Below are 57,671 nucleotides of genomic sequence, written 5' to 3'. Positions count from 1 at the left end.
AGTAGTAAGCACCGACCACAATGCACGCCCATGTAATCAGCATGCCGACACTCACGAGGTGAGTCACCATGCGACCATGGCCTCTGATCTCTTTGAAATTAAGCGTCAATGCACCTTCAAACAGAATGATAGCAACACCTAATGAAATCAGCGGAAATAGCACTTCGCCAAAAATGGCATCTGGGTTAAGGACATTTAAACCGGGGCCTAATAGCAGGCCGACAATGAGAAGAGGGAGAATAGCGGGAAGACGCAATCGCCAGCCGAGCAGCTGACAAACTAAAGACAAGAGCCCAATTAGCGCCAAAGAAGAAGTAATCGACAAATCCATTTATGCCCCTAAATAATTGGTGCCACACCCTGTGGTCCAAATCTGTTTACTGAAACAAGAAAGCCTACGTCATTAAACTATAGGCTCTCTTTTTCGTGCTAACCGAATATTATTGTGATTAATCAGTCACTTTACTATAGGGGAAATAAAGTGACTGACTCATCTACTCGGCACTTATCATCTAACTACAGAGAAAGTACCACACCAGCAATCGCTGCACTCATTAGGTTAGCAAACACACCTGCACAAATTGCTTTAAAGCCGTATTGTGAGATGAAAGAGCGACGCTCTGGTACCAAGCTGCCCAGACCACCAATCAGAATCGCCATCGTTGAGATGTTAGCGAAGCCACACAGTGCGAAGGTAACGATCGCTTGTGAGTGCTCGCTTAGTGCCTCTTTCGCGTCCATTAACTGAATGAAAGCGACAAATTCGTTCACAACAATCTTGTTACCGATCAGTGAACCTGCCACAACGGCTTCAGACCACGGCACACCGATCAGCCATGCAACGGGTGCGAACACATAACCTAGGAGAAGTTCGAAGCTTAGGTTTACACCAAACCAACCACCAACAATACCTAGCAAGCCATTCAGCATTGCAATCACACTAATAAAGGCCAGAAGTGTCGCACCCACCGCAACGGCAATACGAAGTCCAGACATAGCCCCATCTGCCATTGCCTCAACTACGTTTGTTGCTCGTGGAATTTCAACATCAGACTCAATATTTTCTTGAGCGTCATCTGCACTACCTGGTACTAAGATCTTAGCCATCAATAGACCAGCAGGTGCTGACATGAATGCCGCTGCGATCAGGTAGTTTAGATCAACACCAAGCGATGCATAACCCACTAGCGTACCACCAGCGACAGAAGCCAAACCACACACCATCACAGCAAACAGTTGCGAGTCTGTCATGTGCTTCAAGTAAGGCTTAACCACCAATGGCGCTTCAATCATGCCAACGAAGATATTTGCTGTCGCAGACAGTGATTCTGCACGACCTGTGCCCAAGAACTTCTGCAGCGCGCCACCGATAAGGTTGATCACCTTTGGCATAAAGCCGATGTGGTACAAACCAGAGATCAGTGCAGAGAAAAAGATAATGATGCCTAGAACGTTAATCGCGAAAACGAAACCGTTATTCGTAAGGCCACCAAATAGGAAGTTAATCCCTTCTTGACCGTAGTTGATCAAGCTAGATACCGCACCTGTGGCTGCATTCAACGCTTCTTTACCCATCGGTACATACAAAACCAATAGCGCGAATGAGATTTGTAATAAGAAAGCCAAAGAGACTGTTCTTAGTGGAATATTTTTTCTGTCCGTAGATAGTAACCAAGCGGCAACTAAAATAGTGATAATTCCAAGTAGCGAAGCCATGTGCGTCAACCTAAAAGTTGTAGATAGGAAAGGCGACGCATTCTATAGAGGAAATCGTTTGCGGCAAGTGACGGTTGTTAACGTGATGTTGGGGTAATCATCTTTGAGTAATGATATAAATTAAGTCATTGAATTTTAATAATTAAGTTTGATTAAAACCATACTTTTTCCATGTGGAAATTATATTTATAGATTTGGAAACAGTTAGCGATGCAGTTCAACGCAAGTTTTCAGGTTTTCATCCCAGTACGTCGGCGATCCGATATGATCTTTGATGAACTCAATCACCGCAGAAAGCTTCTTCGGCATGTTCTTTCGACTCGGATACACGGCATAAAATGGCATCAATTGGCTAGCTCGCCATTCCGGCAAAACTTGGATTAATTTGCCCGTTCTAAACTCTTCTTTGACTAAGTAAGTTGCTAAGTAAGCCACGCCCCACCCTGATACGGCTGCATCTCGCACTGCCTCAGCTAAGTCCACCGAGTAATCGCCCGCGACTTTAACGCTAAGGTTCTCTTGCCCGTTATCAAACGCCCAAGATGTGTAATCTCGCTCTCGGCTACGATAGATAAGACAGTTATGGTCAATCAGGTCAGAAGGCACATGTGGCGTCCCGGCCTTAATCAAATAGTCCGGAGATGCAGCCACCACAAACTGACTGTCCGCTAATCGCTGCGCAATATAACCTTCGGGCAAATCTTCGTTATTGGTGATCCAGAGATCCAATCGCTCTTCAATCATATCCACCTTGTAGTCGAACAAGTGGACCTCGATTCTCAGCTGCGGATAAAGCTGTCTGAGCTGATCAATCGCAGGAATGATGTGCAAAGTACCAAATGACTGCGACAACCCAACTCGCAATATTCCAGAGATGTCATCACGCTGGCTATCCATATCCATTTGAGCCGCTTTTACCGTGTTAAACAGCTGTTCACAGTGCTGATAGAACACTTCTCCTGCTTCAGTGAGCGTTAGGCTACGTGTGGTTCGTTGTACCAACTTGATGCCGATTGAGTCTTCAAGCAAAGCAACTTGCTTACTGATGTGAGACACCGAAACGCTCAAGCTTTTTGCAGCACTGGTAAAGCCTTCATGCTTGATCAACGCATGGAATATCACCATCTGTGCAGCTCTATCTGTTAGCACAAGGCCACCTTCTTAAATCTCTGAAATATAAAATCAAAAAGGACTCCGAAGAGTCCTTTAGTTCGTTCTGCCTATGGTAGGCCAATTGCTATCTAAGCAAGCTAGACCTATTAATCAAATTAAGTCTGCCAATCAAATTAGACCGATTAATCAAACTTAATTCTGTCTGCTAGGTGGCTGACTGCCAAAGCAAAGTAGTAAGAACGATTCCACTTCATTAACACATTGTAGTTGTTGTAAATGAGGTACGAACGACCTGCTTCGTCATCCGGCATAATTAACCAAGCTTTAATGTCTTCATCAAGCGTTGGTAGTGGGCGATCGTCATAACGCTTAATACCAAGTTCAGACCACTCTTTTAGGTACTTCGCTTTGTCTTCAGTTCGACCTTGCAAATCAATAGACACGGTTGACGGTACGTGAACCTGACGGCCCCAAGTGTACTTATCATCCCAACCTGATTGGCTAAGGTAATTGGCTGCCGAAGCAAACACATCTTCTTCAGTGCCCCAGATATCTTTCTTACCGTCGCCATTACCATCAGCAGCAAACGCTAAGAATGAGCTTGGCATAAACTGAGGTTGACCCATCGCACCAGCCCAAGAGCCTTTCATCTCTTTTGGTGCTATATGGCCTTGATCAAGAATCTTCAACGCCGCCATTGCTTCGCTACGGAAAAACACTTCTCTGCGTCCTTCGTAAGCCATAGTCGTTAGCGCATCGATAACACTGTAGTTACCGGTGAATTTACCAAAGTTACTTTCAACGCCCCATAGCGCGACAATGAATCTTGGTTGAACACCATATTCATCACCAATACGCTTTAGCGCTGTGTAATGCTTCTTATAAAGAGAGCGAGCTTGCTTCACTTTCCAATCTGGTACTGCTCGTGGAATGTATTCATCCAGAGTCAGCTTCTTCTCAGGTTGGTTTTTGTCGGCTTTCACCGCTCTTGGCTTAAACGTTACACCATCAAAGACTTCATCAATGATCGCTTCAGAAACGCCTTCTTCCCGGCCTTGTTGCTTTAGTTTTTCTACATATTGTTCGAAGCTCAATTCTTCAGCGTGTACTGAGCTAATGGTCAGGCTATTACCCAATAGTAATGCTGACACAGCCAATATGGTTTTCGAAAATTTACTCAACGATCACTCCTCCTTGAATTGAGGTGGCTATCACTCTTCGTCTTGAGATTTCTGTTGAGCTTTACGCTCTTTATGAAGTTCAAGTTCGTTAACTGGTGGTGGCGGAACCTGCAAAAAGAAACCATCGGTATTCAGTGATTCTTTCACTTTTTCGATGTTCACTTGAGCCAGTTTACGGCCATCCATTTTAATTACCATTACAAAACTAGGTTTACCAAACATTTGCATCAATGCGTCAGGAACTTGTGAAAAATCATCCTTCTTAGGGATATAAAGGTATGTTCCTTCTTTCTTTGAGCTTTTATATATAGAACACAGCATGACAAACCTTTTTAATTGATTATGACTACAAAACTCTCACTTGCGAGATCAATAGTTTATGTTAGGGAAATATTGGGAACAAAACGTCCATTTGACAACAAGATTACTTGCTGTGCTTGGTTTGGGAATATAACATGATAAACCTAGTTTCAGGCAATGCCCTTTATTTTATTGATAAAGAAATTGTACCAATTCGCTATTGAGGTCCTGTAGTTTTTCGATGTCTAGTAACCCAGATCTAAAAGGTAGCAGCTTTACGCTATCTGTTTTGCACTTATCCGATGATCAAGTCGAAAATGCAGTGTCTTTTCTTCAAGAGAAGGTAGACCAAGCACCCACGTTTTTCGCCGCTGCGCCTGTTGTTATCAACATCAGCAAAGTCGCAGGCGATATCGATTTTGTGCAACTGAAAAATGGTATATCTCAAGCGGGTATGATCCCGGTTGGCGTGGCTGGCTGCTCTGATAAACGTATGCAGAATCTAGCGAAAGAAGCGGGCTTTGCTGTCATGACGGCCAGTAAATCTCCGTCGCAAGCACCCGCTAAGATGGCACCAATTAAAGTGGTTCGAACTCCAATTCGTTCGGGTCAGCAGGTTTACGCGAAAGATGGCGATCTATTGATCCTTAGCCATGTGAGTGCGGGTGCAGAAGTGATTGCCGATGGCAGCATCCATATTCATGGCACATTACGCGGCCGCGCGATTGCAGGTGCAAGTGGTCAAACTGAAGCAAAAATAATTTGTAATGATTTACAAGCCGAGCTGGTTTCCATTGCTGGAAATTACTGGCTCAGCGATCAAATTGAAAGCGAGTACTGGCAGAAGAAAACCATGTTCAGTATGGCAAACGATGTATTACACGTTGACGTCCTCGCAATATAAGAGAAATAAAAGGAAAAAATAATGGCACGCATTATCGTTGTAACGTCAGGTAAAGGCGGGGTAGGCAAAACGACCTCTAGTGCAGCTATTGCCTCAGGTCTGGCTTTAAAAGGGAAGAAAACCGCAGTTATCGACTTTGATATCGGTCTGCGTAACCTAGATTTAATCATGGGTTGTGAGCGTCGTGTTGTTTACGATTTCGTTAATGTTATCAATGGTGAAGCTACGCTGAACCAAGCGATGATCAAAGACAAGCGCACAGAGAACCTGTTCATTCTTCCTGCTTCTCAAACTCGTGATAAAGATGCACTAACCAAAGATGGTGTTCGTCGCGTATTTGATGAACTGGATGAAATGGGCTTTGATTTCATCATCTGTGATTCTCCTGCGGGTATTGAGCAAGGTGCTCTGATGGCGCTGTACTTCGCTGATGAAGCGATTGTAACGACCAACCCTGAAGTCTCTTCTGTACGCGACTCAGACCGTATTCTAGGCATTCTTGACTCTAAATCTCGTCGTTCTGAAGACGGTTTAGAGCCAGTGAAAACTCACCTTCTACTGACTCGCTACAACCCAGCACGCGTAACTCAAGGTGAGATGCTGAGTGTTGAAGACGTTGAAGAGATCCTACACATCTCTCTACTGGGTGTGATTCCAGAGAGCCAAGCGGTACTGAACGCATCGAACAAGGGTGTTCCAGTTATCTTTGACGAAGCAACCGACGCAGGTATGGCTTACAATGATACTGTAGAGCGACTACTAGGTAGCCAAGTGGACTTCCGTTTCTTAACGGAACAGAAGAAAGGCATCTTCAAAAGACTGTTCGGGGGCTAATACGCAATGTCATTACTAGAGTTTTTCAGACCACAGAAAAAGACGACAGCAAACCTAGCCAAAGAGCGTTTGCAGATCATTGTTGCTGAGCGCCGCAGTCATGACGACCCTGCTCCTTCGTACTTGCCGCAACTGAAAGAAGACATCTTGAAGTGTATTGCGAAATACGTTGAAGTAGATCCATCAATGGTTGATCTTACTTTCGAACACAAAGACGACGACATCTCTGTATTAGAGTTGAACGTTAAGCTACCAGAAGACGACAAGTAGTCTTCGCTATCTTGTAAGTAGTAAACAGATTTAATAAAAAAGAGAGCCTAGGCTCTCTTTTTTGTGTCTGTATTTTATACCTTTAACTGGCTAACTCTTACAACAAGAACAGATTACTTAATCGCTTTATTCAGCTTTTCGCCAACCACATCTAAACGCCAACCTTGCATTACATCAGGTAGCTTTTCAGGGTTACGTTGGTGTTTCCAAACCCAGCTTAACACTTGATTAAGTTGCTTTTTCGATGCCAAAAACTCGGTCGCTAAACCGCTGTGTTGTGATGCTGTTTTCACTTCATCTTTCAACACTTTGAAGATTTGCTTGTAACCCGGGTAGTCCATTAGACGTTCTACTGGTGCTGGGTACTCTTCTTCTGGCGTATGCTCAGCCAACTTCACGATTGAGCTGATCTTCGCACCATGGCGACGTACAGAACGGTAATCAAAACCTTCCTGTTCCATGTGCTTAGGATCTTTCATCGCGAATCGAGCCACAGCCCACAGGTCTTGTTCTTTGAAGACAAAGTTCAGCGCTAAATCACGCTTAATAGCTTCTTTTAAACGCCAAGTTGCTAGCGGTCTTAAGATCGCTAGCTGCTTAGGTTTTAGCTGCCATGCACCTTTGATATCGAGGTAAGCATTATCTGGGTTTGCTTTACGAATACGTTTAGCAACTTGTAGGTCAGACTCTTGTTGAGCCGCTTCCCACCAGCCTGCTTCCATCACTCTTTCAAGAAGCTTGTTGTACATTGGCATTAGGTAATGAACGTCTGCCGCAGCATAGTCTAACTGCTTTTGAGAAAGTGGACGTGCTAGCCAATCAGTGCGAGATTCACTCTTATCTAGGTCGACACCAACAAACTCTGAAACCAGAGCAGCAAAGCCCGTTGATAAGCCATGGCCTAAGAAAGCCGCCATGATCTGCGTATCCACCATTGGTGTTGGTGTGCAGCCAAAGGCGTTCTGGAACACTTCCAAATCTTCACCGCACGCATGCAGCACTTTCAATACTGAAGCGTCTTTCAACAAGGTAACGAATGGTGTCATTTCGCCAAGAGCAATAGGGTCAATCAGTGACAGCGTTTCACCATCAAATAACTGAATCAAGCCTAATTGAGGGTAATAGGTTCTTGTACGAACGAACTCCGTATCAAGCATAACGACATCGGCTTCACGTGCTTGTTGGCAAACTCGCTCAAGGTCTTTCAATTGGGTAATGATTTGATAATCCACAAAAACTCTCACTGGTTTCTATTCGATCGCCGGATACAAAAATGCCGACATTAACTGTCGGCATTCTAACACCATTTTTCAGCGCTCGCTTAGATTAAGCGCCTCAATGGTTTTTCGTGCTATGGTTTCTCGAGTAGTGGTTACCTATAAACTGGCTAATTATTCGCTCGCGCGTTTAGCCAATTCTGCATCGTTCTCTTCACGAAGCACACGACGCAAAATCTTACCTACGTTGGTCTTTGGAAGATCTTCTCTGAATTCAACCAGTTTCGGGATCTTGTAACCCGTTAAGTGTTCACGACAATGCGCGATGATGTCTTCTTTGGTTAGGCTAGGATCGCGCTTCACAACGTAGATCTTAACCAATTCGCCAGATACTTCATGAGGTTGACCGATAGCCGCTACTTCCAGCACTTTGCCGTGTAGTGCCACTACATCTTCAATCTCATTCGGGTAAACGTTAAAGCCAGACACAAGAATCATATCTTTCTTACGGTCAACAATGTGCAGCAAGCCTTCATCATCAAACTTAACGATGTCACCCGTAGATAGCCAACCGTCTTGGTCGATCACTTCTTTGGTCGCTTCTGGACGCTGCCAGTAGCCTTGCATCACTTGAGGGCCGCGAACTTGCAGCTCGCCTACTTGATCACTAGCAACCACTTTGCCTTCATCATCAACAATACGAACTTCTGTTGATGGTACTGGCAGGCCAATAGCGCCTGTGTAATCTTTAAGATCGTATGGGTTACCCGTTACCAGTGGTGAACACTCAGTTAAGCCATAGCCTTCTAGCAAGTGAATGCCTGTCGCTTTTTTCCATTGCTCAGCAACAGAGCGTTGAACTGCCATGCCACCGCCAACAGATAGGCGTAGGTTACTGAAATCCAACTCGTGGAAATCTTCGTTATTCACAAGTGCATTGAATAGAGTGTTTACGCCAGTAATCGCGGTAAACGGCACCTTTTGAAGCTCTTTAATGAAGCCAGGAATATCACGAGGGTTGGTGATAAGAAGGTTACGACCACCCATCTCCACAAACAGCAAGCAGTTCACGGTCAGTGCAAACACGTGATAAAGCGGCAGTGCTGTTACCACCAGCTCACGGCCTTCTTGCAGAACAGGGCCATACGCCCCTTTCGCTTGAAGTACGTTCGCGATCATATTGCGGTGCGTTAGGATTGCGCCCTTCGCAACACCTGTTGTACCACCCGTGTACTGTAGGAATGCAATGTCATCTCCTGCCATAAACGGCTTCACATATTGAAGACGACGGCCTTTGTGCAGCGCTTTTCTGAATGAGATAGCACCCGGTAAATCGTACTTAGGAACCATGCCTTTAACGTATTTCACTACGAAGTCGACAATTGTACCTTTAGCGCGTGGCAGCATTTGCCCTAGGCTGGTGAGTACAACGTGTTTAACTGGCGTGTTATCAACGACTTTCTCTAGTGTGCTCGCAAAGTTTGAAACGATAACAATCGCCTTTGCACCAGAATCGTTCAGTTGATGTTCAAGCTCACGAGGTGTGTACAGTGGGTTGACGTTCACTGCAATCATACCAGCACGCAATACACCAAAAAGTGCAATTGGGTATTGCAGCAGGTTTGGCATCATCAGTGCAACACGATCGCCTTTCTTCAGTTTCAAATCATTCTGCAGGTAAGCGGCAAAAGCACGGCTGCGCTCTTCAAGCTTACGGAACGTCATTATTGAGCCCATGTTCTCGAATGCTGGTTGGTCTGCGTACTTCTGTACCGACTGTTCAAACATTTCAACAAGAGATGGGTACTGATCTGGATTGATCGTCTCTGGTACGTCACTTGGATAACGTGAAAGCCAAGGTTTATCCACTATGTTACTCCTCGTTTATCAGCTGACGACTGTTTCGCCGCTTTTTATCATTGCGGTATTACAGCACAGCTTTAGTGCATGAGCACTAAAAGGCTCAAACACTTGTTTAAATTTTGTTAACTACACCAAGAATTAGCTCAGAAACTAACTCTGGACTCTCTAAATGGCAATGATGTCCGCCAGGAACAGTCTCTATATTTAGAGGACTATGGGCTGATTTGTAGCGATTATGCTGCAAATGTCGGAATCCATCATTTCCTAAAACTATTAATTGAGGGCATTCAATAGCCGCCATAATCGCTTCAGCGTGCACCTGTGACATTCGATATAACGAGTCACATTTGAGGTTAGGGTCGCATCGCCATTGCCAAAAGTTATCTAACTCGACAATTCCTCGCTCGACAATCGGAGCAATTAATCCAGCATTGATTTGATTGGCGTGAGCTCTCAGCTTAATAGCATCCTCAAGGCTTGCCAGAGGACGTGAAGGCTTTCTTCGCTGTCGAAGACGACTGAGTACCCCATCTCTCAAGCGAGAAACCGTTTCTTGGGGAGCTTCTGAAAGAGGTCCGTGACCTTCAATTTGAATTAATCCTGACACCTTTTCAGGAAAGGCGGCACTATAGCAACTTGCGATCAATGCACCAAGTGAATGTCCTACCAGCACCAGTCTGTTTGCCGATAATTTAGTCACCAACTGGTGCAAATCATCAATATAGTCGTGAAACGGGTAGTAACTGCCCGACTTATGCGACGAAAAGCCATGACCAAAGAGATCAATCGCAACCAAGTGAGAGTTGGGTGAAAGTGTTTCGAGATTAGAGAGAACAGAAGAGAAACTCGCGGAGTTATCTAACCACCCATGAATAAAAACGACCGTCGTAGCGGTCGTTTCTGGGTTACCTATCTGCTGTGTTGCAAGCTTCCCGCTCGCAAGGGAGTATGACTTTTCAATCATCAAGCATCTAATTCCATCTGGTTGCGTAATCAACCTCTAGTAATCAAGAGCCAGCAAAGTGAGCTACTCTACGTCCTGTATCACTCGACCTTGTCTTGGCATCGTTTGGAAGCTGCGGCAATGTAGACTTCTGCACGAGTAGTAGGTTGGGGCGAAATCGTTAACAACAACGCGCTCCGTAATGTTCCACAGTCGTTGATTGTCCACTTGCATCACAGGAAAAGTGTAAGGGTATTCCCCTATTTTTCCATCTTCACTTCCGCTTGATTGACCAACCAAAGTAATCAGGCGACCTTCTGCAAAGCTTAGAGGCTCAACGTAACCTTCAATATAACCGACAAAACGTCCGCTTGGCTCAGCGTCTAGATCTGGCTTACCGTTACTAGAAATCGGCATATTAGCGACTTCGATTCGAGTCTTATCTTTCAAGTTGGTCACTTTAGAAATCACGCCGCCTAACCGAACACTTTTCGCATCCGGCAGTTGGTCGACCCATTGCTGGTAGTCGCTGATAACAGGCTCTGATTTTGCTTCGAGTTCACTAGGTAGTGATGAACACCCTGCAAGCACCAAGATACCAATAGAAAGGGCAATTAAGCGTATTTTAGATAAGTAATTAGGCATGGTTCTGGTCCTTAAACAGGCATTAATAACAAGCTCTAGATGTAGATATCGACACCGATAAGCTTTGCAAGTTCTTCTTTCTTCGCCTGATTCATTACATCCATATACTCTTCCATAGCCTTACGTCCTCGGCCTTCTGGAAGATCATACTGGATTTGAGCCTTGTGTAGCTCAGACTCTTTGACTTGACGAATAGAGTGGGAAACAGCATTAGCCACCTTAGTTGGTTGTCCAACCGCAGTGCTAGCATCAGATTTTTTTGCCTGCTCCTTCTTTTTAACTCGATTTGGCTTAGACGTGCTGCCTATCGAAGAAGGAGGTAAGTTGTTAATTGATACCATGACTAAATATCTGCCCCCTCAAATCTAAATAATACGCATTTAGATCTAATTTGCATCAGAACCTTGTAAAAATTATTCGCGACCTGGCAGTTTCTTCCAAGTCACTTTATCACGAAGATAAACTGGCTCAGACTCTTCAGCGGCAACCGCTTTGCCTTCTGCGTAAGCAAATTGAGCAAGGAACGCCATATCTTGAGCTTCTGGGAACAGAACTTCACACGCTTTGGTGTCGATCGCTAGCGTATCCATATGTTCTGCATACGCTTCCCAACCTGTGCCGACTTTAGCCCATGTTTCAGAGTCCGCTTCAAGCTGCGCAGCCAATTCGCTTGGTGGTGTAACACACTCAGCATCAACCGCAGTCCAACGACCGTCTTGTTCACGGCTGTAACGAGCCCAGTACACTTCACTCATACGCGCATCAATCGCTGTTGCTACATGAGTTTCACCAAATTTACGGTAGCTGCCTTGCGCCATCGCTGCCAGTGTAGAGATACCAATCATTGGTAAATCCGCACCAAAAGCCAAGCCCTGAGCAATACCAATACCAATACGCACACCTGTGAAACTGCCTGGGCCTTGGCCAAACGCGATAGCATCGATATCGGTTAAAGCGACATTCGCTTCTTTCAGTACTTCATCAACCATAGGTAGAATTTTTTTCGTATGGTCTCGAGGAGCCTCTTCGCTACGTGCGAACACCTGGTCACCCATTACTAATGCAACTGAACAGTTTTCAGTTGCGGTATCTACTGCAAGAATTTTCGCGCTCATTTGTGTCTCAAATATTCGTTATCTAATCTAAAAATAATGGCTAAACTCAACAATGCCAATTACTCAGCAGCGGTTGAATGGTCTTTAGCTAAGAATTCTTTAATGACCCCTAAGTCACGTGTACGAGGAATAGGCGGTAAACTCGCCAAAAATATGCCACCGTAATCGCGAGTCACCAATCGGTTATCGCAAATAATCAAAGCGCCATTATCGCGCTTGTCACGTATCAATCGGCCGACACCTTGTTTCAAGGTAATCACAGCGTCTGGCAACTGTACTTGTGCAAAAGGATCACCCCCTTTTAACTTACAGTCCTCGATTCGAGCCTTAAGTAAAGGGTCATCAGGGGCCGTAAAGGGCAATTTATCGATGATAACACAGCTTAATGCATCGCCCCTAACATCTATCCCTTCCCAGAAAGCGCCTGTCGCCACAAGCAATGCGTTACCCAATTCCATGAACTCGGCTAAGGTTTTTTGCTTACTTGTCTCACCTTGCAATAGAACGGGAACCGTGAGGGTTTCTCGGAATCGCTCGCCCAACTCTTTCATCATGCTGTGTGAAGTACACAAGAAGAAACAGCGGCCTTGGTTTTGCTCAATTACAGGTGTCAGCATACGAACCAGCTTATCAGCTAAGCCAGGGCTATTGGGCTCTGGAAGATAACGAGGCACACATAAACGTGCCTGATTCGGATAATCAAATGGGCTCGGCAGTGAAAACTGAGCCGACGGCTTTAAGCCAAGTCGAGAGGTGAAGTGGTCGAAATCATCTGACACCGCCAAGGTTGCTGAGGTGAATACCCAAGCGCCCGGTTTAAGCTCGATTTGCTCGTGGAATTTATCCGCAACCGACAGTGGTGTGATGTGCAATGCAAATTGCCTTGGTGTTGTGTCATACCAATAGGAGTATCCCGTAATCGACACATCGCACACACGTTCAATGCGTGACTTAATCATGTTTGCACGTTCGAAAGCGGTGTCTAACAGTTGGCTTCGACCCAACGCTAGCTTCAATACATCGACGGCCAATTGCAACGCATCTTGTAGACGAACAAGTTCTCGTGCAATCGACTCAGATTTTAAGGCCTCACGCCAGTTACCACGAAAGCCAGTGTCACCCAATACAATACGTAGATCGGCGGCAGACTGAACGAGCCTGTCACCTACCTTTTGTAACTGACGCATATCTTTTGCTTCAGTTCGGTAGGCAATTTCTATGTCTTTAGCGAGCTCATTGATCTGTCGGCTCGACACAGACTGGCCAAAGTATTGGCTAGCAATATCGGGAAGCTGATGCGCCTCATCGAAGATAAACACGTCGGCTTCTGGGATTAGCTCACCGAATCCGGTTTCCTTTATCGCTAAATCGGCTAGGAACAGGTGGTGGTTTACGACGACCACATCGGAATCCATCGCTTTCTTACGCGCTTTAAGCACAAAGCAATCGGTATAGCTTGGACACTCTTTACCTAAGCAGTTGTCGTTGGTAGAAGTTATCGTAGGAATAATTGGGCTGTCTTCTGCAATATCATCACAATCACCTAAATCACCCGTTTGTGTCGCAGACGACCAACTACGAACTTTCACCAGTTGCGCTAACAATGTAGGATCAGTGTGAGTGCCATGACTCTCGATCATTTGACGGCTCAACCTATCCAAACACAAATAGTTTGAACGACCTTTGAGTAACGCTACTTGACCATAAAAGCCAAGCGCATCGACCATTAATGGTAAATCGCGATGAAACAGCTGTTCTTGAAGGTTTTTAGACCCCGTACTAATGATGGTTTTCTTGCCACTAAGCAGCGCAGGCACTAAGTAAGCAAACGTCTTACCGGTACCTGTGCCCGCTTCAACAACCAATTGGCTTTGTTTTTCAATCGCTTGTGAAACCGCTTCAGCCATGTCTAACTGAGCTTGTCTTGGTTGAAACCCAGGGATTGCTTTGCCCAGAGCGCCATCAGCAGAAAACGTTTTAGATATCATAGAGTACGAAGTTTAGAAAAAGAGAAGGCGAATTATGGCAGGTTTAGTGAGCCGGCGCGAATCAAGAATGACTTCGCACCGGAGGTGTTTGGTTTAGTTTGATTTGGTCTAAGCGTCCTGAAAAGCGAAAGGAACAAAAATCAAAGAAAGGGTTTTATTTTCGACTGAGGTAACGCGACAACCAAGGGGCGCCTTCAAATTGGTTCTCGCAAGGCTGCATGGCTTTCGCAGCATCGGTTGGTGAGGTTTTACTTTCCCACATTTCATCTAAAACATTACCATCTAACTCCGTCCCACCCGCCAATGAATTCACTCGCTTGCAGTACAGTTTTTTTGCTAGTAACTCTTTATCCATAAGTATCACCTCTATTTTTGGCCAAGGCGTAAATGCCTCGGTTGAAGTTCAAATGCGTACTACGGTCAAAACTTTAAAAATGAAGCTTCTGCCTGTTTTCCTATCTAAAAACTGATATTTCCACATCAAACAATTTATCAAAGCGATAAATGAGCAGCAGAATTTGTTGAAACCAACTTGATAATAGATTAATTATAACGGTGATATTGCGGCTCAGTTCACCGTTCGACGGCCTGCATTAAATTTGAAGAATCCCGATTTCATATAATAAGTGCAACATTTCATGGAAGTAAGATGCAAATGGAAAGAAAAACTTTACTAACACATTGTACTGATGCCCCAGGCCTCATCTCGAAGATCACCAACATTTGTTACAAACACCAACTCAATATTGTGCACAACAATGAGTTCGTAGATAACACCAGCGGCCACTTCTTTATGCGCACCGAGCTTGAGGGTTACTTCAATGACGAAACCTTGCTAGCCGATTTAGACCAAGCGCTGCCAGAGAACGCAAAACGCAAGCTAATGAGCTCTTCTCGCAAACGTGTTGTGATTCTTGTAACCAAAGAAGCGCACTGCCTTGGCGACATTCTAATGAAGAATTTCGATGGCAGTTTAGACGTGGAAATCGCAGCAGTGGTTGGCAACTATGACATTCTACAAAGCCTGACCGAGCGTTTTGATATTCCTTACCACCATGTTTCACACGAAGGTCTAAACCGTGAAGAGCATGAGCAGAAAATGCTGGAAGTGATTGACCAATATGAGGCTGATTACCTTGTTTTGGCTAAGTACATGCGAGTGCTGACTCCGGGGTTTGTTGAAAAGTACAACCACAAGATCATCAATATCCACCACAGCTTCTTGCCAGCATTTATTGGCGCAAAGCCATACCAACAAGCGTATGAACGCGGTGTAAAGATCATTGGTGCAACGGCACACTTCGTGACTAACGATCTAGATGAAGGTCCAATCATTAAGCAAGACGTTATTCCAGTGGATCACAACTTCAGCGCGAAAGACATGGCGCAAGCGGGTCGTGATGTAGAGAAGAACGTATTGAGTAAGGCGCTAAACAAGGTGATCAACGATCACGTGTTTGTTTACGGCAACAAGACTGTGATTCTGTAAGTCGCTTATTTAAGGTCGACTTCCAGTTAAAACTCAATAAAAAACGCGCAATAGGTATGCCCTATTACGCGTTTTTTTGTATCTGATTATCGAGTTAGCTGTTAGAGATTCCCGACTACGCTCCTTCGTCGCTATCGGGAATGACAGTGTTCTCTAGCTAGCAAAAACTCTGGCTTGGAAGCACATCCACTCAAACAGAATGATTGTAAGGCACAAGCCCAACCCACATCCGTCATTCCGATGAGCCTAAGCGAAATCAGGAATCTCTTTCCTGTTAACTCTCGACTCAGGCTAAGCCTGCTCTGACTCCACAATCTTCTTCAACGAGTGTGGGTGCAACTTGATGCAAATTCCTTGGTGTTTGAATGCAACCGTTGGGTTATTCAGACGTTCACCCTCGCCTTTCGGGCTAGAAAGTTTGATCTTAATACCTTGCTCCGCTAACGAGTCGAACTTAGCTGCGAACTCTGGGTAAGTCTCTTTAAGATCCGCTAAGTACTCATCAGCCGTTTGTGCGTGAGAAGGAATAACGAACTCAACGTGCTCCCAATCTTGGCTCGGGTAAATCTTGCCTTCTGCTGGGTATGGCAACTCTAAGCATTCAATCTTCCAACCAAGGCTTTGCAGTGGTTCATCGAAAGCCAAAACCACAATTGGGCGACCGTTGATCATCGCCTCTGAAATCGTAGAACCGTACTCAGACCATGCTTGGTGCGCAGATTTCGCCAGCTCAGTTTCATTGATTCTAAGCGCAATATGATCCGCTTGAGCAAAGCTTAAATCCAAACCCAGTGTATTTCCTAGGTTCTCAATTTTCGCCATAAACGTATCAAGGCGGGCAATCATTTGTTGTGGTTCGAGTTCGGCTTGCTTGAGGCTCATCGTCATTGTCTGTGTTCTCCAATTAATGGCAGCATGTTATCAGTTTTGCTTTCTTCAACAAGCGTTGCTTTTGCAAAATATACTCAATAAGTATGCTCATTCGACTCCTTAAACATTCAAACTCGGCTTGGCAAAAGTTGTTTGTCAAAAACCCCTGAGGAAATGTTAATTTTCTATCAATTCGACCTATAAGAAACCGCACAAAATTGGTATGATTACCGCCATTTCTGTGAACTTAAACAGAGTCTGCTGCTGATTTTGGCATTAAATCGTTAACTAGAAGCATAATTAACCAATTTAATGACCAAGAATTAACAGCCACTCTTATCATCCTTGAATTGAAGGAAACGCGTGTGAATATCCAAGCACTTATTAATGACAAAGTATCTCAGGCTCTAGAAGCCGCTGGCGCACCTGCAGGCTCTCCTGCTGCTGTTCGTCAATCTGCAAAACCACAGTTTGGTGACTACCAAGCAAACGGCGTTATGGGCGTTGCTAAACGACTAGGCACTAACCCACGAGAATTTGCTCAAAAAGTATTGGACGTTCTAAACCTAGACGGTATCGCGTCTAAAGTTGAAATCGCAGGTCCGGGTTTCCTAAACATCTTCCTAGATGAAGCTTTCCTAGCAAAACAAGCAGACGCAGCATTGGCTGACTCTCGCCTTGGTGTTGCAGTTGCTGAAACGCAAACTATTGTTGCGGATTACTCTGCGCCAAACGTTGCTAAAGAAATGCACGTTGGTCACCTACGTTCAACTATCATCGGTGATGCCGTTGTTCGTACTCTAGAATTCCTAGGCCACAACGTTATCCGTGCTAACCACATCGGTGACTGGGGTACTCAATTTGGTATGCTTATCGCAAACCTTGAGCGCGTTCAGGCTGAATCTGGTGAAGTTTCAATGGAACTTGCTGACCTTGAAGGCTTCTACCGTGAATCTAAAAAGCTTTACGACGAAGACGAAGAGTTCGCAGTTAAAGCACGTGGCTACGTTGTTAAACTGCAAAGCGGCGACGAGTTCTGTGCAGAGATGTGGAAGAAGCTTGTTGACGTAACAATGATTCAAAACCAACGCAACTACGATCGTCTAAACGTGTCTCTAACGCGTGATGACGTAATGGGCGAAAGCATGTACAACCACATGCTGCCAACTATCGTTGCGGACCTGAAAGAGCAAGGTCTTGCTAAAGAAGATGACGGCGCACAAGTTGTATTCCTAGACGAATACAAAAACAAAGATGGTGACCCAATGGGCGTTATCATCCAAAAACGTGACGGCGGCTTCCTTTACACAACAACCGACATTGCTTGTGCTAAATACCGTTTTGAAGAACTAGGCGCAGACCGTGTTCTTTACTTCATCGACTCACGTCAACACCAGCACCTAATGCAAGCTTGGACTATCGTTCGTAAAGCAGGTTACATCCCAGAATCTGTTTCTCTTGAGCACCACGCGTTCGGCATGATGCTAGGTAAAGACGGTAAGCCATTCAAGACTCGTGCTGGTGGTACGGTTCGTCTTGCTGATCTTCTTGATGAAGCAGAAGTTCGTGCAGCACAGCTGATCGAATCTAAGAACCCAGAACTAGCAGAAGACGAGAAGAAAGCGATCGCGAACACAGTTGCAATGGCAGCGGTTAAGTACGCAGACCTTTCTAAGCACCGTACTACTGATTACGTGTTCGATTGGGACAACATGCTTGCGTTCGAAGGTAACACAGCACCGTACATGCAGTACGCGTACACTCGTGTTGCTTCTGTATTCGCTAAAGCTGGCGTTTCTATGGACTCTCTTGAAGGTGAAATCAAAATCACTGAAGAGAAAGAGAAAGCACTTATCGCGAAACTTCTACAATTCGAAGAAGCGGTACAGTCTGTTGCTCGTGAAGGTCAACCACACATCATGTGTAGCTACCTGTTCGAACTAGCGGGTCAATTCTCTAGCTTCTACGAAGCATGCCCTATCCTAGTTGCAGAAGATGAAGCTGTGAAACAGAGCCGTCTGAAGCTTGCTGCACTAACTGCGAAGACAATCAAGCAAGGTCTATCGCTTCTAGGTATCGATACTCTAGAGCGTATGTAATTCCCTTAGAGTTACAAAGAATAAATACAAAGGTTGATGTGAGAGCATCAACCTTTTGTTTTATCTAACGTATACTGAATTCAAGAAATCGAAATGGATAATAATAATGAGCTTTGAACTTCACCCACAGTTAGCGAAAGACACCACGCTTATCGGCGAGTTTCCTCTGAGCCTAGCACTACTAAGCAAAGATAACGCTGTGCCTTGGGTTATTCTGGTACCAAAACGTGCCAACCTAAAAGAGCTGCACCACTTACCAATGAAAGAACAGCAGCAGTTCTTGCATGAATCTCAAGCGGTAAGCCAAGCACTAGAAGCCACCTTCCAACCAGATAAACTAAACCTAGGCGCGCTAGGCAATATGGTGCCTCAACTGCACATCCACCATATTGCACGCTTCAAAGATGACATTGCGTGGCCAGGTCCGGTATGGGGCAACACCAAAGGCGAACAACGTAGCGAAGAAGATCAAGCCGCTATCCTGACTCGTATTCAAAACGTGCTGTCACTGAGCTCTATATTCAAGAAAGCGTAATTCGAGTCTATCGTTAAGCGTCAAACCAGACAGCACAGAAAAGACATATAACAAAAAGCCGCTTATCTAAAATAGATAAGCGGCTTTCTAATTTTCTAACCTCGCTACTCTCAACGAGTGTATGCAGCTCTGAACTACATCATCACATTCAACGAGAGACCATCTTGTTTACTGATGGTGTAGCGAACACGCGTTGTATGACCATGTTTGTTGGTGTCGACCAAGCGAGATACTTTGCCTTTCTTGACCCACACGCTCAACATCGCATCCACGCCATCCTCACTCATACCAAATTTCGCTGCAATCTCTTTACGAGCCGCGACACCTTGGCTGTCTATGTATTGATGAAGTTCAGTTAAGATCATACGACTTGCACCTCTAGCGCTTTCTGCTTGCTACCAATTTTCTTGAATACTCGATATGTCACCACAAAGCCACCAGCAATTACTACCATCCACACAGCACTTGTCACTGGGTGCGCAGCAAAGTTTGCCGCTTGGTAATAGAAGGTCGCACCAAAGTAACCAAGCGCCATCGTCCAAACTGCAATGAAGCGTGCGAACGTCTGGCCAAACTCACGTACATAAGCCCCCATCGCAGCAACACAAGGCGTATAAAGCAGGATAAGAATCAAGTAAGCGAATGCCGCGTGGCCAGAAACAAACTTGTCTTTCAGGTTACCAAAGATAGATGAATCAACTTCTTGATCTTCAGCCACTGAGCCAGAGTCTGATAAGTCACCCACTTCAATACCTAATGGATCTGAGTAGCTCAGACCAGACAGGTTTTCAGGAATCGTCATCACCGCTTCTTGCAAGCTTGCTGCTAAATCAAATTCAGCCGCTTCTTCATCAGAAGGCGTTGTGTAAAGGCTGTTCAGCGTACCAACTACCGCTTCTTTCGCGAAGATACCAGTAATGATACCTACCGTTGCTGGCCAGTTTTCTTCTGTAATACCAATTGGTTGGAACACAGGAGTCACAACTTGCGCTGCCTTAGAAAGTACTGAATTTTCGCTGTCTTCGTTACCGAAACTGCCGTCCATACCCAGAGAGTTCAAGAAGCTTAAGATTGCTACCACAACCACAATCGTTTTACCTGCACCAAGCACGAAACGCTTCAGTTTCTGCCACGTTTTCAGCATCACGTTTTGTACAGTTGGCAGCTCGTAGTCTGGCATTTCCATTACTAAGCTGTCGCTGCTACCTGGGTAGATAGTATTTTTAAGGAACAAACCAGTAAATACAGAAGCAAGGATACCCATAATGTACAGAGCAAATACCACGTTTTGACCAGCACCAGGGAAGAACGCCGCAGCAAACAGTGCGTATACCGGTAGACGAGCACCACATGACATAAATGGCGCCATAGACGCAGCCAGTTTACGCTCACGCTCTTGGTCAAGAGTACGAGTAGCCATGATTGACGGTACGTTACAGCCAAAACCAAGAACTAACGGTACAAATGCTTTGCCCGGCAGACCAATTTTTTGCATCACTTTATCAAGTACAAACGCAGCACGCGCCATGTAGCCTGAACTTTCAAGCACCGCTAAGAACAAGTAAAGCGCCGCGATAACCGGAATAAAGGTCGCAACAGTTTGAATACCACCACCGATACCATCGGCCAATATAGTGACTAGCCAAACAGGCAAGTGACCATCTAATAAGTGATGTCCACCATCAACCAAGATTGCCCGAACACCGATATCAAAGAAGTCGATAAACGCGCTACCGATATTGATAGAGAACATGAACATCAGGTACATGATCACAAAGAAGAAAGGAATACCGACCCATTTGTTAAGAATGAATTGGTCTGCTTTTTCTGTGAAGTTGCGGCTTAGCTTACCTTCGCTACGGCGTACTCGTTTACAAAGGTCATGTAAGAATGTGTATTTCGCGTCAGCGACTGCAAGGTCGATATCAAAGTCAGCACCAAGACGTACGCCATCAATTTGAGTACGAGTCTGCGGAGCCAGTCCATTCAAGACCAAGTAATCATTTTCTAAAGCACGAATAGCCAGAGCTCGGTGAGAAACGTCAGCATCATCAAATTGTGATTCAACAGAAGGGATAAGAGCTTCTAATGCTGCGTCGTAATCAATAGAGATAGGATCAAGGATCACACCTTGAACAAGCAATTTATGTAGGCGTTCTTTAAAGCGAACCACTTGGCCTTTGTCGTTTGCAGACAGGCTTAATACTGGACAACCAAGCTCTTTCTCAAGCGCTTTAAGGTTAATCACTTGACGCTCACGCTTTAGTACATCCATTTTGTTCAATACCACGATCATTGGGCGACCCAATTCTCGCAGTTGTAATGTCATGTATAAGCTTCGTTCCAGACAGCTTGCGTCTACCACATTGATGATTACATCTGCTGGATGAGTAAGAACGGCGCGAGATGCTATCGACTCATCGATGCTGTTCGCGTCATTACCACTGTCTAGTGCGTAGATACCCGGTAAATCGGTAAGCTGGAACTGATCACCAGCATGCGAATATACGCCCGTCTTCTTTTCTACGGTTACACCAACCCAGTTACCAACGTGCTGTTTAGCACCAGTCAGTGCATTAAATAATGTTGTTTTACCACTATTCGGGTTACCAACGGTTAGAACTTGATAATCCATTTAGATAACCTCGATTTGTTCTGCGATGCTTTCACGAATGGCGATTGAAACCCCTCTCACTTCAACTTGAAGCGGATCACCCATAGGTGCACGGCGAATCAATGTCACCTCGGTTTTTGGCAACATGCCCATGACCATAAGTTTTTTTCTAACTTCTGGTGTTAAACCTGTTAGTGCAACAATAGAAGCCGCTTTGCCTTGCTCTAGTTGTGAGAGTTTCATAAGTACCCAATTCGTGACTGATAATGAGAAAGATTGTTATTACGAGCATGATACACATACATGACCACAATTCCATTGTGTGAAATCAATGTTTTCGAAAATATATACTCGTAAGTTTCGTTAAAAACGTTTACGTCAAAACCGTCACTTTCAACAACTAGTGAGAACTACCTCACTAGTACATCACAACCAAAAATGCAACAAACCATTAATTATCAATAACTTATGAAAATGTCGTTTTTCTCATAGCCTTCTGTCGTTAATTTTATAAGTAAAATAAGTCACTAATCGTATAGTTACTCCATCGAAGAGAAACTCCTTCTCTTTAATTTAATTCCAGAGGTGATGTGGCTTGCCATATCACTCCGGCAGCAAGCGAAGGTGTCGTTGGCACCCGTGGTATAGTCCCCCCGGCTATACCACGATATTTTTTTTCTTATCTCCCCCAACAAAACCATACTCAAACAACTCAATCGCAAACACCCCAATTATCTCGTATCTCGTATCTCGTATCTCGTATCTCGTATCTCGTATCTCGTATCTCGTATCTCGTATCTCGTATCTCGTATCTCGTATCTCGTAGAAGCATAAAAAAGCCCCAACACGAATGTCGAGGCTTAGAGTATCTTTATCGATGTGAAACCGCAATGAACTACTCCTCGTTGTTTTCAGCAAACTTAGACGGCGACATACCGAAGTGATGTTTGAACCTTTGGCTGAAATAAGACGGGTCATTAAAGCCAGAGTCAAAAGCAACGTCTGATATCTTCTCTCCCGCGAGCAACCGCTCACACGCATGCTCCAAGCGAACCTCATTCAAATGTTCCTTAAAGGTCTTGTTATAAGCCATCTTAAAGCGCCTTTGTAAGCTTCTCTCAGACATAAATAGATACTTAGCAGCAGTAGCGGTACCAAACTCTGCATCAGCGTAGTGCTCACTAACAAGCTGAGACACTCGGTTCTTCCACTCTTGTTCTGCACTAAGCTTTAACTGCTCAGGTGAGGTATTAGCGAGCTTAATAGTCTCAATCTGCTCTATTGTATTAGTTTCGAGATTATCTAATACATGATAGTCGATTGGCCAAGTAAGCTGAACCTTATTTTGAGAATCCGACACAAAGGCATTGATTTCACCACCACTCTGATTCATCAGCAACGGTAACTTTTCTATGTTTAAGTCGGTCGACTTACCACTGTTGTCACTAATACTGGAAGTTAACTTAGGGAAAGGCATGCCATGATCTAAGATGGTAACGACCAGGTGTTCTTTCAGCTCCTCCACCATGACCACCATACTCTGCGACTTAAAGTTACGCTTGATGATGCTCGCGATCAGGCTATTGAAGATAATATCGAGATTAAAATACAGTAAAGAGACATGTCTGTGCTTAGTATCTACCTTTATTTCTAGCTCAATGCCAGCCTTGGTTAAGTCTTCCTGCCAAGCCTTAAGCACTGACTCCAAAATTAAGATCATATCGTAACCAACGGCGCCACCACCTTGCCGGCTATTGCTCAATTGAGCCAAACCATTCTTTAACGCAAGAATCGGCGATTTACCTTGCTCATCACTCCAATTAGGGAGCATGGCTGCAACTTGGTTAACCTCTGAAGAGAGTTCGTCGGCGGTATGAGACACAAGCGCATTCTTAACCGATAACTGCTTCTTAAGTTGCTGATTAGTCGTCAGTAGTATCCGACTTTGGTGCCTCAACTGATCAGTTTTCAAAGCTACTTGTGACTTAAGATGTCTGTTGGCAAAAGTGACGTAACGCGAACGCCAAAAAACCAAAATGGTGACCACACAAATCAGTAAGATAAGAGAGCTCGCAGCAGCCCAATTACTGAGATACCAAGGTTCCGCTATAGAGAAGCTTTGATTGGTGGAGACAAAACGATAGTGTGAATCATTTACCGGCTTCACTTCGAGCGTATAATCTCCCGGAAGCAAGTGGTCGAGTGTTAATAAGCCACCTTCAAACTCACTCCAAGGTTCATCATCATTGAGTCGATACTCCATCGCAGGAGCAAATGTAGCAGGCAAAATGCCTAGCTTAAAGCCAATCGATGAACCATAAGGGATCTCGGCTAAATCCGCGGCCTTCCCACCCAATGATACGGTCTTTTGGTTAACGCTTATCTTACTCAGCAATGCTCGACTATGAGGCGTGGTAGATACCAACAACTCATTAGACAATGCACTCACCACACCATACTTGGAACCTAAAACTAACCGTGAGGATTGATTCTCCTCACTATAAAAGAGTTCACATGCACCGGCCGCCAATTCATTGGTGATCAAACCAAATGGTGAACCTATGTGCTTGTGCAGCTGACCATCCAGTCCATAATAGCTAAGTCCTTTTGAAGACCCCAACCACACACCATTCTCATCGCTAATCAGACAACTCGGACTGATATTCTCTTCAACCAAGGCGATCTCTTCTATCACCGAACCATCGTAAGGGATCCGATAAACGCCATAACTACCCGCAAACCACTGAGAGCCATCATTGGCTTTTTCTATATCAACCACTTTGCCAAATCGTTCGCTGAAACGACTAAAGCTGATCCGTTTATCAACAAAGGAATAGAAGCCATGGTCGGTGCCGATGTAGACGCGACCTTGTAAACCAATATTTAGATCTGTAATTTTTGCTGGCAGGAACTTATCCACCAACCAGTCCATTCCGTAGCCCGTAAGCTCCATATGGTCGAGCGATAATGAATAGAGGCTTTGACCAGAGGTCATCCAAAGGGTGTTATCACCTTGAAGGGCAAAATTCTCGATGTGGACGCCTTCAATGGCTCTTGGCAAATTCAGTGCTTCAAACTCCAACGTCTCGGTATTGAAGCTTATAATCCCTTCTTCGGTCGCCAACCAAATTGACGTACCAAAAATCTGAAAGTCTTGTACTGGTTTTTGATATACGCGCCTAGGCCTCTCTTCAGTTTCAGAATCAACGAGGTAGAGGCCCATCGAAGATGCCACCCAAGATAGATGCTCACCGATTGGCTCAACTTTATTGATCACCATACTGCTGGAGTGCATGCCCATTCCGGTGAGTGGCGTTCTTGAGAATGTCTTACTAAACAAAGAAAAATACCGAATACCATTGTTGGTCGCGACCCACATCCCACCAGCATGATCGTTAATTAGTGAGTAAATTTTCTCGCCCGGTAACGAAAAGTCTTGGTTAGCAGCTTGTTCAAAACGAGTGATTTCGCCGGTAATAAAGTTGTAGCTAATCAAGCCGTGCTCAGTACCAATCCAATATTGATTCGTGGTTTCAGCAATAGAGAGCACATGCGAGCCACTGATCTTGGTCTCTTTCTCAGAATTAGCCAAATCAACAATCACAACACCATTTAATGTACCAATCAGTAATTCACGTCGCGCATTCGAAAAGTACACAGTCTCGATGTAGTGTTTATCGGAGGCAGCAACATGAGTAAATTCTTGATTTTCGGATAGGTAAGTGCCGGAACTGGTTGCCAGTACCCATTTTGATAATACCCACTCAGCATCATTAATCGTAATGTCGCTGCTGTTGTTGTATCGGTACAATTTGAGAAGTGAATAGGTATTAAATTCTAACGACTGAGTGTTATAGGTGTAGAAATTATTGCCGTCGGTCACCCAGATATAATTGTCAGAGGCACCAATATTGGTTATCTCTGAACCAGGACTAAGGCTAAATGCGAGCTCATTACCGAGCCCAGGAGTATGTCGATATACCTCATTATCAAAAAACGTCCAAAACTCATCGTTCAGGAAAGCAACGCGTTCCGATGAGAACTGTAGCAGGCTGCCTTTTCGTGGTAGCAAAGCTCGACCATCGTAAAACAGGACTTTTCCATGCACATCATGGATCCAAAGCCCACCACCTGCGCCTAGATAGAGATTTTTAGCCGCGAGAAAATTCCCTTGCGCTTGAACAGGCAAAGGATAAAAGACAGACGGCGATTTATTTAACGCAAGAGCGCTAAATGAAATGCTCATTAGCATGAACATTCGGAAGACAATTCGATACAACTTCTAATCCTGAACAGCAAAAACGTATGAAGTTTCGGCTACCGCAATGTCTTAACCTGCTCGACCAGAAACTGAGTTTTTTTGTGCTTATTATTATCTTTCCATTTTAGCGGAAATCTACGAAGGAGAAAGAAGGTTTATTGTTTGTTGAAAGGTTTTATCTTAGCGGTCACGAAAATGCCGCAAAAAGCGGCATTATTCATAATCATATCGAGAGCAAAGTGGAGTAAAGGTTACTTACTATTGATTACTTTGCACTTAGACAGCTTGCGTAGCTATCGGTAAGTTGCTGAAGAAAATCGAAATAACTTCCGCTCTTCACTTCAACTGTAGAGCCAATTGGGTCTAATTGACCTTGTTTCGCATTGCTTCCACGAGTCACTGAGTCAATTACAGCCGGTGTAAATTGAGGCTCAGAAAACACACATTGAACGTTTTCACGTACTATTGTCTTCTTAATCGCAATCAGGCTTTTTGCACCCGGTTTACGCTCTGGACTCACTGTGAAATGACCTAAGTTATTTAGGCCAAACTCTTCTTCATAGTAACCATACGCATCGTGGAAAACGTAGTAGCCTTTGTCTTTCACTGGAGCCAGTTGCTCGCGAATAGATTGCTGCTTCTCTTTTAATGCAATCAGGAATGAATCTAGATTCTCTTGATACGCCATTGCGTTATCTGGATCAGTTTCAATTAGCTTATCTGAAATGTACTTAGCAGCTACTTCCACTTGATCGATGCCTAACCAAAAGTGTGGGTCATGGCTGCCATGATGGTGCCCTTCATGTGCATCGTGATCATGCTCTTCGTGGCCAAACTCTCGTAAGTTGATACCAGGGATTTTACCGATTTCGATAACGTTATCATTCGATTCAATCACCTTAGTCAGAAACGCTTCTAAGTCAGGGCCGAACCAAACAACCATGTCTGCACTGTGAACTTTTTTGACATCAGACGGTTTAAGCGCATAATCGTGCGGCGAAGCATTGCTGTTCATCAACACATCCGGTTCACTAACGCCTTGCGTTAATTCTGTCACAATCATTTGAATTGGTTTGAAGCTTGTTAGAATGGTATTAGCACTTGCAACACTTGGCGCTAAAAGCAAAGTAGCAAGTATATAAGATGAACGTGACATAATTCCTCGATAATAGAAAAGTAGCTTAGGCTTGAGGTAAATGTTACATTATAACATTAGCGAATTGCAAATGAGTTCTATTCATGGATAACTTAATCCAACTAGATTCTGTGAGCGTCGAGTTTGACGGTCGAAAAGTCCTAGACAATATCTCTCTAAATTTAGAGCGTGGCAGAATCACTACCCTAATTGGGCCAAACGGTGCGGGAAAATCAACCCTAGTAAAAGTACTACTTGGGCTCCAACACAAATATTCTGGAAAGATTACCAAATCAAAAAAACTAAAAATTGGTTATGTTCCTCAAAAGCTAAAGCTGAATGATTCTCTGCCTCTCAATGTAGAGCGTTTCCTTAAGCTCACCGGTAGATTCAGTAAACAAGAGATCTTGGAAGCTCTAAAACTCGTTGGTGCTGAGCATCTGATGAAAAGCAACATGCATCAGCTATCAGGTGGTGAAAACCAACGCGTACTAATTGCTCGTTCTCTCTTGAGAAGGCCAGACCTATTGGTTCTTGATGAACCTGCACAAGGCGTAGATGTACAAGGTCAAATCGATCTCTACGAACTGATTGATTCTATTCGTCACCGCTTTGGCTGTGCAGTCTTTATGGTTTCACACGACTTACATTTAGTGATGGCAAAAACAGACGACGTGATCTGTTTACACCACCACATCTGCTGCTCTGGTGCACCCGCTGATATTAAGCATCACCCTTCTTATATCGCTCTATTTGGTACTGCGGTTCAAGAGAGTTTGGCGTTCTATCATCACCAACATGACCATCATCACCATGACTTAGCAGGCCAACCTGTATCTGGAGATGTGCACGACTGTTCTAACCATAAACACGGACATCACCACTAATGCTTGAGTTTCTTTTACCTTCTATCCTCGCAGGCTTAGGCATCGCGCTTATTGCTGGTCCACTGGGGTCGTTCGTAGTGTGGCGTAAGATGGCGTACTTTGGCGACACATTGGCTCACGCCTCTTTAATGGGTTTGGCGCTTGGTTTCCTGTTAAATATTAACTTGTACTTCGCGCTGCTGATTTGCTGCTTAATGTTGGCTGTATTACTCGTGACCTTACAAAAGCAAAAGCTGGTCGCGACCGATACGTTGCTCGGCATATTAGCCCACAGTGCACTCTCGCTCGGCTTGGTTGCTGTTAGCTTCTTAGATAACGTTCGTGTTGACCTAATGAGTTACCTATTCGGTGACCTGCTTGCCGTTTCTCCCACTGATTTAGTGTTCATCTATGCAGGCGCTGGTGTTATTGGTTTAGTGTTAGCTATCTTCTGGCGGCCACTGCTATCAACAACAGTGAACGAAGATCTTGCGGCGGTTGATGGCATCAACATTGATTTAATGCGTCTGATTTTGATGCTGCTTGTTGGTATCGTGATTGCTGTCGGTATGAAGTTTGTGGGTGCACTAATCATGACATCACTACTGATTATTCCTGCAGCAACGGCAAGGAAGTTCTCCAATACACCTGAGCAGATGGCGTTCCTAGCATCGATTATTGGCTCTATCTCTGTGTTCGGTGGATTAAGCTTGTCTTGGTTCTATGACACGCCTGCCGGTCCGTCTGTGGTTATCAGTGCGGCTGCGATGTTTATGCTATCTCAAATGGTGAAGACCCAAGCGTAGTCATACGATTCATATCTCGTATCATTGAAAACATACAAAAAAGCTTGGTCAGTGACCAAGCCTTTTTAATCTCGTTCAGTTAGCTTCTATCTCATTCGATAAAAGTTAGCTGATTACCAACCTGTGATTTCACGTAGACCTTTACCGATGTCAGCAAGAGACTTAACTGTCTTAACGCCTGCTGCTTCTAGTGCCGCGAATTTATCTTCAGCAGTACCTTTACCGCCAGAGATGATTGCGCCTGCGTGGCCCATACGTTTACCCGGAGGAGCGGTAACACCAGCGATGTAAGAAACAACTGGCTTAGTTACGTTCGCTTTGATGAACTCAGCCGCTTCTTCTTCCGCAGTACCACCGATTTCACCAATCATTACGATTGCTTCAGTCTCTGGGTCTTCTTGGAAAAGTTTTAGGATATCAATGAAGTTTGAACCTGGAATTGGGTCACCACCGATACCAACACATGTAGACTGACCAAAGCCTTCATCTGTTGTTTGCTTAACTGCTTCGTACGTCAGAGTACCTGAACGAGATACGATACCTACTTTACCCTTCTTGTGGATATGACCAGGCATGATACCAATCTTACACTCATCTGGAGTGATAAGACCTGGACAGTTAGGACCAATCATGCGAACGCCAGTTTCTTCTAGCTTCACTTTAACGTCGATCATATCTGTTGTAGGGATACCTTCAGTGATCGTTACGATCAGTTCGATACCTGCATCAATCGCTTCTAGGATTGCATCTTTACAGAAAGGAGCTGGTACGTAGATAACGGTTGCTGTTGCGCCAGTTACTTCTACAGCTTCGCGTACTGTGTTGAATACTGGAAGGCCTAGGTGAGTTTGACCACCTTTACCAGGTGAAACACCACCAACCATTTGCGTACCGTATGCGATAGCTTGGTCTGAGTGGAATGTACCTTGACCGCCAGTGAAACCCTGACAGATTACTTTAGTGTCTTTGTTAATTAATACAGACATTATTTAGCCTCCGCAGCAGCAACAACTTTCTGAGCAGCATCTGTTAGAGATTCAGCTGCAATGATATCAACATCAGAATTAGCAAGTACTTCGCGACCTAGGTCTGCGTTGGTACCTTCTAGACGAACAACTACAGGAACTGTTACGCCAACTTCTTTAACCGCACCGATAATACCTTCAGCGATCATGTCACAACGAACGATGCCACCGAAGATGTTTACTAGTACTGCTTTAACATTGTCATCAGAAAGGATGATCTTGAATGCTTCAGCTACACGTTCTTTTGTCGCGCCGCCGCCTACATCAAGGAAGTTTGCTGGCTTGCCGCCGTGTAGGTTTACGATATCCATCGTACCCATCGCAAGGCCTGCACCGTTAACCATACAGCCAACGTTGCCATCTAGTGCTACGTAGTTCAGCTCCCACTGTGCTGCGTGTGCTTCGCGCTCATCTTCTTGAGATGGATCGTGCATTTCACGTAGTTTAGGCTGACGGTACATCGCGTTTGAGTCGATGTTGATCTTGCCGTCTAGACAAAGCAGGTTGCCTTCGCCAGTAATTACAAGTGGGTTGATTTCTAGTAGAGCTAGGTCGTACTGAGAGAACATTTGGCCAAGACCCATGAAGATCTTAACGAACTGTTTAATTTGATCGCCAACTAGACCAAGTTTGAACGCAAGTTCACGGCCTTGATAAGCTTGAGGGCCCACTAGAGGATCGATCGCTGATTGGTGAATCAACTCTGGAGTTTCTTCAGCGATTTTCTCAATGTCCACACCGCCTTCAGTTGACGCCATGAATACAATTTTGCGTGTTGCACGGTCAACAACAGCACCTAGGTAAAGCTCGTTAGCAATGTTCGATGCTTCTTCAACTAGGATCTTTGTTACAGGCTGACCATTAGCGTCTGTTTGGTAAGTCACTAGGTTTTTGCCTAGCCACTTTTGTGCAAACTCTTTAACGCCTTCTTTCGTGTCATGTAGCTCTACGCCGCCCGCTTTACCGCGGCCACCAGCGTGTACTTGACACTTAACGACTTTCTTGGCTGTACTGATACGACCTGCAGCTTCGAAAGCTTCTTGTGCAGTATCACATGCGAAACCTTCTGGTACAGGCAAACCGAATTCTGCAAACAGCTGTTTGGCTTGGTATTCATGCAAATTCATTTTGATATTCCGTTTATTTTCCCTTAAGGGATTATTATTTCCATAACGACACAGTTTCCTGTGTTACGTCTGTAGGGTCTTCTCAAATAAACTGCTGTCCATTTTCTAATGGCTTTACAGTTCAAGTGAAGGCCAGACGTTGAGCAGCCTAGCCTTTGAAACTTTTTACGTCTAGCTAACTGGGCTAACTAGACGTTTTAGCGATACTAAACGTCTAATAGCAGACGTGCAGGATCTTCTAGTAGCTCTTTGATGGTCACTAGGAAGCCAACTGATTCACGGCCATCGATTAGACGGTGGTCGTAAGAAAGCGCTAGGTACATCATTGGTAGAATCTCTACCTTGCCGTCAACAGCCATTGGACGATCTTGGATTTTGTGCATACCCAGGATTGCCGCTTGAGGCGGGTTGATGATTGGCGTAGACATTAGAGAACCAAATACACCACCGTTTGTGATAGTGAAGTTACCGCCCATCAGCTCATCAACAGTTAGCTTGCCGTCACGGCCTTTGATTGCTAGCTCTTTGATGCCTTTTTCGATGTCAGCGAAACCTAGTGTGTCACAGTCTTTCAAGACTGGAGTTACTAGACCACGTGGCGTTGATACTGCCATGCTGATGTCGAAGTAGTTATGGTAAACGATATCTGTACCGTCGATAGAAGCATTCACTTCAGGGAAACGTTTTAGCGCTTCTGTTACTGCTTTCACGTAGAAAGACATGAAGCCCAGACGCGTGTCGTGACGCTTCTCGAATTGGTCTTTGTACTGCTTACGAAGGTCCATGATTGGCTTCATGTTCACTTCGTTGAAAGTAGTCAGCATTGCTGTGCTGTTCTTCGCTTCTAGAAGACGGTTTGCAACTGTCTTACGTAGGCGAGTCATAGGCACGCGTTTTTGGCTACGAGCTGCTGCTGGCGCTTCAACTGCTGGTGCAGATGCTGCTGCCGGAGCCGCTTTCGCTGCTGCTAGGTGTGCGTCGATGTCTTCACGAGTAATACGACCACCAACACCAGTGCCTTTAACGTCAGCTGGTTGTAGGTTGTGCTCTGCAAGCAAGCGACGAACAGCTGGGCTCAGTGCGTCGTTGCTCTCTTCTGTAAGAGCCGCTTTGTGGCGCTTATCAGGAGAAGCTTCTGTATCTTCCGTTGTATCTTTCGTTGGTTCACCAGCGACAGCACCCGGCTTGATTTTAGCCAGAAGCTGTTTAGAAAGTACCGTAGCACCTTCTTCTTCGATGATAGTTTCCAGAACACCCGCTTCAGGAGCTGGTACTTCTAGAACTACTTTATCTGTTTCGATATCTACAATGACTTCATCACGTGCAACCGCTTCGCCCGGTTTTTTGTGCCAAGTAGCAACTGTTGCATCAGCCACAGATTCAGGTAAATCTGGAACCAGAATTTCAATTGTCATGTGCGTATTTTCCTTTTACTTCTAGTTCTTAAGTAGGGTCAAAGCGTCGTCAACTAACGCTTTTTGTTGTTTCAAGTGTACCGACATATAGCCAACAGCTGGTGATGCTGATGCAGGGCGACCTGCGTATTGAATATCAGCACCCACTGGGATAGCAGCTCGGAAATTATGTTGGCTACTGTACCAAGCACCTTGGTTTTGAGGTTCTTCTTGACACCAAACGTAATCGACTACATTCGTGTACTGTGCAATTGCAGCTCTCACGTCCTCGTAAGGGAACGGGTAAAGTTGCTCAATACGCACAATAGCGACATCGTCTTGCTCGTTCTTACGTCTTTGGTCAAGTAGGTCAAAGTAAACCTTACCTGAACAGAACACGACGCGTTTTACGTTCTCAGGAGCCAGATCATCAATTTCTGCGATAGCTGGTTGGAACGTACCTTCTGCCAAATCTTCCAAAGAAGAAGTACACAGAGGGTGACGAAGCAATGACTTAGGTGACATTACGATCAAAGGACGACGCATTGGTCGAACAACCTGACGGCGAATCATGTGGTAAACCTGAGCTGGTGTTGAAGGAACAACAACCTGCATGTTTTGTTCAGCACATAACTGAAGGTAACGCTCAAGACGTGCAGAAGAGTGCTCTGGACCTTGACCTTCATAACCGTGAGGAAGCAGCATAGTTAGACCACATAGACGTGCCCACTTTTGCTCACCTGACGAAATAAATTGGTCGATAACAACTTGTGCACCGTTTGCGAAGTCACCAAATTGTGCTTCCCAAAGGGTTAGACCGCTTGGCTCTGCTGTTGCGTAACCATACTCAAATGCCAGTACCGCTTCTTCAGACAATACCGAGTCAAACACTTGGAATGGCCCTTGCTTATCATGAATGTTCGCAAGAGGAACATACGTGCTTGCATCCGATTGGTTGTGCAGTACTGAGTGACGGTGGAAGAAGGTACCACGGCCTGAATCTTGGCCAGAGATACGAATACGCTTGCCATCATCAACAAGTGTTGCATACGCCAGAGTTTCAGCCATACCCCAATCGACTTGTTTTTCACCATTCACCATGGCAGTACGATCGTTGTACAGTTTATTTACTCGGCTTTGCAGCTTGTGGCTCTCTGGGTATTGGCAAAGTTTGGTACCAAGCTCTTTCAGGCGCTCGATATCAATCTTGTTATCCCATTCGATGTTCCAGTCATGACCTAGGTAAGGAGACCAGTCGACAGAGTGCATGGCCATTGGACGCCACTCTTTAACTACAACTTCACCGTGATCAAGCGCATCACGATATTCGTTAACTAGCTGAGTTGCTGTATCAATACCAAACTCACCGCGCTCCATTAGCACGTCAGCATAAAGCTTACGTGGCGTTGGGTGCTTCTTGATTTTTTGGTACATCAAAGGCTGTGTTGCATTCGGCTCATCAGCTTCGTTGTGACCGTGGCGACGGTAACAAACCAAGTCAATAACAACATCACGTTTGAACGTATTACGGTAATCCAATGCAAGACGCGCAACGAACGCAACCGCTTCTGGATCATCAGCATTAACGTGGAAAATCGGAGCCTGAACCATCTTCGCGATATCAGTACAGTACATCGTAGAACGAGTATCGCGTGGGTTAGACGTTGTAAAACCAACTTGGTTGTTTACAACGATACGAACCGTACCACCAACACAGAAACCACGCGCTTGAGACATGTTAAACGTCTCTTGTACTACACCCTGCCCAGCGATCGCAGAGTCACCGTGGATAGTAATAGGAAGTACACGGCTACCGTCATTATCACCAAGGCGATCTTGACGTGCTCGTACTGAACCGATAACTACCGGGTTTACGATTTCTAAGTGAGATGGGTTAAATGCGAGTGCTAAATGAACGTTGCCGCCTGGCGTTGCGAAATCCGCAGAGAAGCCTTGGTGGTATTTCACATCACCAGTACCCCACGTGTCATCATGCTTGCCGGCAAACTCGTCAAACAGGTCTTGCGGCTTTTTACCAAGCACGTTGACCAACATGTTTAGTCGACCACGGTGAGCCATACCAACAACAACTTCACGCATGCCTTGTCCGCCAGCATGACGAATGATCTCTTTCGTCATTGGGATAAGAGCATCACCACCTTCCAACGAGAAGCGTTTTGCGCCTGGGAATTTCGCACCAAGATAGCGCTCAAGACCTTCAGCAGCAGTTAGCTCTTCTAGGAAAGCTTGCTTTTCTTCTTTATTGAAAGAGGGTTGACCAGATACAGACTCTAAACGTTGTTGGATCCAACGCTTTTGCTCTGTATTTGTCATGTGCATGTATTCAGCACCAATAGAGCCACAATAAGTTTGCTTTAGAGATTTGTAGAGATCTTTAAGCACCATCGTCTCTTGGCCAATCGCGTAAGAGCCGACGTTAAACGTCTCATTGAGGTCATCTTCGGTAAGAGTGTGAAAAGAAGGGTCCAGTTCATCAACTGTCGCTCTTTTCCATAAACCTAGGGGGTCTAGATTTGCTGCTTGATGCCCTCGGAATCGATAGGCATTAATAAGTTGCAGAACCTTTACTTGTTTCGCATCGACATCTGGATCACTAACTTGGACACTGTAATGCTTTGTTTCTTGAGCGAGTCGACGGAAGTATTCACGAACACGAGAGTGTGGTTGTTCCACTGTCTCTGAAGCTTGCACAGGCAGTTCTTCAAAAACACTTCTCCATTCGTCACTTACCGAATCTGGGTCACTTAGATACAGTTCATAGAGTTCTTCTACGTACGTTGCATTGGCGCCAGCCAAGTGTGAAGACTCGAGCCATGCCTTCATCACGCCGTTGTGCATATTTTCCCTTAACCAGTAGTTTTCACGTTTGCTGCGGTCTATGCCGAGCTATTAAAAGGCCGCCCCAAAACTTCTAGGGCGGCAATTTTTATATAACTTAAACCGAACGATTTACTAGCATGGTCTTGATGTGACCAATCGCTTTCGTCGGATTTAATCCCTTAGGACAAACACTTACACAATTCATGATGCCATGGCAACGAAAAACGCTAAATGCATCATCAAGATCGGACAAACGTTCATCTGTCGCTGTATCTCGGCTATCAATTAGCCAACGGTACGCTGCAAGCAGGCCTGCTGGTCCGATGAATTTATCAGGGTTCCACCAGAACGAAGGGCAAGATGTTGTACAACATGCACACATGATACATTCGTACAATCCATCTAAGTGCGCGCGCTCATCAGGGCTTTGTAAGTTTTCGCGTGCCGGTGGTACATTGCCATCAGACACTAAGAATGGCTTCACTTTCTCGTAGTTATCGTAGAACTGAGTCATGTCTACAATCAGGTCACGAACAACAGGTAAACCAGGCAGAGGACGAATCACAATCTTGTCTTGGCCAGAAAGCGCAGACAACGGAGTAATACACGCCAGACCGTTTTTACCATTCATGTTCAGACCATCCGAACCACATACACCTTCACGGCATGAGCGACGGAATGAGATAGTTGGATCTTGCTCTTTTAACAGAATAAGCGCATCCAAAAGCATCATGTCTGAACCTTCATCCACCTCTAGGGTGTATTCCTTCATATAAGGCTTCTGGTCGACATCTGGATTGTAACGGTATAAAGAGAAATTCAGTTTCATGGTCATATCTCCTTAGTACGTACGTGCTTTTGGTGGAAACGCTTCACGATGGATAGGCTCCATGTTTACACCACGCTTAGTCATGCTCTCTGACTCTGGGTTGTAAAGAGAGTGGCATAGCCATTGCTCATCATCACGGTCAGGGAAATCGAATCGAGCGTGTGCACCACGGCTCTCTGTACGGAAGTTTGCAGCAACCGCTGTTGCAAATGCCGTTTCCATCAAGTTTTCAAGCTCTAGACACTCAATACGTTGCGTGTTGAACTCCGTCGACTTGTCAGATAGGTGTGCATTCTTCAGACGCTCGCGAATCGCTTTAAGCTCTTCTAAGCCTTCCGCCATTGCTTTGCCTTCACGGAACACCGAGAAGTTATTCTGCATACATTGCTGAAGATCTTTACGAATTTGCGCTGGATCTTCACCGTCAGTACTGTTTTCCCAACGATTGTAACGCTCTAGAGAACGCTCAATGTCTGCTTCAGTTGCTGGTTTCGCTTGATCTTGCTTCTTCAAAGTCTCACCTAGGTGTAGACCTGTTGCACGACCAAATACCACCAAATCAAGTAGTGAGTTACCACCTAGACGGTTTGCGCCGTGTACTGATACTGATGCGATTTCGCCACAAGCAAATAGACCTTGGATTTCAACATCGTTGCCATCTTCAGTTTGCTTAATAGCTTGACCAGAAACTTGTGTTGGGACACCACCCATCATGTAGTGACATGTAGGGATTACTGGGATTGGCTCTTTCACTGGATCAACGTGAGCAAAGGTACGAGACAGTTCACATACACCAGGAAGACGAGATTCAAGTGTCTCTTTACCTAGGTGATCAAGTTTCAGCTTGATGTGTGGACCCCAAGGGCCATCGCAACCGCGACCTTCACGGATTTCAACCATCATTGAACGTGCAACAACATCACGACCCGCTAAGTCTTTAGCGTTTGGTGCGTAACGTTCCATGAAGCGTTCGCCGTCTTTATTGAGAAGGTAACCACCTTCACCACGACAACCTTCCGTTACCAATACACCTGCACCAGCGATACCCGTCGGGTGGAACTGCCACATTTCGATGTCTTGCATTGGAACGCCAGCACGAATCGCCATACCAACACCGTCACCAGTGTTGATGTGTGCGTTAGTTGTCGAAGCGTAGATACGACCAGCACCACCAGTAGCAAGGATTGTTGCCTTCGCTTTGAAGTAGCAAACTTCGCCCGTTTCCATACAAAGCGCAGTTGTACCTAAGATTGCACCGTCTTCGTTCTTAACAAGATCCAGTGCATACCACTCAGAGAAAACCGTCGTTTTATGTTTAATATTTTGTTGGTAAAGCGTATGAAGCAATGCATGACCAGTACGGTCGGCTGCAGCTGCGGTACGAGCCGCTTGCTCACCACCAAAGTTTTTAGATTGACCACCGAAAGGACGTTGGTAAATAGTACCATTCTCAAAACGAGAGAACGGCAGGCCCATTTTTTCAAGTTCGATTACCGACTCAGGACCGTTTTTACACATGTATTCGATAGCGTCTTGGTCACCGATGTAATCAGAACCTTTAACGGTGTCGTACATGTGTTGTTCCCAATGGTCTTCGTGCGCGTTACCAAGAGCAACAGTGATGCCGCCTTGTGCTGAAACCGTATGAGAACGAGTAGGGAAAACTTTAGAAAGCAATGCACAAGATAGGCCTTGCTCAGAAATTTGCAGTGCGGCACGCATACCTGCACCACCAGCGCCGATAACTACGGCATCAAACTCACGAACAGGAATAGTCACTTACGCACCCCACAAAATAAACAGACCAGAGAAGAAATATCCAAGAAGAACTGCAACAACACCGACTTGAAGACCAACACGCAGTTTTGCGCATTTGATGTAGTCAGTCAGTACTTGCCATAAGCCGATCCACGCGTGAACCAAAACCGAAGTAAGTGCTAACATGGTGAAGACTTTAGTGAAGGTTCCACCAAAGAATTGCGTCCAAGATGCGTAAGAGATATCACCAGAGAAAGCACAGAAGCTTACTAGGTAGATAGTGTAAAGAGTCATAATGATGGCAGTTGCACGAATCAGTAGATAATCATGAACACCATTACGACCAAAAGTAGAAACGTTGTTTACCATACTAAGATCCCCGCTAGTAGAGACAATACTGCTGTTGCTGCGAATGCAACCTTAGCGCTCTTAGCGCCAGATTCCAGCTCTTCAAAGTGACCTAAGTCCATAAGAAGGTGACGAATACCACCAGCAATGTGGTAAGCCAAAGCGGTTAGAATACCCCACAGAATAAACTTCACGAAGAAACCGTCGACGATGTCGCTAGCTTCCATAAAGCCTACAGGGGATGAGAGGGAAATGGATAGTAACCAAAGCAGAATTCCAATCGCGACAAAAGTTATCACCCCAGACACACGGTGTAGGATGGAAGCTATTGCAGTGATAGGAAAGTGGATGGTCTGTAAATCTAAATTAACAGGTCTTGTCTTTCTTTCTTTCACGGGCTTGCTCACTCAGCTCCATTGAGCATTATGGTCATTAAATAACCTTATGATATTGTTATGGACAAAATTTGATCGCAAACCTTCAAAACTTAACATTAACTTAACAAATAACTGAAGTTGAGCCTTAGATAGTTGTAAAATAATTGTTAACTGCCAGATTAAGAAAGACACCTCACATTTCTTCTTAGCCTTGCATTTATAAGGTTTTAACCAAACTTTTCAGCGCCACTATACGGCTGGCAACATTCTAATACAATTGATGTAACAAATAATGCTACACAGACCAGATTTTTAACGAATTTAATGTAAAAAACACTAACAACTGCACACAAAGCTGTAGAAAAATTGACTTTCCCACGTAAGACCAGTAAAAAAATGGCACATAAACATCCTGGACGGATTAATAATAAACAAAGGAGATTGTTATGGCGGATAAGAAAGCTACCCTTCACATTGAAGGTCAAGCGCCAATCGAGCTGCCGATTACAGAAGGTGTACTTGGTACTCCAGTGATCGATGTTCGTACACTAGGTTCTAATGGTTTTTTCACTTTTGACCCTGGTTTTCTTGCCACTGCATCTTGTGAGTCTCAAATCACTTTTATTGACGGTGGAAAAGGTATTCTTCTACACCGTGGTTATCCAATTGACCAACTTGCCAATAACGCTGATTACTTAGAAGTATGTTACATACTTCTTTACGGTGAAGCCCCATCTCGAACTGAATACGAAAAGTTCAAGACTACCGTGACACGTCACACTATGGTGCATGAGCAGATTGCTAGTTTCTTCCACGGCTTCCGTCGTGACGCTCACCCTATGGCTGTAATGTGTGGTGTTGTAGGTGCTCTAGCGGCGTTCTACCACGACTCACTTGATATCAACAACGATACACACCGTGAAATCGCGGCTTACCGCCTGATTTCAAAAATGCCGACACTAGCAGCAATGTGTTACAAATATTCAATCGGTCAGCCGTTTATCTACCCACGTAACGACCTAGGCTACGCAGAAAACTTCTTACACATGATGTTTGCAAATCCATGTGAAGAGTATGAAGTGAACCCTATCGTTGCCCGTGCAATGGATAAAATCTTCACGTTACATGCTGATCACGAACAAAACGCTTCAACATCTACTGTACGTCTAGCGGGGTCATCTGGTGCAAACCCATTTGCGTGTATCGCAGCTGGTATCGCATCACTTTGGGGCCCAGCTCACGGCGGTGCAAATGAAGCTTGTCTGCGCATGCTTGAAGAGATCGGTAGCGTAGAAAACATTGAAGAATACGTTGCGAGAGCAAAAGATAAAGATGACCCATTCCGCTTGATGGGCTTTGGTCACCGTGTTTACAAGAACTACGATCCACGTGCAACGGTAATGCGCGAAGCGTGTCACGAAGTACTGAAAGAACTAAACATACAAGATCCTCTGCTTGATGTAGCAATGGAACTTGAGCGTATCGCTCTTTCAGATGAGTACTTTGTTTCTAAGAAGCTATACCCGAACGTAGATTTTTACTCAGGTATCATTCTAAAAGCGATTGGTATTCCAGTATCTATGTTTACAGTAATCTTCGCGATGTCTCGAACTGTCGGCTGGATTGCACACTGGAACGAAATGCACAGCGATCCGACAAACCGTATCGGTCGTCCTCGTCAGTTGTACACTGGCCAAGAGCAGCGTGATTTCCAAGCTCTACACGAGCGCGAATAGTAAAGTTTCGACTTTTCTAATCGATTGAAATCAAAAAGGGTTGATGTATTAACATCAACCCTTTTTTATCTCCCAGTATTTCGTATCACTTCAATGAAGGTACAAATATCCAGAGAGCTACAACCTTTAAACGTGGTTACACAGGATTATCAATATCGATAAATTCTACGTCTAAACCATGCTCTTCCGCTAACCATTCACCTAATGCTTTCACACCATAACGTTCCGTTGCATGGTGGCCTGCTGCAAAATAATGAATGTCTTGCTCACGCGCTGAATAGGTTGTGCGCTCTGAAATTTCACCAGAGATAAACGCATCAATACCTTGAGAGGCTGCAAGCTCAATGTAGTCTTGACCGCCGCCAGTACACCAGCCGACAGTCGTAATGATTTTGTCTTGGTTTTCAGGAGCGATATGCAGTGGCTTACGATTCAGAACTTGCTCTATTTTCTCTGCAAACTCAGCACCTGTCATTGGTGTTTTCAATGTACCAAACATTGCAACCGACTGTGGGTGCCCTTCCATGCCACCTTCTACTTCAATATCAAGCAGTTCAGCGAGCTTAGCGTTGTTACCAAGTTCAGGGTGGATATCGAGAGGTAAGTGATAACCTAACAGGTTGATATCATTCTTAATCAGAGTACGAATGCGCTTGCCCTTCATGCCACGAATGGCCTCTGACTCACCTTTCCAAAAGAAACCGTGATGAACCAACAAAGCATCAGCGTTCAATTCTACCGCTTTATCAATCAGCGCTTGAGAAGCTGTTACACCAGTAACGATGCACTTCACCTCAGAAGCACCTTCGACTTGAAGACCATTAGGACAGTAATCTTTAATCTGCTGTGGCTGCAGTTTTTCGTTCAGTAGCTTTTCTAATTGTAAGTTATTCATTTTTATTTCCAGCTTACCTTTATAATAACGTCGTTATATCAATTTACGGGTAGAATGTCGAAAGCCCTGCCCTCTGTTTATTGAGAACAGATGACTAAAGTTTACGAGGAACCGATGACTGAACTGCAACGTTTTTACCAATGGGTGATTGGCTCACCACCACTACTGGAAATCAAGCCACCCATTTCTGATCTCGGGGTATTCTCAAACCACCAAGTACTCGACACATCACATAGTTATAATGGTAACCCTAGATTAGGGTTTCTCTACCAACACCTGTGTGAACAAGTCATCATTGGTTCGGATAATTATTCAATCAAGTACGACGAGATTCAGATTAACGTAGAGGGTAGAACACTAGGTGCTATCGACTTTATTCTCGAAGACACGACCAACCAAAAGTTAGAACACTGGGAAGTCGCGATTAAGTTTTACCTACTCCACGAGCAAACATGGTTTGGCCCTAATTCTCATGATCAATTGGACAAGAAGATCGATAGAATGCTCAACCACCAGCTTGGAATGTCATCTTCAGTCGCATTTGTTGAGCAATACCCAGAGGTCGAGGTCGACTCAAAACACCTCCTCATGCAAGGTCGCCTATATACCAACCCATTCTTAGAGCAAAACGTACCTACTGAGTGTTTGGGTTACGACATTAATCCAAGCCAAGTAAACGGTTTTTGGTGCTATCAAGATCAAGCTCATCTCATCACTGAAGCGCTCTACCCTCTTACCAAAGAACAATGGGCGGCTGGGGCAGATGATTTCAGCAGTCAGCCTATCACCGAGTTCGGTGATCGCTTCGTCCACGGGCAAACCAAGTCCGGACAATTTTGGTTTGTGATGCCGCAAAGCTGGCCACACGGCTAATACATTCGTCATTGAGTTAACTTAGTCTTAGCCACTTACTCACAGACAAATAAAAAGGGCTGATGCTTTCACATCAACCCTTCTTCGATTTACGTAGCGACTCTAGTAATCAAGATTCGATTACAGACCAGCGGCTGCAAATACTTGATTAACAATCTCTTGAGCTTCTGCTTCGATTGCTTTTAGGTGCTCTTCACCTTTAAAGCTTTCACAGTAGATCTTGTAGATGTCTTCAGTGCCTGATGGACGAGCAGCAAACCAACCGTTCTCAGTTGTCACTTTAAGGCCACCAATCGCAGCACCGTTACCTGGAGCATGTGTTAAGCGAGCAGTAATCGCATCGCCAGCAAGTGTTTCAGCCGAAACCATCTCTGGAGACAGTTTCTTCAGCACGTCTTTTTGTGCGCCATTTGCTACAGCTTGAATACGGTTGTACTTAGATTCGCCGTGTTTATCAGCAAGCTCTTCGTAGTATTCTTGTGGGTTCTTACCCGTTACCGCTGTGATCTCAGCCGCAAGTAGGCAAAGAATTAGGCCATCTTTATCTGTTGACCAAGGCGTTCCGTCTTTACGTAAGAAAGATGCACCCGCACTCTCTTCGCCACCGAAACCAAATTGACCGTTGTATAAGCCATCAACGAACCATTTGAAACCAACTGGCACTTCACAAAGTTCGCGACCTAGGTCAGCAACAACACGGTCAATCAATGCGCTTGATACCAGTGTTTTACCAACAGCAACCTCTTTACCCCAACCTTCACGGTTACGGTATAGGTAGTCAATACAAACTGCTAGGAAGTGATTTGGATTCATTAAGCCTTTTGGTGTCACAATGCCGTGGCGATCGTAATCAGGGTCGTTACCAAACGCTAGTGCATACTCGTCTTTAAGAGCCAGTAAGCCTGCCATAGCGTATGGAGAAGAACAGTCCATACGAACAACGCCATCTTTATCTAGAGACATGAATTGGAAAGAAGGGTCAACCGCTTCACTTACCAAAGTAAGATCTAGGTTGTACGCTTTACCAATTTGGCGCCAGTAGTCGATACCGCTGCCACCCAGTGGATCAACACCAATCTTGATGTTTGCTTTCTGGATCGCTTCCATATCAACCACGTTAACCAAATCAGCAACGTATGGAGCAACCAGATCCACTTCTTTCACTAACTCAGACTGTTTAGCCTGTGCGATAGGAGTACGCTTAACACCTTGCATTTGCTCAGCAATGATCACGTTCGCACGGTCTTCAATTGCTTGAGTCAATTCAGCTTCAGCAGGACCACCGTGTGTCGGGTTGTATTTAATACCGCCGTCTTGCGGTGGGTTATGTGAAGGTGTGATAACAATGCCGTCGGCTTTCTTATCATTCACTAGGTTGTGCGTAAGAATCGCGTGCGAGATACCAGGTGTTGGAGTAAAGCCATTGTTTTCTTGAATAATAACTTCAACACCGTTCGCTACAAGCACTTCGATAACAGTAGAGAACGCAGGCTCAGATAGAGCGTGAGTATCTTTACCTAAGAAAAGTGGACCTGTTGTACCCTGCTCGGCACGAACCTCAGCAACTGCTTGTGCAATCGCTAGAATGTGGTTTTCGTTAAATGTTGATTTGTCTGCTGTACCACGGTGACCTGAAGTACCGAACAGTACTTTGTGATCTGGGTTGGTCGCATCCGGTTGCTGTAAGAAATAGTTAGCCACTAAAGCCGGAATATTATGAAGATCTTCCTGCTGAGCTTTTTGCCCAGCACGAGGGTGCATAGCCATTTTTTGACATCCTTATATATAAAATTTAAAAACAAAAAAACCTCATAATATCTTCTTATCCATGGATATTATGAGGTTTAAATCAGATTTCGCTAAATTGAAGCTGTTACTTTTTCTATTAATTCTGCTTGGAAGTTCATACGACTCATAAGCTGCTCAACCATCTGTCTTTTCCGGCTTGTATTGTTATTAGTAATAACCCAAAAAGGACTGTGTGGAATCGCTTTAGGCTTAGTGGTGTTACCGTTTGCTAGCAACGTCGCTTCGTTGTCTGCAAAGTAAACACGCTTACGGCCTTTTACTTGAGTTGCTTCTGAAAAGCTTAAAGGGTCGATTTTATGCAGTGTTGATAACACAAGCATGAAACGATCAATGGCTTTCTTTAGTGATGCAAACTCATCTGATATTAGTAGTGAGCGCATTTCTTTAACGCCATCGAATTTCTCTGGAGTAAAGCCTACCTCTTTGCTAACAACGATACCTTTTGGCTCAACGATCTCTTCGATCGGAACCATGCCTTGGCTATCAACCTGTAACAAGCGGCGCAGAATATCTGAAGCGCTTTCGCCAATACGTTCTGTCTGACCCGCAATAAAACGGTATAGGTCCTCATCAACCTCAATTGTTTTCATTCGCTTTTCACAATCTCAATGTTTAAACTCTGGGGGATTATAGCGAGATCCGCGCGGATACTCTACGTCAAACCCACCATGAATAAGATAAAAATGTCAGTACAGCTCAACTATAAAATCGAAGGTGAGGGTCACACCATAGTTTTGATCCATGGATTATTCGGTAATCTGGACAACCTAGGCTTGCTAGCCAGGGATCTAAAAACCGATCATAAGGTACTGAGTATCGATCTTCGTAATCACGGACAATCCTTCCACAGTGATACCCATAATTACCAAGCGTTGGCACAAGATGTCGCTCAACTGCTGAAAGATCTTGAGCTGAATGACGTTACTGTCATTGGTCACTCAATGGGTGGTAAAGTCGCCATGGCGCTAACTCAACACCTAGAACTGCACAAACTTATTGTATTAGACATGGCACCTGTCGCGTACACTCAAAGCCGTCACGATAACGTATTCGCAGGCCTGCAAGCTGTGATCGAAGAACAACCAACCTCTCGCTCAGAAGCACTTAAAGTACTCGCAAAACATATTGAAATAGACGGCGTTCGCCAGTTCTTGACCAAATCTTTGTTTAAATCAGAGCAAGGCATCATGGAGTGGCGCTTTAACGTCGCATCACTGCTCGCAAATTACGCGCACATCATTGGCTGGGAACCGATCGACAAAACCTCGGTCAAAACCTTGCTAATAAAAGGTGGAGACTCTGACTATCTCACGGCTGAACACCAAACCGCGGTTCAGCAGCAATTTTCTAATGCAAAAGCGCACGTCATTGCGAATACAGGTCACTGGCTACACGCAGAAAAGCCAGCTGAAGTACTCAGAGCAATTCGAAAATTCATCGTTTAAGCACTCTTTTTCATGCAGATAAATGAGAGCTGAGTAATCACTGCAGATTAACTTTATCTCGCAACAGTGATATAGTGCGCCCAAGCAAAATTGGTATATAAGGTTCCCATGCTTTACGACTACATGAACATCATTGAATCTGTTGGTTTAGATCTCCTATTTGCCGCGATTTTCTTTTTAATCGGTATGGCAATAAAGGACGTTCTCAAGCAAGGAAATGTTCCTCCATTTGGTCGTCGCATTGTGTGGTTAGTACTTTTCCTTGGCTGTGCAGGTTTTATCGCCAAAGGGATAATCCAACTAAGCTGGGAAGGAACCGGGATCTAACGATTTCCTTCCGAACTTTATTACACCGACAACAGACAAAATGAAAGGTAATGATTCTATGGCAAGTGTAGGTCTCTTCTTTGGTAGCGATACAGGTAACACTGAAGCTGTTGCTAAGATGATTCAAAAGCAATTGAGCAAGCAGCTCGTTCACGTTCAAGACATTGCAAAAAGCAGCAAAGAAGATATCGATAACTTCGATCTACTGCTGCTTGGTATCCCTACGTGGTACTACGGCGAAGCACAATGTGATTGGGATGACTTCTTCCCTGAGCTAGAAGCTATTGATTTCTCAACTAAGCTTGTTGCTATCTTTGGTTGTGGCGACCAAGAAGATTACGCAGAATACTTCTGTGATGCTATGGGTACTATCCGTGACATCGTTGAAGCGAAAGGCGGTACTATCCTAGGTTACACATCAACTGAAGGTTACGAATTCGAAGCATCGAAAGGTTTAGTTGAAGGCGATGACAGCCAATTCGTTGGTCTATGTATCGATGAAGATCGTCAACCTGAGCTAACTGATGAGCGTGTATCTAACTGGGTTAAACAAATCCACGAAGAAATGTGCCTAGCAGAGCTAGAAGACTAATTCTCTAGCGGTTGTTAATTGTTACAATTAATGACAACTATATAGATATGAAAAAACCTCCTTTTGGGAGGTTTTTTGCTATTCAATGGTTATCAATTAACACTCAGCTTCTAATGCTTCGTCATCATCTCTAAATTGCGGCTTCTTTCTTACATAAAGCGTACGCTGAATTTCTGATACCACATTCCCCTGCTTATCTTTAACGTAGATAATAAACTCAGGAAAACACTTCTCACCGAGCTGTGTCTGACGATAGATCTCATCCAGTTGTCCTTGGCTTATTTCGAAATCTGCATACAAGTCAGATTGACCAGGTTTGATAAAGTTAATGCTCGCTTCCTTGTCCCAAACATAATATCGCTCACCCAAAATTCCCATTAACATCAAAGAGTAAACGGGATCGGTTAAAGAAAAGATGCTGCCCCCATATTGAGTGCGATTGGCATTTTTGTTCCACCAACGTAACTTGAGCACCGTCTTGACTACCCTGAAGTCTGAGCTTATGTGCGCTATCTTAATGCCCGCTCCCCAGAACGGAGGCCAGATATTAAGAGCGAATTTCACGATGTTTGGTTTGTATATTTTTGCAAGTTGCTTATTCATAACAACATTCCGTGTTCATATTAGAATTACCGCCACCTTGACTGGTCTTACCTCCACTATAAGTGAGATACTTCCAATTTACAAAACAGATTGTGATGTCGATTAGTAACCCTTTGAAGTTCGTGGTTTATTGTTATGCCTGACTAAACTATAATGGTATTAATATTGAATTCTGTTAATTGCTGCAGATCATCAACAGGAAAGTATATGTCAGACAATAATCAAGCGCTAAAAGATGCTGGTCTTAAAGTGACCCTCCCAAGGCTCAAAATTTTAGAAGTATTACAACAACCAGACTGCCAACATATTAGTGCTGAAGATTTATATAAAAAGCTGATCGACCTAGGTGAAGAGATCGGACTTGCGACCGTTTATCGAGTATTAAACCAATTCGATGACGCTGGCATTGTAACTCGCCACCACTTCGAAGGCGGTAAGTCTGTATTTGAACTTTCAACACAACACCACCACGATCATCTAGTATGTCTAGATTGTGGCGAAGTTATCGAATTCTCCGATGATCTTATCGAAGAAAGACAAAAAGAAATCGCTCAACGCTACAACGTACAGCTAACTAACCACAGTTTATACTTGTACGGAAAAAGTATTACCGGAGATTGCAAAGGTAACCCTGACGCACACAAACCGAAGAAGTAATACTGAACGCTGGCTTAGGCCGGCGTTTTTTATATGGTCACTATATAAGTACGAATAACCGATATTATTCAGACACAAAAAAACCGGCGCTAGGCCGGTTTTTTATTGGGTTGCTTTCAACAAGCTAAACATTCAAGCATTAAGCTTCAGTTTTACCCCAAGTATCACGTAGACCAACCGTACGGTTGAACACTAGCGCATCTGCTTTAGAGTCTTTCGAATCTACGCAGAAGTAACCTGTACGTTCAAACTGGTACGCTTGCTCTGCTGCACCTTCCGCTAGGCTAGGCTCAACAAAACCGTTTAGCGTAACAAGCGACTCAGGGTTAAGCGTTGCTGCAAAGTCATCAGCTGCGGCTGGATTTGCCACCGTGAATAGACGATCGTAAAGACGAATCTCAGCAGGTAGTGCTTTATCAGCAGATACCCAGTGGATAACACCTTTCACTTTACGGCCATCAGCAGGGTTCTTACCCAGTGTTTCGTTGTCGTAAGAACAGAAGATAGTCGTAATGTTGCCTTCCGCATCTTTCTCGATACGTTCAGCTTTAATCACGTAAGCACCGCGCAGACGAACTTCTTTACCTAGAACCAAACGCTTGTATTTCTTGTTTGCTTCTTCACGGAAGTCATCACGCTCGATCCACACTGCACGAGTAAATGGTACTTCACGAGTGCCCATTTCAGGTTTGTTCGGATGGTTAGCAACCGTTAGTGTCTCTACTTTATCCGCATCGTAGTTTTCAATCACGATCTTAACTGGATCCAGAACGGCCATTGCACGAGGTGCATTTTCGTTCAGGTCGTCACGGATACAAGATTCAAGTGAACCGAATTCAATCATGTTCTCTTGTTTAGTCACACCGATACGCTTACAGAATTCACGGATAGACGCAGAAGTAAAACCACGACGACGTAGGCCAGAGATAGTAGGCATACGTGGGTCATCCCAACCTTGAACTAGGTTTTCAACCACAAGTTGGTTCAGCTTACGCTTAGACATCACTGTGTATTCAAGATTCAGACGGCTAAACTCGTACTGACGAGGTTGGCAATCGATCGTGATGTTATCTAGAACCCAGTCGTACAGACGACGGTTGTCTTGGAATTCAAGCGTACAGATAGAGTGTGTAATACCCTCTAACGCATCAGAGATACAGTGAGTGAAGTCGTACATTGGGTAAATGCACCACTTATCACCCGTCTGATGGTGGTGAGCAAAACGAACACGGTAGATAACAGGATCGCGCATCACCATGAATGAAGAGCTCATGTCGATCTTAGCACGCAGACACGCTTTACCTTCTTCGAAGCCACCGTCACGCATTTTTTCAAATAACGCTAGGTTTTCTTCTGGGCTACGGTCACGGTACGGGCTCGCTTTACCTGGCTCTTTTAGCGTGCCACGGTATTCACGGATCTGCTCAGGACTTAGCTCGTCAACGTACGCTAAGCCTTTATTAATTAATTCCACAGCATAAGCGTAAAGCGTATCGAAGTAGTTTGATGAGTAACAAATGTCACCAGACCATTCAAAGCCTAACCAGCTTACATCATTCTTAATTGACTCAACGTATTCAACGTCTTCTTTCTCAGGGTTTGTATCATCGAAACGAAGATTACATTGTCCCTGGTAGTCCTGAGCAATACCAAAATTCAAGCAAATAGATTTAGCGTGACCAATATGCAGGTAGCCGTTCGGCTCCGGCGGGAAACGAGTATGCACGCTACTGTGTGTACCATCCGCTAAATCTTTATCGATAATTTGGCGAATGAAATTCGATGGACGAGCCTCAGCTTCACTCATCTATAGCACCTCTATGTATTTAGTATTGTCAGAGAAAGTTATCTTTCATCTCCAAGAAAACGGACGCTTATAGCGCAAGTCAAAGATAGAAAGATCATTGTTGCTAATCATCCACAATTCTTCGCCTTTGCACAATAAGAACCGTCCGTTAATTGCGATTATTTCTGCTATTCGATGAAGAATAGAACGAACCGTGTTCGCTGGCCTTAAACGGCAGGCACAAAAAAGCCTCCCATGTGGGAGGCTTTCAATTTGAAACTTACTTAAGAGTCACTTTACGTCTTAATTAAGTACTTCCCTTACTATGGAAGTTTTACATCAGATAGGTCTTCACCTGCACCGATAGCTTTCATTTCGCCAGCTACGATTTCAGCTAGTGGGCCTAGGATAACCTGTAGGTTGTTTTCACCTAGTTTAACCACACCTTTTGCACCTAGTTTCTTAAGAACAACTTCATCTGCAACAGAGCGGTCTTTAAGAGTTAGACGTAGACGAGTGATACAAGCGTCGATTGAAGTTAGATTGTCGTGGCCACCTAGAGCTTTCAAGTATTGACGTGCAAGGTCGCCTTTTGGAGCTTCACCAGCAGGAGCTGCAGCAGCTTCGTCATCATCTTCACGACCTGGCGATTTCAGGTTGAAAGCGCGGATTGCGAAAGAGAAAGTGAAGAAGTATAGAGCACCGAAGCCTAGACCGATTAGTAGTAGTACGAATGGTTTAGTTGCTAGACCCCAGTTCAATACGAAGTCGATTAGACCAGCAGAGAAACCGAAACCGTGCAGAGTACCAAACATGTTAGCAACAACTAGAGACAGACCAGTGAATACCGCGTGCATTGCGTATAGAGCTGGAGCTAGGAATACGAACATGAATTCTAGCGGCTCTGTGATACCTGTTAGGAATGAACAGAATGCTACTGAGAATAGTGCACCACCAACTTGGCTACGTTTTTCAGCAGGAGCAGCTAGATACATTGCAAGTGCAGCACCTGGTAGACCGAACATCATTACTGGGAAGAAACCGTTCATGAATACGCCAGCGCCTTTATCGCCACCGAAGAAACGGTGTAGGTCGCCAGATTTAACTGTTTCAGTCACTTCTTTAACTACAGTAGTAATTTCTGGAGTTACAGAGTTAGCGAATGTGAATGTGTGCTCTTGGCCAACAACTAGAGTTTTAGCTAGTGATGGGTCAACACAAAGTTGAGTGATGTTAGCGAATGCGCCTTGACCAGCAACGATGATTTCTTGACATGTACCCATACCGAACCAGAAGTATGAGTTCAATACGTGGTGTAGACCTACAGGGATAAGTGCACGGTTAAGAGTACCGTAAACGAATTGACCGATAGCGCCAGACGTTGATACTGCGTGAGCCAGTGCGTCTAGACCAGATTGAACACCAGGCCAAACCACACCAGACACAGCACCTGCAACAAGTGCAAATAGACCGGCCATGATAGGGACTAAACGTTTACCCGCGAAGAATGCCAGCCACTCAGGAAGGCGTGTAGCGTGGAAAGCGTTGTAAGAGTGACCTGCGATGATACCTGCAAAGATACCGCCGAAGAATGACATGTTAACGTCTGCGTTAATTGTCGTTGCTGTAGCTGTTAGTACGAAGTAAGCAACTGCACCAGCAAGACCTGCTGCGCCGTTACCGTCTTTAGAAAGACCAATCGCGATACCTAGACCAAATAGCAATGGTAGGTTACCGAAGATAGCACCACCAGCTTGCGCCATAAATGGAATATCAAGTAGATCGCCTTGACCTAAACGTAATAGAAGCGCCGCAATCGGAAGCGTTGCGATAGGTAGCATTAATGCCTTACCCAGCTTCTGTGCATATCCTAGAATATTCACCAGTTGTTTCCCCCTATAGGATTTTTTAGAATTCGTTTGAGAAACTTATTTTAGTCGCTCAATTTAGTCCTATTCAGTGTATTCAATTAATTTTGCTCCGCAAATTAAAACCTTACCATTTGTGATCGTAATCACCAGTTTTTACCAAATCCAGAGGTTTTTGCTAGCGAGATCATAAAACTTATTTTATCATTCAAAAAAATGAACATTTATAGATAAAATCTAGATCTAATGTTTGGGCTAATAACGGGTTATTTGAGGCAAGCAATACCAGGTAAACCACTGATAACACTGAGCCTGAACTTATAAATAAAATGAATTGTTCACATATTTTTCAAACACTTAAGATCGCTTCCCATTTTGAAGCCGTTTGCCCATAAAAGATAAATCGTTACGTAAATGATGCTCGCAAACTAAGTACCCATTTAGGTAACGAAGAATTTTTAAAGATCTCACGAAATAAGGATTAGCTGACTATGTACGCGCTAAGTAACTGTAAAATTTACACTGGTAGTGATGTTCTGACCGATCATGCTGTAGTAATCGAAAACGAACTGATCAAAAAAGTCTGCCCTATCTCTGAATTGCCAGAAGGAATTGAGGTTCGCGACCTAGACGGAGCAAACCTAAGCCCAGGTTTCATTGACTTACAACTGAACGGTTGTGGTGGTGTAATGCTGAACGATGAGATCACTGCAGATACTATGCAGATCATGCACAAAGCAAACCTGAAATCTGGCTGTACTAGCTTCCTACCTACGCTTATCACCTCTTCAGATGAAGACATGCGTGCGGTTATCACGGCAGCTCGTGAATATCACAATCAGTACCAAAACCAATCTTTAGGTCTGCATCTTGAAGGTCCGTACCTAAACGTTGCGAAAAAAGGCATCCACAGCGTCGATCACATTCGTAAATCTGATAACGAAATGATTGAGCTTATCTGTGAAAACAGCGACCTTGTTGCAAAAGTAACTTTAGCGCCTGAGCTTAACGATCCTGAACACATCGAACGTCTTCAGAAAGCAGGCGTAGTGGTTTCTATTGGCCACACCAACGCAACTTATGCAGAAGCACGTCAAGGTTTCGAGTCTGGTATTACTTTCGCGACTCACCTATTCAATGCAATGACACCTATGGTTGGCCGTGAGCCAGGCGTTGTTGGCGCGATTTACGATACGCCAGAAGTATACGCAGGCATCATCGCCGATGGCTTCCACGTTGATTACGCAAACATTCGAATTGCGCACAAAATCAAGGGAGAAAAGCTCGTATTAGTGACGGACGCCACAGCTCCTGCAGGTGCTGACATGGAATACTTTATTTTTGTCGGTAAGAAAGTATATTACCGAGATGGTAAGTGTGTTGATGAAAACGGCACACTGGGCGGCTCAGCTCTGACTATGATTGAAGCAGTTCAGAATACAGTTGAGCACGCTGGTATCGCTTTAGACGAAGCTCTTCGCATGGCTACGCTATACCCAGCTACGGCTATCGGTGTAGAAAGCAAGCTAGGTCGAATCAAAAAAGGCATGGTTGCAAACCTAGCTGTATTTGACCGAGACTTTAACGTTAAAGCGACTGTTGTTAATGGACAATACGAGCACAATTAAGTATGAATGGCGGACAAATAGGTAACGTAGACTTAGTTAAACAACTAAACAGTGCGGCGGTATACCGACTAATAGACCAACAAGGGCCTATCAGTCGTATACAAGTGGCTGATGTAAGCCAACTCGCACCGGCAAGTGTTACAAAAATTACCCGCCAACTTTTAGAGCGCGGCCTAATCAAAGAGGTTGCGCAGCAAGCGTCTACTGGCGGTAGACGCGCTATCTCCCTAACCACAGAAGTAGAACCTTTTCATTCTGTCGCTGTGCGCTTAGGCCGAGACTATATTCAAATTAGCCTTCATGACCTTGGCGGTCGTGAATTGGCTTTCCAACAGCAAGACCTGAATTATTCAGACCAATCAGACCTTACCCAAGGCTTGGTTAATAATTTGAAGGCTTTCATTGCTGAACACCAACCAAAGATCGATCAACTGATTGCGATTGGCGTTACTCTTCCAGGCTTGGTTAACCCAACGACTGGTGTTGTTGAATACATGCCAAACACAGATATCGATAACCTAGCTTTAAGCGACATTATTCGCGACACATTCCATGTCGCTTGTTTTGTGGGTAACGATGTTCGAGGAATGGCGCTTGCTGAACACTACTTCGGCGCAAGTAAAGACAGCCAAGACTCTATTTTAGTGAGTGTTCACCGTGGTACCGGCGCAGGTATTATCGTGAACGGTCAGGTTTTCTTAGGACACAACCGCAACGTAGGTGAGATTGGTCATATCCAGATCGATCCGCTAGGCGAGCAATGTCAGTGTGGTAACTTCGGTTGTCTTGAAACCGTAGCAGCGAACCCAGCAATCGTTGAACGAGTTCAAAAACTGATTAAACAAGGCTATGAGTCTTCTTTAACAGAGCTTGACCGTATTACGATTCAAGATGTGTGTGACCATGCAATCAATGGTGACGAACTGGCGAAACAAAGCTTAGTTCGAGTAGGAAACCAATTAGGTAAGGCGATCGCTATGACGATTAACTTATTTAACCCTCAAAAAGTTATCATCGCAGGTGATATTACGAAGGCACAAGAGATTGTTTTCCCTGCAATTAAGCGCAATGTAGAGAATCAGTCGTTAACGACTTTCCATAGCGGCTTGCCTATTGTAGCATCACAGATCGATAAACATCCTACGATGGGAGCTTTTGCCATGATTAAGCGCGCCATGCTCAACGGTGTGTTGCTGCAGAAGCTACTCGAAGATTAAAGAAAAATAATTCTGATTTTCCGCGGGCCGTGTTTGTATAAACACGGCCCGTTTTTTTAAGCTAGGGAACTACAACAACAAGTTATGGAACTTATATTAATATCCACTGCGTTTATCGCAGGATTTATTGCTTTAAAGTGTCACCTTCCCCCATTAGTTGGTTTTTTGGTTGCAGGCTTTGGGCTTTTTGCCTTTGGCTTCGAAACCAATGACACCATCATTACTTTAGCTGACCTTGGTGTCACGCTGCTTCTCTTTACTATCGGCTTAAAGCTCGACATCAAAACCCTACTCTCTAAAGAGATCTGGGCTGGCGCGACAATCCACAACCTTTTGTCCACTCTGTTTTTCGCCGTTGCCCTGTTTGGCTTTAAGTTCTTAGGTATTTCATCGCTAGCTGCCATGTCGGTAGAACAGATCGTTCTGCTCGGTTTTGCTCTTTCATTCTCTAGTACGGTATTTGCGGTTAAGACTCTGCAAGAGAAAGGTGAAATGAATGCGACCTACGGAACGTTGGCGATTGGTATCTTGGTCATGCAGGATATCTTCGCCGTAGTATTCCTAACGGCTTCTACAGGCAAAATACCTGAGTGGTATGCGATTGCTCTGTTTGCCCTGCCCTTACTGCGCCCACTGTTCTACAAAGTGCTCGATTGGGTTGGTCACGGCGAGATGCTGGTTCTTTCCGGCATCTTCTTCGCATTAGTCGTCGGTGCTGGTTTATTCCATTTGGTTGGTGTGAAACCAGACCTAGGGGCTCTTGTTCTAGGTATGTTACTTGCTGGTCACCCAAAAGCCTCAGAGTTATCAAAATCGCTGTTTAATCTTAAAGAGCTTTTCCTTGTCTGTTTCTTCTTGAACATTGGTTTGTCAGAGCAACCAACGATTCAAGGCTTTATGCTTGCAATCTTGTTCTTGCTGATGCTGCCAGTGAAAGGAGTCCTCTACTTCTTGGTACTTAACCGCTTCAAGTTCCGTGTTCGAACGTCTCTACTCGCCTCTCTATCACTGTTTAACTACAGCGAATTTGGCCTCATCGTTGGTGGCCTCGCCTTCAAGATGGGTTGGATGTCGGGTGATATTCTAGTTGCGGTAGCCATTGCTGTTTCACTGTCGTTCTTAATCGCTGCACCTTTAAACCGAGCTGGTCACAAGCTTTATCAGCAGTCCGGTAAATGGCTGAAAGAGCATGCGTCAGAAAAGCTTCACCGACGTGATAAGCGAATTGACCCAGGCCGAGCACAAGTGCTTATTCTTGGTATGGGCCGAATTGGTACTGGTGCTTATGACGAATTACGCTCTCGCTATGGCAAAGTCAGCCTAGGTGTTGAAGTTCGTGAAGAAGCAGCACACAACCACAGAAGTCATGGCAGAAACGTGATTTCTGGTGATGCGACTGACCCGGATTTCTGGGAACGTATCTTAGATACCGCCAATGTGAAATTGGTGATCTTGGCGATGCCTCACCACCAAGGTAATCAAACCGCTTTAGACCAGTTGAAATCTCGAAACTTCAAAGGCCAAATTGCGGCGATTGCTGAATATCCGGATCAACTCGAAACGCTCAAAGAAAACGGTGTTGATGCGGCATTTAACATTTATAGCGAAGCCGGTAGTGGTTTTGCTCGCCACGTATGTGAACAGCTAAACCCAAACATCAATAAAATCTAGCCTAAAACGCCCTCTTCAAAACCTCTCAAAATTGCGAATTTTTGCACTTTTGAGAGGTTTTCGTATAAAAAACCAACTGCAATTAGATAACAAACACCAAAACCACCTAATAATTAGATAATTTCTAACATAAGCCCCTTTATATTATTTTTTTGCTTACATCCGGTTGCTTTTTTTAGCCAGAATGGCAAATTGAATACAGTTGATTTAGAAATTATTTAAAAGGAAGTTCTATGTGTTCAGTATTTGGCATTCTCGACATTAAAAGTGATGCCGCAGCACTTCGCCCAATTGCTTTAGAAATGTCTAAAAAGCTTCGTCACCGTGGTCCAGACTGGTCTGGTATTTATGCTGGTGAAAAAGCGATCCTTGCTCACGAGCGTTTAGCTATCGTTGGTTTAAACAGTGGTGCTCAACCACTATACAGCCAAGACAAAAAGCATATTCTTGCAGTAAACGGCGAAATCTATAACCACAAAGAACTTCGCGCTCGCTACGAAGACAAGTACCAATTCCAGACAGATTCTGACTGTGAAGTGATTCTTGCGCTATACCAAGAAATGGGTGCCGACCTACTAGAAGAACTTAACGGTATTTTCGCCTTCGTTTTATACGATGAAGAGAAAGACGAATACCTAGTAGGCCGTGACCATATCGGTATCATCCCGCTTTACCAAGGCTACGATGAACACGGTAACTACTACGTTGCTTCAGAAATGAAAGCACTGGTTCCAGTATGTAAAACAATCAGTGAGTTCCCTCCTGGTAGCTTCTACTCTTCTAAAGATGCAGAGCCACAACGTTACTACATTCGTGATTGGAACGAATATGCGGCAGTTCAAGGCAACAGCACAAGCAAAGAAGAACTGACTGAAGCACTAGAAGCAGCGGTTAAACGCCAACTAATGACTGACGTACCTTACGGTGTACTTCTATCTGGTGGCCTAGATTCATCAATTACTTCAGCAGTAGCGAAACGTTATGCCGCAATGCGTATTGAAGATGATGAGCAATCTGAAGCTTGGTGGCCACAACTGCACTCATTTGCTGTTGGCTTAGAAGGTGCACCTGATCTTATCGCTGCTCGTGAAGTGGCTGACAAGATCGGTACTGTGCACCACGAGATGACGTACACAATTCAGGAAGGCCTAGACGCAATCCGTGACGTTATCTATCACATCGAGACTTACGATGTAACGACGATTCGTGCATCAACTCCGATGTACTTACTGGCTCGTAAGATCAAAGCAATGGGCATCAAAATGGTACTTTCAGGTGAAGGTGCAGATGAAATCTTCGGTGGTTACCTGTATTTCCACAAAGCGCCAAACGCGAAAGAGTTCCACGAAGAAACAGTACGTAAACTGCTGGCTCTGAACATGTTTGACTGTGCTCGTGCGAACAAATCGTTGGCAGCATGGGGCGTTGAAGGCCGTGTACCATTCTTGGACAAAGAGTTCATCGACGTTGCAATGCGTTTGAACCCTGAAGACAAGATGTGTGGTAACGGCAAAATGGAGAAACACATCCTACGTGAGTGTTTTGAAGACTACCTACCAGATTCAATCGCATGGCGTCAAAAAGAACAATTCTCTGACGGCGTTGGCTACGATTGGATTGATACATTGAAGGCAACTGCTGAAGCGAAAGTAACGGATAAGCAAATGGAAACCGCTCAGTTCCGTTTCCCTTACAACACACCAACAACCAAAGAAGGCTACGCTTACCGCGAAATCTTTGAAGAGCTGTTCCCGCTAGAATCAGCAGCAGAATGTGTACCTGGTGGTCCGTCTGTGGCATGTTCATCAGCAAAAGCTATCGAATGGGATGAGTCTTTCCAGAACTGTGTTGACCCATCAGGACGTGCAGTACAAGCCGTTCACAACGATGCTTACAACGCTTAAAGCGATTGGTAAATTCTAAATACTAAAAAAGGCGCATGATGCGCCTTTTTATTTTTAAGCCGATTTTTTTATTGTTGCATTTATGCGTGAGCTTGTAGTGCTTCGTTCTCAATACTGATAGGAACCACTTGGCTGATCATTTTTACGAGCATGATAGAGCGAGCTTCACCATCTTTCTGATGGAAAATCGCTTCAAT

52 protein-coding genes (2 of these 52 only partly in view) are annotated in these 57,671 nt (G+C 44.6%); 18 read left to right on the top strand and 34 right to left on the bottom strand.

The genetic code is table 11. The features are described from left to right. The 5 genes from L1D22_RS04235 to L1D22_RS04215 form a co-directional block, all read right to left on the bottom strand. Nucleotides 1-331: the 5' portion of a sodium:proton antiporter gene (locus tag L1D22_RS04235; RefSeq protein ID WP_239828805.1), read on the bottom strand. It extends 1,484 nt beyond the left edge of the window; only the first 331 of its 1,815 coding nucleotides appear in the window; its start codon is at nucleotides 329-331; its stop codon lies beyond the left edge, outside the window. Nucleotides 332-516: 185 nt separating this feature from the next. Further along, nucleotides 517-1,716 (bottom strand): NupC/NupG family nucleoside CNT transporter, encoded by a 1,200-nt coding sequence (locus tag L1D22_RS04230; RefSeq protein WP_017070735.1) that lies wholly within the window; start codon nucleotides 1,714-1,716, stop codon nucleotides 517-519. A gap of 204 nt (nucleotides 1,717-1,920) precedes the next feature. After that, entirely contained in the window at nucleotides 1,921-2,841 is a 921-nt protein-coding gene (locus L1D22_RS04225) for a LysR family transcriptional regulator (protein WP_239828851.1), read from the bottom strand. Nucleotides 2,842-3,011: 170 nt separating this feature from the next. After that, entirely contained in the window at nucleotides 3,012-4,010 is a 999-nt protein-coding gene (locus L1D22_RS04220) for a lytic murein transglycosylase (protein ID WP_239828804.1), read from the bottom strand. A 30-nt stretch (nucleotides 4,011-4,040) separates the two neighbouring features. Then, nucleotides 4,041-4,331, bottom strand: coding sequence for a YcgL domain-containing protein (locus L1D22_RS04215; RefSeq protein WP_017062372.1), 291 nt, complete (start codon nucleotides 4,329-4,331; stop codon nucleotides 4,041-4,043). Nucleotides 4,332-4,551: 220 nt separating this feature from the next. Between L1D22_RS04215 and minC the strand changes: the two genes are divergently transcribed. The 3 genes from minC to minE are packed head-to-tail and all read left to right on the top strand — an operon-like array spanning nucleotide 4,552 to nucleotide 6,318. Continuing rightward, nucleotides 4,552-5,214, top strand: a complete 663-nt coding sequence (minC, locus tag L1D22_RS04210; protein WP_017629530.1) for a septum site-determining protein MinC — start codon at nucleotides 4,552-4,554, stop codon at nucleotides 5,212-5,214. A gap of 21 nt (nucleotides 5,215-5,235) precedes the next feature. After that, complete coding sequence (gene minD / locus L1D22_RS04205; protein WP_009848498.1) at nucleotides 5,236-6,048, top strand: septum site-determining protein MinD; 813 nt, start codon at nucleotides 5,236-5,238, stop codon at nucleotides 6,046-6,048. A gap of 6 nt (nucleotides 6,049-6,054) precedes the next feature. After that, nucleotides 6,055-6,318 carry a cell division topological specificity factor MinE gene (minE, locus tag L1D22_RS04200; RefSeq protein WP_004737949.1) on the top strand — a complete coding sequence of 88 codons (264 nt, stop codon included), beginning with the start codon at nucleotides 6,055-6,057 and terminating at the stop codon, nucleotides 6,316-6,318. A gap of 113 nt (nucleotides 6,319-6,431) precedes the next feature. Here minE and rnd read toward each other — a convergent pair whose 3' ends face one another. The 8 genes from rnd to L1D22_RS04160 form a co-directional block, all read right to left on the bottom strand. Then, nucleotides 6,432-7,550 (bottom strand): ribonuclease D, encoded by a 1,119-nt coding sequence (gene rnd, locus L1D22_RS04195; RefSeq protein WP_239828803.1) that lies wholly within the window; start codon nucleotides 7,548-7,550, stop codon nucleotides 6,432-6,434. A gap of 159 nt (nucleotides 7,551-7,709) precedes the next feature. Then, the gene (fadD, locus tag L1D22_RS04190) at nucleotides 7,710-9,404 is read right to left on the bottom strand and encodes a long-chain-fatty-acid--CoA ligase FadD (protein ID WP_239828802.1); all 1,695 of its coding nucleotides are present in this window, start codon (nucleotides 9,402-9,404) and stop codon (nucleotides 7,710-7,712) included. Nucleotides 9,405-9,510: 106 nt separating this feature from the next. Continuing rightward, nucleotides 9,511-10,362: an alpha/beta hydrolase gene (locus L1D22_RS04185; protein ID WP_239828850.1), complete on the bottom strand. Its 852-nt coding sequence runs from the start codon at nucleotides 10,360-10,362 to the stop codon at nucleotides 9,511-9,513. Between the two features lie 63 nt (nucleotides 10,363-10,425). Next, nucleotides 10,426-10,986, bottom strand: coding sequence for a Slp family lipoprotein (locus tag L1D22_RS04180; RefSeq protein WP_239828801.1), 561 nt, complete (start codon nucleotides 10,984-10,986; stop codon nucleotides 10,426-10,428). A 35-nt stretch (nucleotides 10,987-11,021) separates the two neighbouring features. Beyond that, a complete protein-coding gene (locus L1D22_RS04175) occupies nucleotides 11,022-11,327 on the bottom strand; it encodes a hypothetical protein (protein WP_048615075.1) in 306 nt (101 codons plus the stop codon). Between the two features lie 72 nt (nucleotides 11,328-11,399). After that, nucleotides 11,400-12,101 carry a tRNA (adenosine(37)-N6)-threonylcarbamoyltransferase complex dimerization subunit type 1 TsaB gene (gene tsaB, locus L1D22_RS04170; RefSeq protein WP_239828800.1) on the bottom strand — a complete coding sequence of 234 codons (702 nt, stop codon included), beginning with the start codon at nucleotides 12,099-12,101 and terminating at the stop codon, nucleotides 11,400-11,402. A 59-nt stretch (nucleotides 12,102-12,160) separates the two neighbouring features. Then, the gene (locus L1D22_RS04165) at nucleotides 12,161-14,089 is read right to left on the bottom strand and encodes an ATP-dependent DNA helicase (protein WP_116871772.1); all 1,929 of its coding nucleotides are present in this window, start codon (nucleotides 14,087-14,089) and stop codon (nucleotides 12,161-12,163) included. 154 nt (nucleotides 14,090-14,243) lie between these two features. Next, entirely contained in the window at nucleotides 14,244-14,444 is a 201-nt protein-coding gene (locus tag L1D22_RS04160) for a hypothetical protein (protein WP_048664628.1), read from the bottom strand. 300 nt (nucleotides 14,445-14,744) lie between these two features. On the opposite strand from L1D22_RS04160, the gene purU reads away from it, so the two are divergent. Further along, nucleotides 14,745-15,578 (top strand): formyltetrahydrofolate deformylase, encoded by an 834-nt coding sequence (purU, locus tag L1D22_RS04155; RefSeq protein ID WP_116872060.1) that lies wholly within the window; start codon nucleotides 14,745-14,747, stop codon nucleotides 15,576-15,578. Between the two features lie 291 nt (nucleotides 15,579-15,869). Here the strand turns inward: purU and L1D22_RS04150 are convergent, their stop codons facing one another. Then, nucleotides 15,870-16,466 (bottom strand): VOC family protein, encoded by a 597-nt coding sequence (locus tag L1D22_RS04150; RefSeq protein WP_239828799.1) that lies wholly within the window; start codon nucleotides 16,464-16,466, stop codon nucleotides 15,870-15,872. Nucleotides 16,467-16,813: 347 nt separating this feature from the next. Here L1D22_RS04150 and argS point away from each other — a divergent pair, with 347 nt between their 5' ends. Further along, the gene (gene argS / locus L1D22_RS04145; RefSeq protein ID WP_017633387.1) at nucleotides 16,814-18,547 is read left to right on the top strand and encodes an arginine--tRNA ligase; all 1,734 of its coding nucleotides are present in this window, start codon (nucleotides 16,814-16,816) and stop codon (nucleotides 18,545-18,547) included. Between the two features lie 106 nt (nucleotides 18,548-18,653). Further along, nucleotides 18,654-19,082, top strand: a complete 429-nt coding sequence (locus tag L1D22_RS04140) for an HIT domain-containing protein (RefSeq protein ID WP_239828798.1) — start codon at nucleotides 18,654-18,656, stop codon at nucleotides 19,080-19,082. A 134-nt stretch (nucleotides 19,083-19,216) separates the two neighbouring features. Here the strand turns inward: L1D22_RS04140 and L1D22_RS04135 are convergent, their stop codons facing one another. The 5 genes from L1D22_RS04135 to znuA form a co-directional block, all read right to left on the bottom strand. Then, on the bottom strand, nucleotides 19,217-19,447 hold the full coding sequence (locus L1D22_RS04135) for a FeoC-like transcriptional regulator (protein WP_004737929.1): 231 nt from the start codon (nucleotides 19,445-19,447) through the stop codon (nucleotides 19,217-19,219). Further along, complete coding sequence (gene feoB / locus L1D22_RS04130; protein ID WP_239828797.1) at nucleotides 19,444-21,717, bottom strand: Fe(2+) transporter permease subunit FeoB; 2,274 nt, start codon at nucleotides 21,715-21,717, stop codon at nucleotides 19,444-19,446. The genes L1D22_RS04135 and feoB overlap by 4 nt, the downstream gene beginning before the upstream one ends. Beyond that, nucleotides 21,718-21,939 (bottom strand): FeoA family protein, encoded by a 222-nt coding sequence (locus tag L1D22_RS04125; protein WP_008221191.1) that lies wholly within the window; start codon nucleotides 21,937-21,939, stop codon nucleotides 21,718-21,720. Between the two features lie 652 nt (nucleotides 21,940-22,591). Next, entirely contained in the window at nucleotides 22,592-25,954 is a 3,363-nt protein-coding gene (locus L1D22_RS04120) for a helix-turn-helix domain-containing protein (protein WP_239828849.1), read from the bottom strand. A gap of 268 nt (nucleotides 25,955-26,222) precedes the next feature. After that, nucleotides 26,223-27,113, bottom strand: coding sequence for a zinc ABC transporter substrate-binding protein ZnuA (gene znuA, locus L1D22_RS04115; RefSeq protein WP_239828796.1), 891 nt, complete (start codon nucleotides 27,111-27,113; stop codon nucleotides 26,223-26,225). A gap of 83 nt (nucleotides 27,114-27,196) precedes the next feature. Between znuA and znuC the strand changes: the two genes are divergently transcribed. Both znuC and znuB read left to right on the top strand, forming a co-directional pair. Further along, entirely contained in the window at nucleotides 27,197-27,979 is a 783-nt protein-coding gene (znuC, locus tag L1D22_RS04110; RefSeq protein ID WP_061034153.1) for a zinc ABC transporter ATP-binding protein ZnuC, read from the top strand. After that, a complete protein-coding gene (znuB, locus tag L1D22_RS04105) occupies nucleotides 27,979-28,764 on the top strand; it encodes a zinc ABC transporter permease subunit ZnuB (protein WP_239828795.1) in 786 nt (261 codons plus the stop codon). The genes znuC and znuB overlap by 1 nt, the downstream gene beginning before the upstream one ends. Before the next feature lie 113 nt (nucleotides 28,765-28,877). Here the strand turns inward: znuB and sucD are convergent, their stop codons facing one another. The 8 genes from sucD to sdhC form a co-directional block, all read right to left on the bottom strand. After that, a complete protein-coding gene (sucD, locus tag L1D22_RS04100; RefSeq protein ID WP_004734209.1) occupies nucleotides 28,878-29,750 on the bottom strand; it encodes a succinate--CoA ligase subunit alpha in 873 nt (290 codons plus the stop codon). Next, nucleotides 29,750-30,916, bottom strand: coding sequence for an ADP-forming succinate--CoA ligase subunit beta (gene sucC / locus L1D22_RS04095; RefSeq protein WP_010436793.1), 1,167 nt, complete (start codon nucleotides 30,914-30,916; stop codon nucleotides 29,750-29,752). The genes sucD and sucC overlap by 1 nt, the downstream gene beginning before the upstream one ends. A gap of 206 nt (nucleotides 30,917-31,122) precedes the next feature. After that, nucleotides 31,123-32,331, bottom strand: coding sequence for a 2-oxoglutarate dehydrogenase complex dihydrolipoyllysine-residue succinyltransferase (gene odhB, locus L1D22_RS04090; protein ID WP_239828794.1), 1,209 nt, complete (start codon nucleotides 32,329-32,331; stop codon nucleotides 31,123-31,125). Nucleotides 32,332-32,352: 21 nt separating this feature from the next. Beyond that, on the bottom strand, nucleotides 32,353-35,169 hold the full coding sequence (sucA, locus tag L1D22_RS04085) for a 2-oxoglutarate dehydrogenase E1 component (RefSeq protein ID WP_239828793.1): 2,817 nt from the start codon (nucleotides 35,167-35,169) through the stop codon (nucleotides 32,353-32,355). 97 nt (nucleotides 35,170-35,266) lie between these two features. Next, a complete protein-coding gene (locus L1D22_RS04080) occupies nucleotides 35,267-35,980 on the bottom strand; it encodes a succinate dehydrogenase iron-sulfur subunit (RefSeq protein ID WP_010436773.1) in 714 nt (237 codons plus the stop codon). Between the two features lie 12 nt (nucleotides 35,981-35,992). Further along, nucleotides 35,993-37,759 carry a succinate dehydrogenase flavoprotein subunit gene (gene sdhA / locus L1D22_RS04075; RefSeq protein WP_239828792.1) on the bottom strand — a complete coding sequence of 589 codons (1,767 nt, stop codon included), beginning with the start codon at nucleotides 37,757-37,759 and terminating at the stop codon, nucleotides 35,993-35,995. Beyond that, on the bottom strand, nucleotides 37,760-38,107 hold the full coding sequence (sdhD, locus tag L1D22_RS04070; protein ID WP_010436768.1) for a succinate dehydrogenase, hydrophobic membrane anchor protein: 348 nt from the start codon (nucleotides 38,105-38,107) through the stop codon (nucleotides 37,760-37,762). It abuts the gene before it with no gap. After that, nucleotides 38,101-38,493, bottom strand: a complete 393-nt coding sequence (gene sdhC, locus L1D22_RS04065; protein ID WP_019820486.1) for a succinate dehydrogenase cytochrome b556 subunit — start codon at nucleotides 38,491-38,493, stop codon at nucleotides 38,101-38,103. The genes sdhD and sdhC overlap by 7 nt, the downstream gene beginning before the upstream one ends. Nucleotides 38,494-38,909: 416 nt before the next feature. On the opposite strand from sdhC, the gene L1D22_RS04060 reads away from it, so the two are divergent. Further along, entirely contained in the window at nucleotides 38,910-40,199 is a 1,290-nt protein-coding gene (locus L1D22_RS04060) for a citrate synthase (RefSeq protein ID WP_239828791.1), read from the top strand. 136 nt (nucleotides 40,200-40,335) lie between these two features. Here L1D22_RS04060 and L1D22_RS04055 read toward each other — a convergent pair whose 3' ends face one another. After that, nucleotides 40,336-41,094, bottom strand: a complete 759-nt coding sequence (locus L1D22_RS04055) for a Nif3-like dinuclear metal center hexameric protein (protein WP_239828790.1) — start codon at nucleotides 41,092-41,094, stop codon at nucleotides 40,336-40,338. A gap of 114 nt (nucleotides 41,095-41,208) precedes the next feature. On the opposite strand from L1D22_RS04055, the gene L1D22_RS04050 reads away from it, so the two are divergent. Then, nucleotides 41,209-41,967, top strand: coding sequence for a DUF1853 family protein (locus L1D22_RS04050; RefSeq protein ID WP_239828848.1), 759 nt, complete (start codon nucleotides 41,209-41,211; stop codon nucleotides 41,965-41,967). Nucleotides 41,968-42,087: 120 nt separating this feature from the next. Here L1D22_RS04050 and pgm read toward each other — a convergent pair whose 3' ends face one another. Together pgm and seqA are read right to left on the bottom strand one after the other, a co-directional pair. After that, nucleotides 42,088-43,734 carry a phosphoglucomutase (alpha-D-glucose-1,6-bisphosphate-dependent) gene (pgm, locus tag L1D22_RS04045; protein WP_239828789.1) on the bottom strand — a complete coding sequence of 549 codons (1,647 nt, stop codon included), beginning with the start codon at nucleotides 43,732-43,734 and terminating at the stop codon, nucleotides 42,088-42,090. 92 nt (nucleotides 43,735-43,826) lie between these two features. Next, the gene (gene seqA, locus L1D22_RS04040; protein WP_239828788.1) at nucleotides 43,827-44,366 is read right to left on the bottom strand and encodes a replication initiation negative regulator SeqA; all 540 of its coding nucleotides are present in this window, start codon (nucleotides 44,364-44,366) and stop codon (nucleotides 43,827-43,829) included. A gap of 93 nt (nucleotides 44,367-44,459) precedes the next feature. Here seqA and L1D22_RS04035 point away from each other — a divergent pair, with 93 nt between their 5' ends. The 3 genes from L1D22_RS04035 (at nucleotide 44,460) to fldA (ending at nucleotide 46,140) form a co-directional block, all read left to right on the top strand. Then, nucleotides 44,460-45,221 carry an alpha/beta fold hydrolase gene (locus L1D22_RS04035; protein ID WP_239828787.1) on the top strand — a complete coding sequence of 254 codons (762 nt, stop codon included), beginning with the start codon at nucleotides 44,460-44,462 and terminating at the stop codon, nucleotides 45,219-45,221. Between the two features lie 108 nt (nucleotides 45,222-45,329). Further along, nucleotides 45,330-45,548 carry a DUF2788 domain-containing protein gene (locus tag L1D22_RS04030; RefSeq protein WP_004737900.1) on the top strand — a complete coding sequence of 73 codons (219 nt, stop codon included), beginning with the start codon at nucleotides 45,330-45,332 and terminating at the stop codon, nucleotides 45,546-45,548. A gap of 58 nt (nucleotides 45,549-45,606) precedes the next feature. After that, a complete protein-coding gene (gene fldA / locus L1D22_RS04025; RefSeq protein WP_004737899.1) occupies nucleotides 45,607-46,140 on the top strand; it encodes a flavodoxin FldA in 534 nt (177 codons plus the stop codon). 96 nt (nucleotides 46,141-46,236) lie between these two features. Here the strand turns inward: fldA and L1D22_RS04020 are convergent, their stop codons facing one another. Then, nucleotides 46,237-46,743, bottom strand: a complete 507-nt coding sequence (locus L1D22_RS04020) for a DUF4442 domain-containing protein (RefSeq protein ID WP_004737898.1) — start codon at nucleotides 46,741-46,743, stop codon at nucleotides 46,237-46,239. A gap of 207 nt (nucleotides 46,744-46,950) precedes the next feature. Between L1D22_RS04020 and fcrX the strand changes: the two genes are divergently transcribed. Next, nucleotides 46,951-47,400 carry a ferric iron uptake transcriptional regulator FcrX gene (gene fcrX, locus L1D22_RS04015; RefSeq protein WP_239828786.1) on the top strand — a complete coding sequence of 150 codons (450 nt, stop codon included), beginning with the start codon at nucleotides 46,951-46,953 and terminating at the stop codon, nucleotides 47,398-47,400. Nucleotides 47,401-47,539: 139 nt separating this feature from the next. Here the strand turns inward: fcrX and glnS are convergent, their stop codons facing one another. Beyond that, a complete protein-coding gene (gene glnS, locus L1D22_RS04010; protein ID WP_239828785.1) occupies nucleotides 47,540-49,207 on the bottom strand; it encodes a glutamine--tRNA ligase in 1,668 nt (555 codons plus the stop codon). Between the two features lie 302 nt (nucleotides 49,208-49,509). Continuing rightward, nucleotides 49,510-51,069 (bottom strand): N-acetylglucosamine-specific PTS transporter subunit IIBC, encoded by a 1,560-nt coding sequence (gene nagE, locus L1D22_RS04005; RefSeq protein WP_128644346.1) that lies wholly within the window; start codon nucleotides 51,067-51,069, stop codon nucleotides 49,510-49,512. A gap of 476 nt (nucleotides 51,070-51,545) precedes the next feature. Here nagE and nagA point away from each other — a divergent pair, with 476 nt between their 5' ends. The 4 genes from nagA (at nucleotide 51,546) to asnB (ending at nucleotide 57,474) form a co-directional block, all read left to right on the top strand. Continuing rightward, on the top strand, nucleotides 51,546-52,682 hold the full coding sequence (gene nagA / locus L1D22_RS04000; RefSeq protein ID WP_239828784.1) for an N-acetylglucosamine-6-phosphate deacetylase: 1,137 nt from the start codon (nucleotides 51,546-51,548) through the stop codon (nucleotides 52,680-52,682). Nucleotides 52,683-52,684: 2 nt separating this feature from the next. Beyond that, a complete protein-coding gene (locus L1D22_RS03995) occupies nucleotides 52,685-53,899 on the top strand; it encodes an ROK family protein (RefSeq protein WP_017629614.1) in 1,215 nt (404 codons plus the stop codon). Nucleotides 53,900-53,983: 84 nt separating this feature from the next. Further along, nucleotides 53,984-55,570, top strand: coding sequence for a cation:proton antiporter family protein (locus L1D22_RS03990; protein ID WP_176680253.1), 1,587 nt, complete (start codon nucleotides 53,984-53,986; stop codon nucleotides 55,568-55,570). A gap of 233 nt (nucleotides 55,571-55,803) precedes the next feature. Continuing rightward, nucleotides 55,804-57,474 carry an asparagine synthase B gene (asnB, locus tag L1D22_RS03985; RefSeq protein ID WP_017629612.1) on the top strand — a complete coding sequence of 557 codons (1,671 nt, stop codon included), beginning with the start codon at nucleotides 55,804-55,806 and terminating at the stop codon, nucleotides 57,472-57,474. Nucleotides 57,475-57,554: 80 nt separating this feature from the next. On the opposite strand, the gene rfaH is transcribed toward asnB, so the two are convergent. Next, a protein-coding gene (rfaH, locus tag L1D22_RS03980) for a transcription/translation regulatory transformer protein RfaH (protein ID WP_239828783.1) crosses the window boundary here: on the bottom strand, nucleotides 57,555-57,671 show its 3' portion. Its footprint extends 390 nt past the window's final position; the window shows 117 of its 507 coding nt (coding positions 391-507); the start codon falls outside the window, past its right edge; it ends in the stop codon at nucleotides 57,555-57,557.

It is taken from the genome of Vibrio sp. Isolate34 (assembly GCF_022397915.1).
GTDB lineage: Bacteria > Pseudomonadota > Gammaproteobacteria > Enterobacterales > Vibrionaceae > Vibrio.
This window is presented reverse-complemented; position numbering and strand designations above follow the sequence as displayed.

Bases quoted from the DNA above. Each gene is read 5' to 3' on its own strand.
- L1D22_RS04230 (WP_017070735.1), bottom strand. From the start codon at position 1,716: ATGGCTTCGCTACTTGGAATTATCACTATTTTAGTTGCCGCTTGGTTA.
- L1D22_RS04225 (WP_239828851.1), bottom strand. From the start codon at position 2,841: ATGGTGATATTCCATGCGTTGATCAAGCATGAAGGCTTTACCAGTGCT.
- L1D22_RS04215 (WP_017062372.1), bottom strand. From the start codon at position 4,331: ATGCTGTGTTCTATATATAAAAGCTCAAAGAAAGAAGGAACATACCTT.
- minC (WP_017629530.1), top strand. From the start codon at position 4,552: ATGTCTAGTAACCCAGATCTAAAAGGTAGCAGCTTTACGCTATCTGTT.
- minD (WP_009848498.1), top strand. From the start codon at position 5,236: ATGGCACGCATTATCGTTGTAACGTCAGGTAAAGGCGGGGTAGGCAAA.
- minE (WP_004737949.1), top strand. From the start codon at position 6,055: ATGTCATTACTAGAGTTTTTCAGACCACAGAAAAAGACGACAGCAAAC.
- L1D22_RS04185 (WP_239828850.1), bottom strand. From the start codon at position 10,362: ATGATTGAAAAGTCATACTCCCTTGCGAGCGGGAAGCTTGCAACACAG.
- L1D22_RS04180 (WP_239828801.1), bottom strand. From the start codon at position 10,986: ATGCCTAATTACTTATCTAAAATACGCTTAATTGCCCTTTCTATTGGT.
- L1D22_RS04175 (WP_048615075.1), bottom strand. From the start codon at position 11,327: ATGGTATCAATTAACAACTTACCTCCTTCTTCGATAGGCAGCACGTCT.
- tsaB (WP_239828800.1), bottom strand. From the start codon at position 12,101: ATGAGCGCGAAAATTCTTGCAGTAGATACCGCAACTGAAAACTGTTCA.
- L1D22_RS04165 (WP_116871772.1), bottom strand. From the start codon at position 14,089: ATGATATCTAAAACGTTTTCTGCTGATGGCGCTCTGGGCAAAGCAATC.
- L1D22_RS04160 (WP_048664628.1), bottom strand. From the start codon at position 14,444: ATGGATAAAGAGTTACTAGCAAAAAAACTGTACTGCAAGCGAGTGAAT.
- purU (WP_116872060.1), top strand. From the start codon at position 14,745: ATGGAAAGAAAAACTTTACTAACACATTGTACTGATGCCCCAGGCCTC.
- L1D22_RS04150 (WP_239828799.1), bottom strand. From the start codon at position 16,466: ATGACGATGAGCCTCAAGCAAGCCGAACTCGAACCACAACAAATGATT.
- L1D22_RS04140 (WP_239828798.1), top strand. From the start codon at position 18,654: ATGAGCTTTGAACTTCACCCACAGTTAGCGAAAGACACCACGCTTATC.
- L1D22_RS04135 (WP_004737929.1), bottom strand. From the start codon at position 19,447: ATGATCTTAACTGAACTTCATCAATACATAGACAGCCAAGGTGTCGCG.
- feoB (WP_239828797.1), bottom strand. From the start codon at position 21,717: ATGGATTATCAAGTTCTAACCGTTGGTAACCCGAATAGTGGTAAAACA.
- L1D22_RS04125 (WP_008221191.1), bottom strand. From the start codon at position 21,939: ATGAAACTCTCACAACTAGAGCAAGGCAAAGCGGCTTCTATTGTTGCA.
- L1D22_RS04120 (WP_239828849.1), bottom strand. From the start codon at position 25,954: ATGTTCATGCTAATGAGCATTTCATTTAGCGCTCTTGCGTTAAATAAA.
- znuA (WP_239828796.1), bottom strand. From the start codon at position 27,113: ATGTCACGTTCATCTTATATACTTGCTACTTTGCTTTTAGCGCCAAGT.
- znuC (WP_061034153.1), top strand. From the start codon at position 27,197: ATGGATAACTTAATCCAACTAGATTCTGTGAGCGTCGAGTTTGACGGT.
- znuB (WP_239828795.1), top strand. From the start codon at position 27,979: ATGCTTGAGTTTCTTTTACCTTCTATCCTCGCAGGCTTAGGCATCGCG.
- sucD (WP_004734209.1), bottom strand. From the start codon at position 29,750: ATGTCTGTATTAATTAACAAAGACACTAAAGTAATCTGTCAGGGTTTC.
- sucC (WP_010436793.1), bottom strand. From the start codon at position 30,916: ATGAATTTGCATGAATACCAAGCCAAACAGCTGTTTGCAGAATTCGGT.
- odhB (WP_239828794.1), bottom strand. From the start codon at position 32,331: ATGACAATTGAAATTCTGGTTCCAGATTTACCTGAATCTGTGGCTGAT.
- sucA (WP_239828793.1), bottom strand. From the start codon at position 35,169: ATGCACAACGGCGTGATGAAGGCATGGCTCGAGTCTTCACACTTGGCT.
- L1D22_RS04080 (WP_010436773.1), bottom strand. From the start codon at position 35,980: ATGAAACTGAATTTCTCTTTATACCGTTACAATCCAGATGTCGACCAG.
- sdhD (WP_010436768.1), bottom strand. From the start codon at position 38,107: ATGGTAAACAACGTTTCTACTTTTGGTCGTAATGGTGTTCATGATTAT.
- L1D22_RS04060 (WP_239828791.1), top strand. From the start codon at position 38,910: ATGGCGGATAAGAAAGCTACCCTTCACATTGAAGGTCAAGCGCCAATC.
- L1D22_RS04055 (WP_239828790.1), bottom strand. From the start codon at position 41,094: ATGAATAACTTACAATTAGAAAAGCTACTGAACGAAAAACTGCAGCCA.
- L1D22_RS04050 (WP_239828848.1), top strand. From the start codon at position 41,209: ATGACTGAACTGCAACGTTTTTACCAATGGGTGATTGGCTCACCACCA.
- pgm (WP_239828789.1), bottom strand. From the start codon at position 43,734: ATGGCTATGCACCCTCGTGCTGGGCAAAAAGCTCAGCAGGAAGATCTT.
- seqA (WP_239828788.1), bottom strand. From the start codon at position 44,366: ATGAAAACAATTGAGGTTGATGAGGACCTATACCGTTTTATTGCGGGT.
- L1D22_RS04035 (WP_239828787.1), top strand. From the start codon at position 44,460: ATGTCAGTACAGCTCAACTATAAAATCGAAGGTGAGGGTCACACCATA.
- L1D22_RS04030 (WP_004737900.1), top strand. From the start codon at position 45,330: ATGCTTTACGACTACATGAACATCATTGAATCTGTTGGTTTAGATCTC.
- fldA (WP_004737899.1), top strand. From the start codon at position 45,607: ATGGCAAGTGTAGGTCTCTTCTTTGGTAGCGATACAGGTAACACTGAA.
- L1D22_RS04020 (WP_004737898.1), bottom strand. From the start codon at position 46,743: ATGAATAAGCAACTTGCAAAAATATACAAACCAAACATCGTGAAATTC.
- fcrX (WP_239828786.1), top strand. From the start codon at position 46,951: ATGTCAGACAATAATCAAGCGCTAAAAGATGCTGGTCTTAAAGTGACC.
- glnS (WP_239828785.1), bottom strand. From the start codon at position 49,207: ATGAGTGAAGCTGAGGCTCGTCCATCGAATTTCATTCGCCAAATTATC.
- nagA (WP_239828784.1), top strand. From the start codon at position 51,546: ATGTACGCGCTAAGTAACTGTAAAATTTACACTGGTAGTGATGTTCTG.
- L1D22_RS03995 (WP_017629614.1), top strand. From the start codon at position 52,685: ATGAATGGCGGACAAATAGGTAACGTAGACTTAGTTAAACAACTAAAC.
- L1D22_RS03990 (WP_176680253.1), top strand. From the start codon at position 53,984: ATGGAACTTATATTAATATCCACTGCGTTTATCGCAGGATTTATTGCT.
- asnB (WP_017629612.1), top strand. From the start codon at position 55,804: ATGTGTTCAGTATTTGGCATTCTCGACATTAAAAGTGATGCCGCAGCA.